The 57,671-nt window shown below is 38.7% G+C and carries 53 protein-coding genes and 7 pseudogenes (2 of these 60 running past the window's edge); 54 read left to right on the top strand and 6 right to left on the bottom strand.

Going from position 1 to position 57,671, the window contains the following annotated elements; translation table 11 throughout:
- The 42 genes and pseudogenes from NG55_RS05425 to NG55_RS05220 form a co-directional block, all read left to right on the top strand.
- Nucleotides 1-948, top strand: partial view of an ABC transporter ATP-binding protein gene (locus tag NG55_RS05425; RefSeq protein ID WP_065342596.1) — the 3' portion only. It extends 831 nt beyond the left edge of the window; 948 of the gene's 1,779 nt are visible here — the last part of the coding sequence; its start codon lies off the left edge, out of view; its stop codon occupies nucleotides 946-948.
- Nucleotides 939-1,883 (top strand): ABC transporter permease, encoded by a 945-nt coding sequence (locus NG55_RS05420; protein WP_065342595.1) that lies wholly within the window; start codon nucleotides 939-941, stop codon nucleotides 1,881-1,883. Before NG55_RS05425 ends, NG55_RS05420 begins: the two co-directional genes overlap by 10 nt.
- The gene (locus NG55_RS05415) at nucleotides 1,880-2,830 is read left to right on the top strand and encodes an iron chelate uptake ABC transporter family permease subunit (RefSeq protein ID WP_065342594.1); all 951 of its coding nucleotides are present in this window, start codon (nucleotides 1,880-1,882) and stop codon (nucleotides 2,828-2,830) included. Before NG55_RS05420 ends, NG55_RS05415 begins: the two co-directional genes overlap by 4 nt.
- Entirely contained in the window at nucleotides 2,827-3,597 is a 771-nt protein-coding gene (locus NG55_RS05410; RefSeq protein ID WP_065342593.1) for an iron ABC transporter ATP-binding protein, read from the top strand. The genes NG55_RS05415 and NG55_RS05410 overlap by 4 nt, the downstream gene beginning before the upstream one ends.
- Nucleotides 3,598-3,601: 4 nt before the next feature.
- The gene (locus tag NG55_RS05405; RefSeq protein WP_065342592.1) at nucleotides 3,602-4,573 is read left to right on the top strand and encodes a siderophore ABC transporter substrate-binding protein; all 972 of its coding nucleotides are present in this window, start codon (nucleotides 3,602-3,604) and stop codon (nucleotides 4,571-4,573) included.
- A gap of 150 nt (nucleotides 4,574-4,723) precedes the next feature.
- The gene (locus tag NG55_RS05400; protein WP_065342591.1) at nucleotides 4,724-6,976 is read left to right on the top strand and encodes a TonB-dependent receptor; all 2,253 of its coding nucleotides are present in this window, start codon (nucleotides 4,724-4,726) and stop codon (nucleotides 6,974-6,976) included.
- Nucleotides 6,977-7,274: 298 nt separating this feature from the next.
- Complete coding sequence (locus NG55_RS05395; protein ID WP_065342590.1) at nucleotides 7,275-10,475, top strand: type VI secretion system Vgr family protein; 3,201 nt, start codon at nucleotides 7,275-7,277, stop codon at nucleotides 10,473-10,475.
- Between the two features lie 19 nt (nucleotides 10,476-10,494).
- On the top strand, nucleotides 10,495-15,372 hold the full coding sequence (locus tag NG55_RS05390; RefSeq protein ID WP_065342589.1) for an RHS repeat-associated core domain-containing protein: 4,878 nt from the start codon (nucleotides 10,495-10,497) through the stop codon (nucleotides 15,370-15,372).
- Nucleotides 15,360-15,728: a hypothetical protein gene (locus NG55_RS05385; protein ID WP_065342588.1), complete on the top strand. Its 369-nt coding sequence runs from the start codon at nucleotides 15,360-15,362 to the stop codon at nucleotides 15,726-15,728. Before NG55_RS05390 ends, NG55_RS05385 begins: the two co-directional genes overlap by 13 nt.
- Nucleotides 15,729-15,738: 10 nt before the next feature.
- Nucleotides 15,739-16,128, top strand: a complete 390-nt coding sequence (locus NG55_RS05380) for a hypothetical protein (RefSeq protein WP_228704157.1) — start codon at nucleotides 15,739-15,741, stop codon at nucleotides 16,126-16,128.
- 241 nt (nucleotides 16,129-16,369) lie between these two features.
- Nucleotides 16,370-16,693, top strand: coding sequence for a hypothetical protein (locus tag NG55_RS05375; RefSeq protein ID WP_065342587.1), 324 nt, complete (start codon nucleotides 16,370-16,372; stop codon nucleotides 16,691-16,693).
- Nucleotides 16,694-16,766: 73 nt separating this feature from the next.
- Nucleotides 16,767-17,204, top strand: coding sequence for a hypothetical protein (locus NG55_RS05370; RefSeq protein ID WP_065342586.1), 438 nt, complete (start codon nucleotides 16,767-16,769; stop codon nucleotides 17,202-17,204).
- A gap of 215 nt (nucleotides 17,205-17,419) precedes the next feature.
- On the top strand, nucleotides 17,420-17,905 hold the full coding sequence (locus NG55_RS05365; RefSeq protein WP_065342585.1) for a DUF4265 domain-containing protein: 486 nt from the start codon (nucleotides 17,420-17,422) through the stop codon (nucleotides 17,903-17,905).
- A gap of 158 nt (nucleotides 17,906-18,063) precedes the next feature.
- A complete protein-coding gene (locus tag NG55_RS05360; protein WP_065342584.1) occupies nucleotides 18,064-18,699 on the top strand; it encodes a hypothetical protein in 636 nt (211 codons plus the stop codon).
- 105 nt (nucleotides 18,700-18,804) lie between these two features.
- Entirely contained in the window at nucleotides 18,805-19,407 is a 603-nt protein-coding gene (locus NG55_RS05355) for a hypothetical protein (RefSeq protein WP_065342583.1), read from the top strand.
- Nucleotides 19,408-19,463: 56 nt separating this feature from the next.
- Entirely contained in the window at nucleotides 19,464-19,754 is a 291-nt protein-coding gene (locus NG55_RS05350; protein ID WP_065342582.1) for a MafI2 family immunity protein, read from the top strand.
- Nucleotides 19,755-19,881: 127 nt separating this feature from the next.
- Entirely contained in the window at nucleotides 19,882-20,148 is a 267-nt protein-coding gene (locus NG55_RS05345) for a hypothetical protein (RefSeq protein ID WP_228704156.1), read from the top strand.
- 12 nt (nucleotides 20,149-20,160) lie between these two features.
- The gene (locus NG55_RS20985; protein ID WP_171257911.1) at nucleotides 20,161-20,490 is read left to right on the top strand and encodes a hypothetical protein; all 330 of its coding nucleotides are present in this window, start codon (nucleotides 20,161-20,163) and stop codon (nucleotides 20,488-20,490) included.
- 12 nt (nucleotides 20,491-20,502) lie between these two features.
- Nucleotides 20,503-20,874: a hypothetical protein gene (locus tag NG55_RS05335; RefSeq protein ID WP_065342580.1), complete on the top strand. Its 372-nt coding sequence runs from the start codon at nucleotides 20,503-20,505 to the stop codon at nucleotides 20,872-20,874.
- Nucleotides 20,875-21,090: 216 nt separating this feature from the next.
- A complete protein-coding gene (locus tag NG55_RS05330; protein WP_141669879.1) occupies nucleotides 21,091-21,282 on the top strand; it encodes a hypothetical protein in 192 nt (63 codons plus the stop codon).
- 180 nt (nucleotides 21,283-21,462) lie between these two features.
- Nucleotides 21,463-22,047: pseudogene (locus tag NG55_RS21430) on the top strand (RHS repeat-associated core domain-containing protein); the annotation flags it as partial.
- 70 nt (nucleotides 22,048-22,117) lie between these two features.
- A complete protein-coding gene (locus NG55_RS05320) occupies nucleotides 22,118-22,546 on the top strand; it encodes a hypothetical protein (RefSeq protein ID WP_065342577.1) in 429 nt (142 codons plus the stop codon).
- A 119-nt stretch (nucleotides 22,547-22,665) separates the two neighbouring features.
- Nucleotides 22,666-23,317 (top strand): annotated as a pseudogene (locus tag NG55_RS05315) (polymorphic toxin type 30 domain-containing protein); the annotation flags it as partial.
- A gap of 1 nt (nucleotide 23,318) precedes the next feature.
- Complete coding sequence (locus tag NG55_RS20980; protein ID WP_065342575.1) at nucleotides 23,319-23,684, top strand: hypothetical protein; 366 nt, start codon at nucleotides 23,319-23,321, stop codon at nucleotides 23,682-23,684.
- Between the two features lie 66 nt (nucleotides 23,685-23,750).
- Nucleotides 23,751-24,188: an SMI1/KNR4 family protein gene (locus NG55_RS05305; RefSeq protein ID WP_228704155.1), complete on the top strand. Its 438-nt coding sequence runs from the start codon at nucleotides 23,751-23,753 to the stop codon at nucleotides 24,186-24,188.
- Between the two features lie 84 nt (nucleotides 24,189-24,272).
- On the top strand, nucleotides 24,273-24,638 hold the full coding sequence (locus NG55_RS05300; RefSeq protein ID WP_228704154.1) for a hypothetical protein: 366 nt from the start codon (nucleotides 24,273-24,275) through the stop codon (nucleotides 24,636-24,638).
- Between the two features lie 329 nt (nucleotides 24,639-24,967).
- Nucleotides 24,968-25,327: an immunity 22 family protein gene (locus tag NG55_RS05295; protein WP_065342572.1), complete on the top strand. Its 360-nt coding sequence runs from the start codon at nucleotides 24,968-24,970 to the stop codon at nucleotides 25,325-25,327.
- A 316-nt stretch (nucleotides 25,328-25,643) separates the two neighbouring features.
- Nucleotides 25,644-26,380: pseudogene (locus NG55_RS21425) on the top strand (RHS repeat-associated core domain-containing protein); the annotation flags it as partial.
- On the top strand, nucleotides 26,381-26,878 hold the full coding sequence (locus tag NG55_RS05285; RefSeq protein ID WP_065342571.1) for a hypothetical protein: 498 nt from the start codon (nucleotides 26,381-26,383) through the stop codon (nucleotides 26,876-26,878).
- Nucleotides 26,879-26,969: 91 nt separating this feature from the next.
- Nucleotides 26,970-27,293 (top strand): annotated as a pseudogene (locus tag NG55_RS21420) (RHS domain-containing protein); the annotation flags it as partial.
- Between the two features lie 15 nt (nucleotides 27,294-27,308).
- Nucleotides 27,309-27,836 carry a hypothetical protein gene (locus NG55_RS05280; protein WP_065342570.1) on the top strand — a complete coding sequence of 176 codons (528 nt, stop codon included), beginning with the start codon at nucleotides 27,309-27,311 and terminating at the stop codon, nucleotides 27,834-27,836.
- A gap of 298 nt (nucleotides 27,837-28,134) precedes the next feature.
- Nucleotides 28,135-28,464, top strand: coding sequence for a hypothetical protein (locus NG55_RS05275; protein WP_081408956.1), 330 nt, complete (start codon nucleotides 28,135-28,137; stop codon nucleotides 28,462-28,464).
- A 603-nt stretch (nucleotides 28,465-29,067) separates the two neighbouring features.
- On the top strand, nucleotides 29,068-29,589 hold the full coding sequence (locus NG55_RS21220; protein ID WP_228704153.1) for a hypothetical protein: 522 nt from the start codon (nucleotides 29,068-29,070) through the stop codon (nucleotides 29,587-29,589).
- 87 nt (nucleotides 29,590-29,676) lie between these two features.
- Nucleotides 29,677-30,372 (top strand): annotated as a pseudogene (locus NG55_RS21385) (RHS repeat domain-containing protein); the annotation flags it as partial.
- A 10-nt stretch (nucleotides 30,373-30,382) separates the two neighbouring features.
- Entirely contained in the window at nucleotides 30,383-31,051 is a 669-nt protein-coding gene (locus tag NG55_RS05255; protein WP_065342567.1) for a hypothetical protein, read from the top strand.
- Between the two features lie 164 nt (nucleotides 31,052-31,215).
- Nucleotides 31,216-31,632, top strand: a complete 417-nt coding sequence (locus NG55_RS05250; RefSeq protein WP_065342566.1) for a hypothetical protein — start codon at nucleotides 31,216-31,218, stop codon at nucleotides 31,630-31,632.
- 31 nt (nucleotides 31,633-31,663) lie between these two features.
- Nucleotides 31,664-32,845 (top strand): annotated as a pseudogene (locus NG55_RS20815) (RHS repeat domain-containing protein); the annotation flags it as partial.
- Nucleotides 32,842-33,333 carry a hypothetical protein gene (locus tag NG55_RS05240; protein WP_065342565.1) on the top strand — a complete coding sequence of 164 codons (492 nt, stop codon included), beginning with the start codon at nucleotides 32,842-32,844 and terminating at the stop codon, nucleotides 33,331-33,333. The pseudogene NG55_RS20815 and the gene NG55_RS05240, both read left to right, overlap by 4 nt.
- A 250-nt stretch (nucleotides 33,334-33,583) precedes the next feature.
- Nucleotides 33,584-34,132, top strand: a complete 549-nt coding sequence (locus NG55_RS05235) for a hypothetical protein (protein WP_065342564.1) — start codon at nucleotides 33,584-33,586, stop codon at nucleotides 34,130-34,132.
- A gap of 86 nt (nucleotides 34,133-34,218) precedes the next feature.
- A complete protein-coding gene (locus tag NG55_RS05230; RefSeq protein WP_228704152.1) occupies nucleotides 34,219-34,698 on the top strand; it encodes a hypothetical protein in 480 nt (159 codons plus the stop codon).
- A 450-nt stretch (nucleotides 34,699-35,148) separates the two neighbouring features.
- Nucleotides 35,149-35,475, top strand: a complete 327-nt coding sequence (locus NG55_RS05225; protein ID WP_016660699.1) for a hypothetical protein — start codon at nucleotides 35,149-35,151, stop codon at nucleotides 35,473-35,475.
- Nucleotides 35,476-35,922: 447 nt separating this feature from the next.
- On the top strand, nucleotides 35,923-36,228 hold the full coding sequence (locus NG55_RS05220; RefSeq protein ID WP_228704151.1) for a hypothetical protein: 306 nt from the start codon (nucleotides 35,923-35,925) through the stop codon (nucleotides 36,226-36,228).
- 194 nt (nucleotides 36,229-36,422) lie between these two features.
- Here the strand turns inward: NG55_RS05220 and NG55_RS05215 are convergent, their stop codons facing one another.
- From NG55_RS05215 to NG55_RS05205, 3 genes are read right to left on the bottom strand one after another with little or no spacing between them, the layout of a single operon-like run.
- The gene (locus NG55_RS05215; RefSeq protein ID WP_065342562.1) at nucleotides 36,423-37,895 is read right to left on the bottom strand and encodes an efflux transporter outer membrane subunit; all 1,473 of its coding nucleotides are present in this window, start codon (nucleotides 37,893-37,895) and stop codon (nucleotides 36,423-36,425) included.
- 10 nt (nucleotides 37,896-37,905) lie between these two features.
- Complete coding sequence (adeG, locus tag NG55_RS05210; RefSeq protein ID WP_065342561.1) at nucleotides 37,906-41,085, bottom strand: multidrug efflux RND transporter permease subunit AdeG; 3,180 nt, start codon at nucleotides 41,083-41,085, stop codon at nucleotides 37,906-37,908.
- 5 nt (nucleotides 41,086-41,090) lie between these two features.
- Nucleotides 41,091-42,314 (bottom strand): efflux RND transporter periplasmic adaptor subunit, encoded by a 1,224-nt coding sequence (locus NG55_RS05205; protein WP_065342560.1) that lies wholly within the window; start codon nucleotides 42,312-42,314, stop codon nucleotides 41,091-41,093.
- A gap of 196 nt (nucleotides 42,315-42,510) precedes the next feature.
- On the opposite strand from NG55_RS05205, the gene NG55_RS05200 reads away from it, so the two are divergent.
- Both NG55_RS05200 and NG55_RS05195 read left to right on the top strand, forming a co-directional pair.
- On the top strand, nucleotides 42,511-43,542 hold the full coding sequence (locus NG55_RS05200; RefSeq protein ID WP_016541851.1) for a LysR family transcriptional regulator: 1,032 nt from the start codon (nucleotides 42,511-42,513) through the stop codon (nucleotides 43,540-43,542).
- A gap of 121 nt (nucleotides 43,543-43,663) precedes the next feature.
- Nucleotides 43,664-45,031 carry a PQQ-dependent sugar dehydrogenase gene (locus tag NG55_RS05195; protein WP_065342559.1) on the top strand — a complete coding sequence of 456 codons (1,368 nt, stop codon included), beginning with the start codon at nucleotides 43,664-43,666 and terminating at the stop codon, nucleotides 45,029-45,031.
- 311 nt (nucleotides 45,032-45,342) lie between these two features.
- Here the strand turns inward: NG55_RS05195 and NG55_RS05190 are convergent, their stop codons facing one another.
- Both NG55_RS05190 and NG55_RS05185 read right to left on the bottom strand, forming a co-directional pair.
- Complete coding sequence (locus NG55_RS05190; RefSeq protein WP_004654877.1) at nucleotides 45,343-45,702, bottom strand: hypothetical protein; 360 nt, start codon at nucleotides 45,700-45,702, stop codon at nucleotides 45,343-45,345.
- Nucleotides 45,703-46,089: 387 nt separating this feature from the next.
- On the bottom strand, nucleotides 46,090-46,482 hold the full coding sequence (locus NG55_RS05185) for a hypothetical protein (RefSeq protein ID WP_016660691.1): 393 nt from the start codon (nucleotides 46,480-46,482) through the stop codon (nucleotides 46,090-46,092).
- Nucleotides 46,483-46,844: 362 nt separating this feature from the next.
- Here NG55_RS05185 and NG55_RS05180 point away from each other — a divergent pair, with 362 nt between their 5' ends.
- The 6 genes and pseudogenes from NG55_RS05180 (at nucleotide 46,845) to NG55_RS05160 (ending at nucleotide 52,487) form a co-directional block, all read left to right on the top strand.
- On the top strand, nucleotides 46,845-48,188 hold the full coding sequence (locus NG55_RS05180; protein ID WP_065342558.1) for a spinster family MFS transporter: 1,344 nt from the start codon (nucleotides 46,845-46,847) through the stop codon (nucleotides 48,186-48,188).
- Nucleotides 48,189-48,277: 89 nt separating this feature from the next.
- The gene (locus tag NG55_RS05175; protein ID WP_065342713.1) at nucleotides 48,278-49,276 is read left to right on the top strand and encodes an AraC family transcriptional regulator; all 999 of its coding nucleotides are present in this window, start codon (nucleotides 48,278-48,280) and stop codon (nucleotides 49,274-49,276) included.
- A gap of 96 nt (nucleotides 49,277-49,372) precedes the next feature.
- Nucleotides 49,373-50,479 carry an NAD/NADP-dependent octopine/nopaline dehydrogenase family protein gene (locus NG55_RS05170; protein WP_065342557.1) on the top strand — a complete coding sequence of 369 codons (1,107 nt, stop codon included), beginning with the start codon at nucleotides 49,373-49,375 and terminating at the stop codon, nucleotides 50,477-50,479.
- A gap of 1 nt (nucleotide 50,480) precedes the next feature.
- Nucleotides 50,481-51,479, top strand: a complete 999-nt coding sequence (locus tag NG55_RS05165; protein WP_065342556.1) for a 3-hydroxybutyryl-CoA dehydrogenase — start codon at nucleotides 50,481-50,483, stop codon at nucleotides 51,477-51,479.
- Nucleotides 51,480-51,698: 219 nt separating this feature from the next.
- Nucleotides 51,699-52,118: pseudogene (locus NG55_RS21355) on the top strand (RHS repeat-associated core domain-containing protein).
- A gap of 111 nt (nucleotides 52,119-52,229) precedes the next feature.
- Complete coding sequence (locus NG55_RS05160; RefSeq protein WP_065342555.1) at nucleotides 52,230-52,487, top strand: hypothetical protein; 258 nt, start codon at nucleotides 52,230-52,232, stop codon at nucleotides 52,485-52,487.
- Between the two features lie 680 nt (nucleotides 52,488-53,167).
- Here the strand turns inward: NG55_RS05160 and NG55_RS05150 are convergent.
- Nucleotides 53,168-53,635: a MarR family winged helix-turn-helix transcriptional regulator gene (locus NG55_RS05150; RefSeq protein ID WP_032860853.1), complete on the bottom strand. Its 468-nt coding sequence runs from the start codon at nucleotides 53,633-53,635 to the stop codon at nucleotides 53,168-53,170.
- 148 nt (nucleotides 53,636-53,783) lie between these two features.
- On the opposite strand from NG55_RS05150, the gene NG55_RS05145 reads away from it, so the two are divergent.
- The 4 genes in view from NG55_RS05145 to NG55_RS05130 are tightly spaced (at most 41 nt apart) and all read left to right on the top strand, a layout consistent with a single transcriptional unit that may run on beyond the window.
- On the top strand, nucleotides 53,784-54,896 hold the full coding sequence (locus tag NG55_RS05145) for an amidase (RefSeq protein ID WP_065342553.1): 1,113 nt from the start codon (nucleotides 53,784-53,786) through the stop codon (nucleotides 54,894-54,896).
- Nucleotides 54,897-54,914: 18 nt separating this feature from the next.
- A complete protein-coding gene (locus NG55_RS05140; RefSeq protein ID WP_065342552.1) occupies nucleotides 54,915-56,081 on the top strand; it encodes an acyl-CoA dehydrogenase family protein in 1,167 nt (388 codons plus the stop codon).
- Between the two features lie 41 nt (nucleotides 56,082-56,122).
- Nucleotides 56,123-56,647, top strand: coding sequence for a nuclear transport factor 2 family protein (locus NG55_RS05135; protein ID WP_065342551.1), 525 nt, complete (start codon nucleotides 56,123-56,125; stop codon nucleotides 56,645-56,647).
- A 33-nt stretch (nucleotides 56,648-56,680) separates the two neighbouring features.
- Nucleotides 56,681-57,671, top strand: the 5' portion of a protein-coding gene (locus tag NG55_RS05130; protein ID WP_065342550.1) for an aromatic ring-hydroxylating oxygenase subunit alpha. 290 nt of this gene lie beyond the right edge of the window; only the first 991 of its 1,281 coding nucleotides appear in the window; its start codon is at nucleotides 56,681-56,683; its stop codon lies off the right edge, out of view.

The raw sequence follows: 57,671 nt of genomic DNA, 5'->3' as shown, positions 1-57,671 counted from the left end.
CTGGGTATTTCTTTATTATTGATTTGCCGATTTGTTGATGCCTTGCTTGAGCTTGCTGGTTACAGCGAGATTTTACGTCATGCCAAGAGCCAACTTGAGGCAATACAAGCTATTTTAAATGAACAACCCTTGCACGAATCCCATGCTGTTCAATCCTTGTGTGATCACTCGATTGAATTTAAGGATGTCTATTTCCGCTATCAAGATGATCAGCCTTATGTATTACAAGGCGTAGATCTACAAGTTGCCTCTGGCGGTATGACCGCACTGATCGGGGCATCAGGTTCAGGTAAAACCAGCTTAACTAAACTGGTTGCCCGTTTCTTTGATGCAAACCGAGGGCAGGTTCTGATCGGCGGTGTCGATGTAAAGCAATTGCCTTATACGCAACTGATGGGGCAGATCAGTCAGATCTTCCAAGAAAATTATCTGTTTGCAGGCAGTATCGGAGAGAACATTCGGATGGGTAACCCGAATGCAACAGATGATCAAGTGATGCAGGTGGTTCAGCAGGCGGGAATCGCAGAAATGCTGGCCCGTTTGCCTGAGGGGCTCAACACGCTGGTTGGTGAAGCAGGTGTGCGCTTATCTGGCGGTGAAAGACAACGGATCGCAATCGCCCGTGCTTTGATTAAAGATGCGCCGATTCTTTTGGTCGACGAAGCAACAGCGGCTTTAGATGCCGAAAATCAGGCCATCATCTGTGAATTGTTGAATCAGCTACGCGGTCAAAAAACCATTTTGGTGATTGCACATCAGTTGGCCACGGTCGTTGCTGCAGATCAGATTATTGTGTTGGATCAGGGGCAGGTCGTTGAGCAGGGAACCCCTCAACAATTACGTTTGACGCATGGGCATTATTCACGTTATTTGCAGCAGAGCCAGATGATTAAAGGGTGGCAGATTGGACAAGCCCCTCAAGTTGCGGGACAACAGCAATGCCCTTGATTTTGGTAATCAGCTTTTGTCTGCTGTGTATCCTTTCACTGTTGATTGGTGCTCAGCAGCTAGAGTGGTCTGCATTGTTTAGCCAGTCCAGTGATGCTTGGCTGACCTTGACGGCGAGTCGAATCCCTCGCTTGCTTGCCATTATTTTGACTGGGGTTGGTCTATCGATCTGCGGTGTAATTTTGCAGCATGTTGTGCGAAATCGCTTTGTTGAACCTGGTACAACAGGAGGGTTAGATGCAGCAAAGCTTGGCATTCTGATCTCCTTAACACTAATTCCGACAGCAACGGTCATTATGAAAATGATTTTTGCAATGTTGTTTTGCTTGTTGGCCAGTGTGCTTTTTATTGCAATCATCCGTGGTATTCGATTTCGAAACACCGTATTGATTCCAGTTATTGGCTTGATCTATGGCAGTGTTCTGAGTGCATTGGCTGAATTCTATGCCTATCAAAATAACATTCTACAAAGTATGCAAGCTTGGCTACTCGGTGATTTTTCCCGTGTAGTACAAGGCCATTATGAAATCATTTTCATTATTTTTCCGGTGGTCGTATTGACCTATGTCTTTGCACATCGTTTGACAGTGCTTGGTATGGGAGAGGACATGGCAACGAGTCTTGGTCTTGGCTATGCAAGCACGGTGATCATCGGTTTGTTTTTGGTGGCAATTACTATTTCAGTCACAGTCATTACGGTTGGCGCCATTCCTTTTGTTGGCTTGGTGATTCCAAATCTGGTGGCATTGAAATATGGAGAAAATCTCGCCAAAACATTGCCGATCGTGGCCCTGAGTGGCGCTTGCTTACTGCTCTTTTGCGACATTATTGGACGCAGCATGCTCTATCCCTTTGAAGTCCCGATTGGGCTGACCGCTGGTGGTGTTGGTGGTCTGGTCTTTCTCATGCTGATTTTGAGAGGGCTTCGTACATGAACAACAATACAAAGTTGGGTTTGATTATTGTCGTGGCGATTGGGTTGGCGATTGCATTTGTGTTTATGGGTTCAGGCTTTGATTTTGACCATGTTATTCCTAAACGTCTGTTGCGACTGACTACGATCATATTGGGTGGCATCTGCGTAGCATTTTCCTCGATTATATTTCAGACCCTAGTCGGCAACCGTATTTTAACGCCCTCCATTATGGGCTATGAAGCGGTTTACTTGCTGTGGCAGGTCATGCTGCTGTTTCTGATGGGAACGCAAACATTGTCTTGGTTTGGAGTAGAGGGGCATTTTTTTGTCTCGATCTTGGTCATGCTGCTTTATTCATGGCTGATACATCGGTGTTTACTGACACATGAGCAGATGGATGTGTTTCAACTGTTGCTGATTGGTTTGGTATTGACCATGGTGATGGGCACTGCAACACAGTTTGTTCAGCTCAAAATCAGCCCTGGGGAATTTTCTGTTTTTCAAGCTTTGAGTTATGCCTCATTTAATCGTGTACAACCCACAACACTGATTTATGCCACCCTAATTGTATTGGTGATCTTTTTATTATTACGCAAAAGGTTAGCCACTTTAGATGTCTTGGTTTTAGGGCGTGAACAAGCGATTTCTTTAGGGATTGATCATCATCGAGCCATGCAATTTTATCTGGCATTGATTGCGTTGTTGGTTGCAATTTCGACCAGTTTAATTGGCCCTACCGCATTTATGGGTGTATTTATTGCCAATACAGCCTATGCGCTTGTGGGCACGTTAAAGCATAAATTTAGCTTGGCGGTGGGATGCGTCATCGCAATTAGCATCTTTCTTGTTGCTCAGATCTTGGTTGAGCATGTTTTTAATTACAAAACCACGGTCAGTATTTTGGTCAATCTGGTCTGCGGTATTTATTTCCTAACACTGATGGTTCGTGCCAGAGGTTTGACATGATTAAAATTCACAACCTGCATAAATCGTATGGCAAAAAGCCTGTCATAAGGAATTTCAGTCTTGAATTTCCAGCACAACAAATCACCTCGCTGATCGGTCCGAATGGTGCAGGTAAATCAACCTTACTGATGATGATGGCTCGGTTATCTAGACCTAATCATGGTGAGATCCTGTTTAAGCAGAAAAACATTACTGAGATCAAGATTGCAGAATACGCCAAGCACGTTGCCACGCTGCGCCAATCACCTGATTTTAAGCTACGAATGACGGTTGAAGAATTAGTGGCATATGGCCGATTTCCATATAGCCACGGCAAGCTGACAGCAACAGATCAAGATCAGATTGATGAGGCGCTTCAATTTTTAAACTTGGAAACACTACGCAGATCTTATCTGGATGAATTGAGCGGTGGGCAGCGACAAATGGCTTTTTTAGCCATGACCATCGCACAGCAAACCGATGTACTGCTCTTGGATGAACCTTTAAACAATTTAGATATGAAGCATGCGGTTCAGATCATGCAAGCCTTGCGGCGTTTGTGTGACGAGCAGGGGCGTACGATTATTTTAGTCATACATGATATCAATTTCGCAGCCAATTATTCAGATCATATTGTCGCATTAAAGCACGGCAATCTTCGTTTTAGCGGTCCAACTCAACAAGTGATGACAGAACAGCGCTTAAGCGATCTGTATGAACTTGATTTTGAAATTAGCAACAGCACACGCGGCTATATGTGCAATTACTTCAACTCAGCTGGAGTTTGAAAATATGAAAAGAAATATCAAATTATGGGGGCTGGCAGGTGCAGTGAGTGCTGCAATTTTACTGTCAGCATGTCATCCACCACCGACGGCATCGACGCAGACTGAACAAAAACGGGAAGCCCCGCTTAATGTCAAACACCAATTAGGTACAACGCTGATTGAGTATTATCCGCAGCGTGTTGCGGTGCTGGATATGAACGAAGCCGATTTTCTCGATCAACTTGCTGTTCCGATCGCAGGCATGTCTAAAGATTTTATCCCGCACTTCCTGCAAAAGTATCGGGATCAACACAATGTGCAAGACTTAGGGTCAATTGTACAACCCAATATGGAGCGGATTTATACGCTTAAACCCGACCTTATACTGATGACGCCATTGCAAGCAGATAAGTATATAGAACTGAGTGAAATTGCGCCGACACTGCACTATGACATTAATTTTAATAATAGCCAGCAACATCATATTGAAATGATTAAAGCTCATTTACAGACGTTGGGGCAGATTTTTAATAAACAGAAATTGGCGGCTGAAAAAGTCGCTGAGTTAGAGGCTAAAGTTGCGCAGGTACGCACAATAACTGCAGATCGACCTGAAAAAGCCTTGGTGGTTTTACATAACAATGGTGCGTTTAGTCATTTTGGGGTGCAGTCACGTTATGGCTTTGTCTTTAATGCTTTGGGGGTAAAACCTGCCAGTACTGCGGCTGATACCAGTTTACATGGACAGCCGATTTCCAGTGAGTTTATTAAACAGGCCGATCCCGACATTCTATTTATTGTAGACCGAACTGCGGTGATGGAACACCGAGCCTCGATCAATGCAGACAATGTCAGTAACCCCTTATTACGTCAAACCAAAGCATGGAAAACTGGAAAAGTCATTTTTGTAGATGCCGATGCTTGGTACACCACGGCCGCGAGTCCGACCGCGATGCATATCTTGATCGATGATGTGATCAAAGGATATCAACCATGAGGCAATAATTTAACGCATCCCATTGCGAGGCTTGCTTCAGTCTAAAGCCTAAACCACCGATTGAAATCTTCTTGATGAACATACTTTTTTAATCAAAAAAAGTGTGTGGTCTAAAGTCATGCTCAAAAAAAGCCAAAGGAGCTTAAAACCATGAAAAATTCAATGCCTGACTCAAGTATCCGTATATCTAAACAATGTAGAAATGATCATCCTCAATTTAAATTAAAACATTTGGTTGTCAGTCAAATCATGCTGGGTTTGGGGTTATTTCCACTGACTCCATTGCATGCTGAGGATTTAGAAAAAACCGCACAGACAGATCAAAACATCGCGACCTTAGCAACCATTCAGGTTCAGGCCGATAAAGAAAACCAGAACGATTTAGGCGGGCAAATTGCATCGCAAGGTCAGATTGGTTTTTTAGGTGATAAAAGCTTACGGGACACCCCGTTTAGTGTCATCAGCTATACCGAGAAATATATTGCTGATCGGCAAGCACGGGATATTACTGATGTGATTGTTGCGACTGATCCCTCTGTCTATTCAACGGGTGCTTTTGGAGTCATCGCGGAAAGCTATACCATCCGAGGTTTTAACTCCAGCAGTACGCCCGCAGGTAAAGATACTGCTTTTGGAGGTCTATATGGTATTGCTCCGCTTTACCGTGCATCGCCTGAAATGTTTGAACGGATTGATGTATTAAAAGGACCTTCGGCGATGTTAAATGGTATGCCACCTGGCGGGACATTGGGGGGCAATGTCAATCTTGTGCCTAAGCGGGCAACGGATACACCAATCAATCGATTGACCACAAGCTATATGTCTAATGCTCAATTTGGTGGGCATCTGGATATCGGTAGACGCTTTGGCCAAGATCAGGCCTTTGGTGTTCGATTCAATGGTGTTTATCGGGATGGTGAAGGTGCAATAGATGATCAAGATAAAAAGACGCAATTAATGTCTTTGGGACTGGATTGGCGAGGTGAGCAAGCGCGAATTTCAGCAGATCTATATACCAGTCAAGATCAGAATGACGGTATCAATCGTGGGGTCACACTGAAAACTGGGGTGAAGGTTCCCAAGCCACCCAATCCTAAAACCTTATTAAATCCAACCTGGACTTTTTTTGACACCAAAGATAAGGGCGTCATGTTACGAGGGGAATATGATTTCAACCCTGAATGGATGGGATATGCCGCCGCAGGCATGAGTAAGACCGAATACAGTACTTTGGGTGCAGCAAAAGGCGAAATCCAGAATGAAGCCGGAGATATCCTGTTTAACATTGCGCACTTAGGTTTTGAATACGAACGCAAGTCAGCAGAAGTGGGGCTACGTGGGAAGTTCAATATAGGTAATATTGGGCATGCTCTATCCCTCAATGCAACACACTATCGAGAGCTTGATGATGAGTTCGGGATTCGTCAAGGCTTTAAAACCGACCGCTTAACCAATATCTATCACCCCAATTGGGGTGCAAAGCCAGATCGAGCTGCCATTGCTCCGATCTTTAGCAACAAAGAACGTTTAACCAGTTATGGTCTAGCCGATACCCTATCTTTTGCCCAAGACCAGCTCCAGCTGACTTTAGGTATACGTCATCAAAATATCGTTACGGAAAGTTTGAACGCAAATGGCATACGGAACCTAAATGGTCTATATGATAAAAGTGCATGGACACCCGCTGCAGCGATATTGATCAAAGCCAATCCTCACCTTTCCTTTTATGCCAACTATATTGAAGGTCTAAGTTCAGGTGGCGTTGCATCTTCAAATTTTGACAATTATGGTGAAATTTTTTCACCCTATAAAACCAAACAAAAAGAAGTCGGACTTAAATTTGATGTCGAAAGCTTTAGCAGTAGCTTGAGTGTGTATGAAATTACAACACCGAGTGGTTATTCGACTCCAAATCAGGACAGCAGTAAAAAGCCGATTTACTCTATTGATGGTGAGCAGAGAAATCGTGGGATTGAATGGGGATTTTGGGGAGCACCTTTACAAGGACTACGTGTGATGGGGGGCGTAACTTATATCCAGCCTAAACTGACCAAAACACAAAACCCAGATGAGCTTGGCAATATGGCAACAGGTGTACCTAAGCTACAAGCAAAATTAGGTTTAGAAGGGGATATTGACTATGTACCAGGTCTGACTTTAACCGCAAATGCAACTGCTGCCTCTAAACAATATATCAATCGTATCAATACGATTTCAGTTCCTGGCCGAGAGGTGTATAGCATTGGGGCACGGTATTCAACTCAGATTGCTCAGTTTCCTGTGACATTTCGTGGAAGTGTAGAAAACCTGACCAATCAGGCCTATTGGTCGATGCCTCAATTTACCAGTTTAATGCTAGGCGCACCTCGCACATACTTATTCTCGGCATCTTTTGACTTTTAGTTATTGAAAGCTCAAAGACAACATAATTGAGCGATGTATATATTGTCGGTTGATACTGATTTTCATTGAGTTCGACTTAATCAGCTGTTTAACTTGTTTTAGAGAGCTGATTAATTATTTAAAACAATGAATCAATCAAATTCTGATTCTGACTATTCGTATTGCAAGGTTCGAAGTTTTAAAATAAAACAAACAAAAAAGTGACGCAAATTGTCATAAATAGACGGTTCTGTATGGACATTAAAACGATATTTTGAGTAAAATGCGCTAAATTTAAGTAGATAATCTATAAAAAAAGATGGCGAATAATATCTTTCAAGCTTTAGAAAGCTTGGGCCTGACAGCACAAAAACGTGCGATTCACGCCCAATTTTCCAACACATCTTTAAATAATCAAGTTTTCTTACAACGTATTGATGGTCTGCATCAGCTCAATCATGGCATTGATCTACAATTACTCTGTCTTTCAACCAATGCGGTTATTCCTTTAAAAAGTTTTATTGGCAGTCAAGTGGCCATTGATATCGTGACCGATAAAGCGGAACTGACACGTATCTCAGGCATTATTACCCATGCTGATATTGGGGCCAGTGATGGTTCGCTGACCATTTATCGTTTAGGTGTACAAGACCCGACCGCCTTGTGGAAGCATCGTCGTAACAGCCGTGTTTTTATGGCGAAATCTGTCGTGGATGTTGTGCAGACCATTTTTTCTGAATGGCAGCAACGCAGTCCCTTATTTGCTTCCAGTCTGACTCTGGATAAAAGCGGACTCACTAAGGACTACGATGTCAGGCCGTTCATCATGCAACATAATGAACGAGATTTTGACTTTATTCAAAGGCTTTTGGCTTCGGAAGGCATTAGTACTTTAATTGATGAAGCACAGCTGAAAGTATCTAGTTCAAATGAACAGATTCAGCCGCAGAAACTCAGACTCATTGATGACAATAATCAATATAAGGCCCTAGAGCGCCGTAATATTCGTTTTCATCGTAGTAGTGCGACTGAAATACAAGATAGCATCACTGCATTTGTGGCACAGCGTTCCCTGCAACCAAGTGCGGTACATGTACAGCGTTGGCAAGCGGATGCCTTAGAACAAGAAGAAGGGGCAGGCAGTGTTCAGAGTAAACATTATCAGAGTGATCAACACGATAATCAGCAGCTTGCTTTAGAACAAGCATGGCATTTTTCACCTGCTTGGATTCAGGATTTAAAAGGTGAGGATGGCGCGACCAAAGCGGGTAATGCCCAAATTGAAAAACTGAATCAGAACTTAAGTCAGTATTATGACTCACAGGCCAAGCAGTTTGTTGCGACATCAACCGTTCGCGATACTCCAGTGGGCTATTGGTTTGAACTGAATGAACATCCTGAAATTGATCAGCATCGGGGTTCAGATAAAGAGTTTTTAATATTTTCTAAAACTTTTTATAACCAAAATAACCTGCCTAAAGATTTAACGGATCAAGTCGCAGCTTTGCTTCAACAAAGCAATTGGCAAAGCAGCCCTTTTCAGCATGCGGTTTCGGATGAACGCCAAGCCAATCAATTGATATTACAACGACGTAATATTGGTCTGGTTCCTGAGTATAACCCGTTACAACATCGGCCTGCGACTCATCCACAACGTGCCAAAGTGGTGGGGCCAAGCGGTGACGAAATTTATGTGGATGAATGGGGACGGATTAAAGTTCGTTTCCTGTTTACCCGAGCAGATGACCACAGTCATGATAGCGGTGCCGGTGCCAATGACAACGATACTGACTCTGCATGGGTCGATGTATTAACGCCGTGGGCTGGTGAAGGCTACGGCGCACGATTCTTGCCTAGGATTGGTGAAATCGTAGTGATTGATTTCTTTGATGGCGATATTGATCGGCCCTTTGTGGTTGGGCGGATTCATGAAGCACAGCGTAGCCCGACTAAGTTTGACCATGCCGGTAAACTACCTGATACCAAAAAACTGGCAGGGATCAAATCCAAAGAGTATCAAGGTGAAGGCTTTAACCAGTTGCGTTTTGATGACACCACAGGACAAATCAGTGCGCAACTGCAAAGCAGCCATGCCGCCACTCAACTGAATCTGGGTAAACTCAGCCATCCAAAAGATAAGGCTGAAAGTGAAGATCGGGGTGAGGGTTTTGAGCTACGGACCGATCAATGGGGTGCAGTGCGTGCAGGCAATGGTTTACTGCTTAGTACTCAAAAGCAGGATCAGGCGCAAGGAGAGCATCTCGATGCCGAACCCGCCAAGCAACAGCTAGAAGGCAATCAGAACAATGCCAAGGCTTTAAGTGAAGTCGCCAAGAATCAACAGACCGATGAAATTGAGTCTTTAGAACAGTTAAAAGAATTTGCAGAACAGATTGAAGCAAAGATTGCTAAATTTAATAAAGCGTTGTTGTTGCTTCATTCGCCAGCAGGTATTGGTTTAAGCAGCAATGAAGATATTCATGTGTCTGCAGATGGGCAAATCAATCAGATTGCAGGCGATAGTATTAACCTGAGTACGCAGAAGAATCTGATTGGCCATGCTCAAAATCGAATTAGCCTGTTTGCAGCACAGAATGGGATTAAGCAGGTGGCTGCCAAGGGCAAGTTTGAAGTTCAGGCTCAGTCAGATGGACTAGATTTGCTCGCCAAACAAGGCATTCAGATCATTTCCACTGAAAGTCAGATTCAGATTAGCAGTCCGAAAGAAATTGTGATTACCGCAGGCGGTTCTCAAATCAAGCTGAATGGCTCAGGTATTTTTCCTGTGACGGGTGGCAAGTTTGAGGTGAAGGCGGGGCAGCATTTGTTTATGAGTGGCTCAAGCGTCAGCGCTCAATCCAGTTTGCCACCACCACCAAAACGCGGGCAAGGGGTACTGGAATTGCTGCACGATTACAAACATGGTGAGTTTGTGAAACAGGGCGGCTATCAGGTCATTGATTCACTGGGGCAGCAGTTTTCTGGTCAGTTGGATGATAAAGGCTTTGTACGGGTTTCTGGACTGGCAACGGGTGCTGCAAAAGTTGTATTTGAAGATGATAAACGTGATCCGTGGGCGGAATCCAGTGACTTTAAACGCCCGCCAATGTGGCCAAATGAAAATGACCCTGATGCACAAACCTTATTGGGCAAAGCAGAAACAGGTCTAAAAAATGCGGTTAGCAGCGCCAAGAATGCTTTAGGTCAATCCTTTACCAGTCCTTCTTCAGTGTTAAAAACACTTGAGACTGCAAAGCAGTTGAAGGAGGGTGGAGCAAAGGCTTTATTGCCAATGCTACAGCAGGGGGTTCAGTCGAACCTGACAGAACAAGCAAATAAGCTATTGGCTAATCAGGTCAAGGACAACCCATTGACGCAAAAAGTGATGAAAAATATGGGCAGTCCTTTGGACAGTCTATCCCAGTTAAAAAATCCATTGCGTGCGCAACAGAACCTAATGGCAAGCGATAAAAAGACCAAAGATCCGTTCGATCTAACGCGTTTTGATTTTAAAAATTAAGCTTTGAGAATGATGAAAGATGGCGACACCACCTAAGAAGACCAACAATCAGCAAAATAAACAGAGTGTAAGAACCAATACTGGACAAGTTGCGGTTGTGCCTTTAAACAAAATGTATGCTGCTGATGTCAAAGCAGGTATGAATAAAATCAATTCATGGTTGAAGAAGAACACCAAGGACTATGTCGACTTAAATACCATTAAAAGTGTAGCAGGCTCGCTTCCAGTGATTGGTAATGCGATTGCTTTGGTGGATGCCGTTTATGATGTTATCGATATCAGTAAAAAACCAAACCCAGGTTTTGGGGATTGGCTAAATCTTGGTTTAGATGTGATTGGTATTATTCCTGTACCGCCAACCATGGCAACAATGCGCATGAGCTTGAGACCGACTTTGAATCTGGTTCGTCAAAAAGCAGGTGGGGTCATTTCCGATACCATTTTGGTGATTTTAAGTGATCACTTAAATGAACGTATTGCAGGTGAACTCGATCAGTTTGCGGCAAAAGCTCAACCGCTTGTCAAAGATATGATGCAGCACTGTGGAACAAAAATCACCAGCATCAGTAATGATTTTGCCAACGGCATACAAAAAATATTAAATGGTCACGTCTTTAGTTCAGCAGGTAATGTCAAACAAGCACAGAAACAACTTAATAAAGTCAATCTAGATAATTTACAGCGTAATCCGAAAGCTACTTTCAATAATGCTGTAGATGGTTTAACGAACTTATGGAAAGCGAGCGTTAAGGAAAATATTAACACGGTTGCCAAAGGTGTTTCATCGGTTGTGCCAGCAAGTGCGAAACAGCCGATTCAACTGGTTATTACAGGGATTCGTGGTTTTGGTAAAAAAGCGCCGCAGTTCTTGATGACTTTAGCCGATCCAGGCAAAGCAATGAGTATTGCTTGGTTATTGAATGTCTTATTAAAAGCTGTACAAAAATTCAAATTAAAGAAAAAAGCCACAGCCAATATTACTCAGAAACAGGTCGCTAAAAAAGAGAAGAGTCGACCGAGTGGGGAACTGGAAAAAACTAATCACCAAGCCAAAGCTAAAAACAATCCAAATGAAGTGTCATGTCCACTGAATTTAGGTGGTGGAAAGACCAAAACAGGTACTAAAAAACATATTACTTATGCATTGGGAACTGAGTTTTTAACTCATCAGGATGCGTATGTGTCTGCGATTGAAAGTTTTATTTTAAATCGAACCTATGCATCGAACTTGTATCAATTAGATCAGGGAGAGTTTGGGGCAAGATGGTTGACCTCTTTTACCACCCGAATTGTGCCGCAAAGTGAATATATTGAGGAAACGGAACAACAGGCCGCATATATCAAACCGTTAGCAGGGCTGGAATATATTGGTCCAGACGCACGCCCTGTCAAATTACCTCAATTAAAAGTGGGTGAAAGCTTTCACAATCAAACAGAAGATTTTTACTATAGCGTGATCTCTGAACATATTCAGATGATTTCCTATCAAAAAGAAGAAAAGCATATTTTTGAAAAATATCAAGATTATTATCGCTTATCTGCGATTGAATATAAAAATGGGGTGACCTTAGCGGTTCGTTATGACCATCAATCGGGTGATCATTCATTTATTTCGGATGTATTGATTAAAGAGAAGCAGAAATTATTGGCGCATGTTGCTTTCCAAGTCGATGCACAAGGCCGTATTGACGATGCATGGTTGGTGGAAAATGGGCAATTGCTTCGTCCGCTTGCGAGTTATAACTATAACCATAAAGGCGACTTAATCGAGGCCATTACTGAAAATGGCGCAAGCTATCATTATCAATATGAGCATCATTTATTAAGCCGTTATACCGATCTGACTGGTCGTGGTATTAATCTGGAATATGACGGGATTGAGCCCACATCGAAGGCCTTTCACGAATGGGCTGATGATGGCAGCTCTGAGAGCAGGCTGGCATGGGATGAAAATATCCGTTTAACCTATGTAACGGATGCCTATGGGGCAGAAACTTGGTATTACTATGATATTGATGGCTATACCTATCGCATCATTTATCCTGATGGATTGGAAGAATGGTTCTTCCGTGATGATTTTGCCCGTGTTACCAAGCATGTTGATCGTGACGCCGCGGTAACCATTTATGAATATGATGAAAGTGGCAATATTGTCAGTGTTACCCAACCTGACGGTTCAAATTTATATTATGCCTATGATGACAAACGTCAATTAACAGGTATGGTCGATGCTGAACAAGGGCGTTGGTTTAAGGAGTATGATGCTCAGGGCAATATCAGTAAGGAAATCGATCCGCTAAAACGTGTAACAGAATACAGTTACAATGGTCTAGGTTTACTCACTTCGATTAAAGATGCCAAAGGGGGTTCCAAGCAGTTAAAGTATGATGATCAGGGTAATCTGATCAGTTATACCGACTGTTCGGGCAAAACCACCACATGGCAGTATGATGAACGTGGGCGAGTAAAATCAGTTGAAAATGCCTTAAAACAAAAGGTTGAATACTTCTATAGTGACCTAACCACAGAACAACGTGAACCGATCATTCAAGGTTTGCCACTGAATGCTTTTGGTCAGCTTGAAAAAATCAAACATGCCGATGCCACGGAAGAACATTTTGTCCATGATGCCGAAGGGCGTTTATTGGCGCATGTCGATGCCAAAGGACAACTCACACAATATCAATATGACGCAGCAGGACTGATTTCATCTCGTACGGATGCCTTGAAGCACACGTTGAAATATCAATGGGACAAGCTGAATCGTCTGAAACGTTTGACCAATGAAAATGGGGCAAGCTACGAATTTTTCTATGATGTTGCCAGTCGCCTGATTAAAGAAATTGATTTTGATGGTAAAGAAACCCTGTACAAATATGATGAAACAGATGGCAATTTATCCAGCAGTATTGAGGTGGCCTCTGCATTTGGGCAGGACTTAAAAGATCGGGCTGCACCGAAAGATCGTATTCAACAATTCCTATTTGACAGCATGGGACGACTGGAACAACGTCAGGCAGGCTATGGCTATACCGAGCAGGAATTAGAACAAAAACAGGTTGAAGAATTTGCCTATAACAATAATGGCCAATTGATTCAGGCTAAAAATAATGAGAGCAATCTCCAGTGGTATTACGATGTCGTCGGTAATCTGGTGAGAGAGCATCATCAAGATCATCAAACACATAAAACTGCGGTGTGGAAACACAGTTATGATGAAATTAATGATCGGATTAAAACCATACGTCCAGACGGGCAACAAGTCGACTGGTTAACCTATGGCAGTGGGCATGTTCATGGTTTGGTCCTGAATGGTGAAGATACTGTCAGTTTTGAACGAGACGATTTGCATCGTGAAACTGTTCGCCATTATGCCAACGGGATTAGCCAAGAGCAGCATTATGATGAGCTGGGGCGTTTGACGCAGCAGCGCGTGCTGAATGGGCATGAATTTGCATATACATCGCCGCAGCAGGCAATACAGAACAATGCCATTCAAGAAACTAAACAGTTGATTCAACGTTTATATCAGTACGATAAAACGGGGCAATTGCTCAATATTGCAGATACTCGCCGTGGCAATATCCAGTATAAATACGATCCTGTTGGTCGTTTACTTGAAGCCAATAGTAAGTTGGGTAAAGAAACATTTAGTTTTGACCCTGCAAGTAACATTATTGACCGAAATCATCATCAAGAACCGAGTGCAACCGCAACAGCAAATAATACTTATGGTTATAACCGTTTGGTGAATAATGTTGTTAAAGCATATTTAGATCAGCAATATCAGTACGATGCTTATGGTCAATTGGTGCGCCAAAAGTCATCTAAAGGGGACTTGTACCTTGAGTGGGATGCTTGTGGGCGGTTAATCAAGAGTCGTAATACAGAATACATTGCGGAGTATCGTTATGATGCTTTAGGACGACGTATTCAAAAGCGCAGTAAACACCATCATACAGGTGAAGAGCAGAATGTGATTTATGGCTGGGATGGCAATACTTTGGCCTTTGAATCCAATGATCAGATCACCAAGCATTATGTGTATGAGAAGGATAGTTTTGTCCCTCTATTGCAAGCAATCTATCGTGAACCGATTGAGCTTGTACAAACACCTGATTGGACAGATCAGCCTTATCATATTGCCAAAGATCCTTTATGGCGTAAGACTGCCCCAGCAAAATCTTTAGATGATATTTGTTTCTATCATTGTGATCATTTGGGTACACCACAGGAGATGAGTGATGCTCAAGGTCAAATGGTCTGGAAAGCTGAATATAAGGCATGGGGCGAGCTCGTATCAGCAAAGTCCGCATCTAACTTTTTTGAAAATTCAGAAATCGTCACTAATAATATCCGTTTCCAAGGGCAATATTTTGATGAAGAAACGGGTTTACATTACAACCGTTATCGATATTATTCGCCTTATGTAGGGCGTTTTATCTCTAAAGATCCGATTGGATTGTTGGGCGGTAATAACGTTTATGCTTACGCGCCGAATCCAGTGGGTTGGATTGATCCTCTTGGATTGGATAAAATAAAGTCTCCAAAGACAATTAGATATAGCCAAAATGGGTATAGTGCATCTTTTGGAAATGGAGAAAATGTTAATAGTTTAGCATATAGATTACAAGCAGACCCAGCTTACGCCAAACAAGTTGAACCAATTAGATTAGTAAGGTTTAATGACTTACCAAAAAATGTACAAGACAAACTTTCAGAGCAAGGAGCAAAAAGTAACATGGTTTATTCCCTTGATAATCGTAGATTAGCCGCTGCTAAGCAAGCAAATGTAGGGGTAAATACGAGGTGGGCAACTCCCGAAGAGATACAAAAAGAAGCAACTTTACGTAGGTTTTCAACGACAGACGCAGGTAAATCTATATGTCCGAATTAACATTCTTACCCATACAAACAAAATTTGGAATTTTATGTTCAAGAACAGATTTTTGGTTAAATAACTTTGTTTTTGATGTGAATGGAAATAGTCTAGAGATTAATATTAACTTTAGTATGGTTAAAAAAAATGAAGATGGGAGTAGTTTTAGAATATCAGAACCTTTTTTAATAAGGTTTAATAATGTAAAGAGTTTTAATTTGATTCAATATGATGATTTTGAAAGAAAATTTTCAAATGTTTCTGGTTCTAATTTTGATCAGTCTAATAGTGATAGTAGTGGATTAAATATATATCTTTTGTGGACATATGATCATTGTTTTGAAGTGCATGCAAAGGGATATTCATTTAAATAGTTTAATTTTTATGGCAAGTAAAAATTCAATAATTTTTGATGAAAACCTATATCCAATAGCATGGCGTTTTAACTCTGATGATTGCTCTTTATCAGATAAAGAAAAGAAAGAAATTTTTTTTATAATGAGTGAAGAATCAAAAAAACTTTGGGATTCATTATTTCCTTTTAATAATCTAATGGATATAGGGAGAGATTATTTTTTCTTAAAAGAAAAAAAGGAACTTAATTTTGATGATGAGAATGAGGCTTTAAGTTTTTTCGAAGAAAAGCTAAAAGGGGTTTCATATTTAATATTCTTTTGGGGGAGGTGTAATTGTGCAATTGTTCCATCATATATTTTTTTAATATCATGGAGTGATTTTTTTACCCTAGTGATGAAAATTGTATTGCCTATTTAGTTAATAAAAGTGAGGTTGTTTTTTCTTACGAAGAAACATTCTTTTATGGGGGCGTTTTTAATGAATAGTAATTGGTTGATGTTGATTAATTGATGTGTTGTATTTTTTGTCGATATGAAGAATAGAGCTAGTCTGGTATGGTTAAGTTTTTTATGAAGCTAGAACAAACTGAAACAGCAGATATGGATATAAAAAGTACAAAGATTTTTATCAAGTTTCAGGTCGTAATCACGGAGATTAAATGATGTCAGCCGAGTTATTTATAAAATTCAATGATAAAGAATGGCTTGAGAAAAACAAGTTAAAAGTAATTGATAAACTTAAAGAATTAAAAAGTTTTTCTGTGTTTGATACGGAAAATAAAGTAGTTTATTTGAAAGATGAAAGTGGAGATAATGGTTGGGTTTATGATGTTAGATTCTTCTTTCATGAGAATTATATTTTTTTTGAAGTATCATCACATGGAGAAACTGTAAATTCAGATTTAATTAGTTTTTTTGGCTGGTTACGTAATAATACAACTATTTCTATACAAGATGAGGATGGAGAACTTTCAAGCTGGTGAAATAGGGGGGATGAATAGCTATCCATTTAAGTAGCTTTATTGTTTAGTATATTTTTATGGTGAATAGAATCCGATGATTGTTGAAATAGAAATTCCCTTTTGGCAAGATCCCCAATGTCATGTTTTTACTCAACAGTATCGGGATGATTTAATTACCTATTTTACATGCTGGGATGATAATGCTGAGCTGATAAAAAATAAACTCGGAGAGATTTTTTTTAATGATGTTTTAAGTGTCAAAATTGAAAGTAAAATTAGAAGTTACCTAATAGATGAGCCCGAGTATAGGTCATCTATATATGAGGTTTTAGATTCTAAAGTGATAAGAAAATACTTAAAGAAAAGAGAGAAATGGGAATATTCTAAAGTTAATATTAAAGATTATAGGTGCTTTGTTGTTAACAGTCATGATTATCAGATTGTAATTATAGCAAAAAAATATACATTTAAATTAATTTCAGTTGATCCATATACAGATGCGATATATAAAAAAATTTTAGAGCTAAGTTGAAAGTGAATTGGTGGAGTAAAAAAATATACTGCAAGTTAATTATTTTTTTATTTTTAAAGTTAAGTCTTTTATTCGGAGTGTTTTCTGGAAATTATACTTTTTATGAAACATAAATAAGGTTTTTTTAAGAGGGGTATAGCTTTAAATTCTAATGTTGATTAGGTAGGTGTAAATATTTGTTGGGTTTTTATTGTGTGCTTGGAAGTGTTTGATAAGTGAGGGATAGCTTGAAAGTATTAAATATTTATGCAGGAAAAACTAGCTCTGGTAATATTAAAGCAGAGGAAGTTCTTGTAGAAGATATAGATGTAAACACTTATAAGCTACTATCTGCCCCAGGCTTAGCTCTAAATTTAGCAAAAGGTGATATTTTTAAATTTTTTAATAGCGAAGAACCCGTAAAGGTTATACATCGAGGTGGGAATTTTAATATACATATTTATGAGGCAAATTTAACTCTTGAGGATTATGAAGATTTTAAGAATGAACTTTTAGACTATTTAGAAGGAACTATAGATGGTTTGAGTGGGAATAATATGGCTATTACTGTTTCCTCAACTCAAGGTATCCAAAGAGTAAATAGTTTTTTTATAAACTTCAGTGAAATATCAGGTAATAACTGGGCTCTTACTAATATTTATAAAAATTATGAAGATTTTGATGATGAAACATTACTGGATTGGTGGGATAAAAAGTGTTAGTTATAAATTTTTAATCAGTGAATTTTTGAATAATTAGGTTTTTGTAATTTAATGGTAAGTGATGAGGAGCTGTAACTTAAATTTGATAAACTGGCTTGGAGTATTTTTAAAAAATAAATAACTTTATAGTGTTGGATTAATTTTTGAGATGAATGTGAATGCTAAAATTTTATTTTGATACTGTTCCAGATTTTATCGATATACCCGATAATTTTAGAAGTAACTCTGGAGTTATTATTATTGGTGAGAAGGATGATTTGTTTAATTTTTTTGATTTAGAAATTAATGAATATTTTTTGAAAGAAAATTTTTTAGTTAATTATTCTGTAAAAAATAGTGATTTTGATTTTTTGGAAAAAATTTTAGATTTTAAAGGTGCTTTTGGTCAAAATAAATATTTGAATTACAATAAAAGTAAATTTTATAGTGAAAAGTTTTATATTGATAAGAGTCTTTATTATTATGATTTTTCAAAGTATAAGGATTTTTTTGATGAAAACCTAAATTTATTCAGAAGTGGTTTTTCTGGTTTTTGTTTTTTTTCAGACAAACTGGTTGGTGATAAGGTTAAATATGTTTTTCCTTTGGATTTTGTAAATAATTATTACGGAAATATATATCTTAATTTCCCTGAGAATTTCTTGGATAATTGTAACCTAGTTAAAAGGGTTGATGAGTTTCTAATTAAAAAGGAATATTTGAATGGAGCAGGAAAGGTGCTAGGGATTGATTTTTATGCAAAGTATTTGATGGTCGATCGGAATGAGGTGATGGTGGTTAAAAGTTTAAGTTGATTTCTGACTATTTTCAATTGATTTTTAGACAATTTTTTATAAAAACGGCTATTTAATTGTTGGTTAATTAAAAATAAATTATTTTTTATTTTAAGGAGGATTGTAGTGGAGGTCGACGAGAAGGGAATTCTGCATTTAATTGATAAGAATATATGTGAATACAGTGAGCTTCAATATGCAGTTTTAAATGGTGATGATAATATTCTTTCTGAAGGTTATTCTATATTTTCGCATAGAATAGGAAAGTATTATGAAAATTCTAGAATATTAGCGAATAGATTAACTTGTGATAATTATATTTCTCTTTTAAATGATAAAAGTAAAGACTTAAGGTGTTCTGTTTTGACTCTTATTAGGGATAGTTTTACACTGCATGATTCTAATATAAGTTTGATGGAGTGTATTTTAAATATTTCTATTGATGGTAGTGATGAGGAAAGAGTGATAGTTAATACAATACTAAATGAAGAAATAGTAAATTTTTATAAGAATGAAGTTGATCGTATTTTAGTTGGCTTTGTTGAAAACTCTGGAAGTAAATATTTTTATGATTACTATACATTTAATTATTTGTATGAGTTGTTGGTTAGATTTGAGAGTAAGGATTTAATAGATAGGCTGCTCATGATAGGGAAGAGTAGTAATATAAGTGAAATCAAAGAAGCATACGAAGAAATAATTGAGGATTTAATAATAAAAAATATATGAAGATGATATTTTTCTAAATTTTTTAAAGATTTTATTTATGATTAAGTTCTCTTGAAATGAATATTAACAATCTGAAGTTAGTAGTGTTTACAAGCTTTTTAGGTGCTATTGCAAATAATGTAAGAGCAGTAGCATTCGACTTTAATGATGAAACTATATTTGTTTATGTGTATTTAGATGTTGAACCCAAAGATGAAGATTATGAAATAATTGATATTGCTGTTACAGAAATAATGGCAGCTTATCCACAGTTTTTAAAACAAAAAATTTCTTTAGAAAAGTCAGAAAAGCCAATAGGCAAGTTGCTTTCATATAAAGGTTGGGTTTTTTGTCGATATGAAGAGTAAAGCTAGTCTAGTTATGGTTAAGTTTTTTTATGAAGCTGGAACAAATTGAAACTGCAGATATGGATATAAAAAGTATAAAGATTTATGGTGATAAGTTTTATATTTTATTTTCAGCAGTTTATGATATATGTTTAAAACAATATGTGGAAAATGTAGAGTTGATTTTTTTAATTGGACTTCATTCAATGTTGAAATGTATGATAGTAGTATTGAAGAATACAAACAACTTGATTTACTTGAAATAAATAAAGGTAAAGATTTATTTACTTTAATTCAGGTTGTAAATATCTCTGATGATAAGGTTGAGTTAGAGGGCTTTAATGACGATGGTGCGTGGAATAAGGTTGTCTTTTTCAATACTTCTTATAGTTTGAATGTTATTGATATTGCTTGATTAGAAGTAAATATGAGTGTATTAAATTTTAAAAATAAAATAGTTCAGCTGTTAGAAAATAATGGTAGTGATGAAGATGTTGATAATGTATTAACTGACTACATTAATGAAGGGGGGACGAGAAATGAAGTTTATAAATCTTTAAATGAAATTTTTTTGATGGAAGAAAGTATGATTCAAAAAAATATAAAATTACAAGATCAATTCGATTATTTGGGTGAGTTACAAACAACAATCATAGGATATTGTTCACCTAATTCTATTGTAAAATTTAAAAATGAACCTACCACTAATATGGATGATTTTTTAAGTTATGTTCGAGGTGAGAAATGGAAGGTTTAAAATGGTATATGAATGATAGATAAAAATATTGAATTGAATATCTATAAAACTGTAGATTTTTTTCTGAAATGCATTAATGAAAAAGATAAGGATAGTTTGTTATCTGATTTTGAGGTTACCTTAACAATGTATCAAGAGTTAGAGGATACTCTTAACAATTATTTTGATGGTGATTATAAGCTATCATTGATTCCTTTTGATGAAATTCATTTAAAGGAAGTAGAAAATATGCCTATATTTGAATTGAATGAAATGGACGATGGTGAATATGTTTTAGAGTGTGTAGTGTATAACTATGAAAAAGATACTTCATTGATACTTCAAGGGAATGTTGATTTAACTAATGGTAATGTACATTTTTTTGATCCTTTGTTTAAGTCATGAGGTGATGTTTTTAATAAGGAAGCAAGGACTAAGTTCTAGTTTAGAAGAGCTTCCGAGAAGAACGTGACAAGTAAATGGTAAAGTTGATACATCAACTTTACCGACAAGGCTTAGTTATGAAAATGATCATTTAAGTATGTTTTAATATATCCTGCAAAAGATATAACATTTGGTGAATACCAGTCTAAATTCAATTCCATATCAGTGAAGATAAAAATGATGAGTTTTAAAAATGAAATGATTGCATTACTCCAAAATGAAGAAGTTACTAATCTTGAGATTGATAGTTTATTAGATAAGTTTATTCGGTTAAAAATATCTCGTTATGAAGCATACAATTCACTGATGGAGATTTTAAGAGAATATGAAGTTATTATGGTGGAAAAAAATTCTTCATATCAAGAATGATTTGATTATATTAGTGATGTTTTGATAGGTATCACAGGAGATACTTCGAAATCTTCTATTATTAGATTTGATGGAGATCCTGAAGATATAGATTTATTAGCAGAAGTCGCTTCAAGCAAGGATTGGAGGCAGTGATTCGTACACAAAGCGAATCAACTAGCGTGATGTAAGTGTAAATCTAAAAAGACTAAGTCTAATTTTTTCGAAAATTCAGAAATCGTCACCAATAATATCCGCTTCCAAGGGCAATATTTTGACCAAGAGACAGGACTTCACTACAATAGAAACCGCTATTACTCACCTTATGTAGGAAGATTCATTTCTAAAGACCCGATTGGGTTATTAGGTGGGTCTAATATGTATCAGTATGCTCCTAATCCTGTTGTATGGATTGATCCTCTAGGTTTAACAAAGATATTTAATAAAAAGACAACTCATACAGGAACAAAAACAAATATCGAATATACAGTTTATCAGCAAGAAATAGACTGGGATCAAAAATTTACTACTCGTGGTGGAAAGACTGAAACAAATCTAGATAGAGCTTTAAGAGGTGATGCGCCTAGGATTAAAACAGCTAATGGCTGGTCATCTGTTAATTTACATCACTCAAAACAAAATGCAAATGGGCCTTTATTCGAATTGTCTGGAAATAGTCATAGTAAAAATACGGCTTTACCAGCTCTTCATCCGTATAGACCAAAACAGCATCCTGACTATCCTGTTAATAGAGATGATTTTAAGGATGATAGGGAAGGATATTAGAAAGATAGAGCAAATAAAGAGTTAGAGAGTCGAAATACTAGTAGTGGCTGCCCTTTATAAAGGTGAAATAATGTTAAGTTTTAAAGTGGTTAATTATTTGAAGCAAAAAGATGCTTGGTTTGAAGATGTAGATATCGATTGTGAAAGATATAGAGAGATTCTGAAAGAATTAAATTTGGATACTAGCTCTGATTTTGGCATTTTCTATACACATGCAGAGGAAAATCCAGGAGGTTTTTATTCAAAAAAATTTGAATTATGGCAAATATGTTGGATGTATGAAAATAGTGATTACAGAGTTATTAATAATAGTTTAAGAAGAGATTTGAGTTTAAATGATAATTATTATGTAATTTCAGAGTTTGAGGGGGAAAGAGCATATTTTTATAATAAAGAGGAAAATAGTGTCGAAATAATTGGCTACTCTGAAAATGGAGTGGATGTTATTGAAAAGTGGGAATCATTTAATGATTTCTTAGAATGGTATTTTGGGGTTTAATTTAGCTTTATAAGAGTCAATTGATCTAGAAACTGAATATAAGGCGTGAGGTGAACTCGTTTGTGCAAAGTAACGCTTTGCACAAGTGTAAGACCTTGCGTCATATGATTCATATGCTCAAAGCAGCAAAGCCCGCATATAACTTTTTTGAAAATTCAGAAATCGTCACCAATAATATCCGCTTCCCAAGGTGCATGAGCAAAGAAAGACAGAGCATTGCTATGTCGGAAGCGCAAGGATCAAGAAACAGGTTTACATTACAACCGTTATCGATATTATTCGCCTTATGTAGGGCGTTTTATCTCTAAAGATCCAATTGGGTTGTTGGGCGGGCATAATGTTTACGTTTATGCTCCGAATCCAACAAGTTGGATTGATCCTCTTGGATTAACCTGTGAGTTGATTGGAAATACAATTAAAAAAGAAGATGGTTCTGATTTAATAAGTATTCCCGAAGATGCTAAAAGACGTAAACTTACTCCACCAGCAGGAACCACTGATGATTATGGATATGAATATAAATGGTCAACAGATAAAGGAACAACTCAGACTGTCCGAATACATGGGCCTGATGACCATGCACCAGCTGGAGCAAATGCAAAAGATGGCTGGGTAGTTAGGGTAATGGATGGTAAAAAAAGTATGGATGTAAATGGGAATTATCATCCACCTGGAATATTTAACTCTAATAGTCCAAGCTATGATCCAGTTAAAATTAATGATGTACATATCCCAATTAAAAAACCAACGGTATTTCCGGGAGGAAGTTAATATGGAGTTTAATATCCTTGATAAGTTAAATAGGCTTATGGGAGATTCTTTAAGTACAGATTCTTTATTTGAGGAACTAGGTGAGATTTCAGATCTGTTTTCTCCTTATTTGAATGAGAAAATATTTGAAAATGATGTTTTAATCAAATTATGGGATGTTTTAGTATATATATATATTAATAATCCACTGAAGGAAAATAGATCGGATGCTCTATCTGTTATTTATGATGTTTATATTTATGCTGTGAATATAGGTTTTTCTATAGATAAGAAAGAACTGATTAAACATTATCTGGAGTTGAGTGGTAACGATAAATTAGATCAAGAATCTAAAGAAATTTTAGAAGAAATTTTATTTGATATTTAATAATTTTAAAAGTTTGCTTAATTGAGGTTTAGTGATAAATAGCCTGTAATCGAATAGGAGGCTGTGGTGGATGCCTATTTATTGGATAGATTATCAAAGTTCTATAAAGATAACCCAGAAATGAAAGGGGTTCCATTAACTTTGGATGATATTAATAATGTGGAAAATATCTTGAGAATAAAGCTTCCAGAGGACTATAAGCTATTTGTTAGTACATATGGTGGTTCATACGCAGGTTTAGCTATATATGGTTTGAAAAATGCTGAGATGATGGGGGATGAAACTGTTATTGAATTAACTAATAGAGCAAGAAAACTTTTAGATGATTTGAAAGTTGATAACTATATTTTAAAATCAGTAGTAGTTTCGAATGATGGTGCAGGGAACCCTATTTTTATAAATATAAATGGAGAAGTATATATTTATTATGTAGATAATGGCGAGTATAATAAGTTGGGGGATTCTTTGGGTGATGTAATAGAAGAAAATTTCCATGAGTGGTAACTATTGAAGAGAAACTATATATGTGTAAGATTATGGGATGCAGGTTGTGTTAAATATTGAAAAATGAGTATAAATGAGAAAAAATTGTTAGATGTATATCAGTTGATAAATCAGTTCTTAGATTATTTAAATCAAAAGGATCAGCATCAACTTGAAGAAAAGTTTGAGTTGTCATCAGCAATGTATGAAGAAATTATTGAGGAATTAGAACGGAACTTTGATAATAATTCGTATGTTTTATCGTTGATACCCTTTAGCGAGATAGAAAGTGTAAAAGTAAAATCTCCTAATAGACCTATTTTTGAAATAGAGGATACCGATGAGGATGGCGAGTTTATTGTTGAGTGTAATATATACAACAAATCAAAAATAACTGATTTAATTTTGCAAGGTTATCTTGAATACGAGGGTGGAATATTGAAATTTACATTGCCATTGTTTAGGTCTTGATCTTAAAAAGCAAAAACTCATAATAAGTTACTGGGTTTTTGTTTAATACAACATAGATATCATTTATGATCTTGTAGAGTAAATTACCCTTAAATATTACAATGAAGTATCGGGTAGTGAGATATTTATACTTGTCAAAGAAATTATAGGCTATAACACTGATCAAAAAGTAGAAATTAACTGTATAACTTAATCACAACGGAAATTAATTTTTAGAGTGCCAGAGATCAGAAGGCGGTCAATTAAGTCATACTCAAACATATCGATCAGACATTGGTTTAAACTATTAATATATCAATATGGAACGATTTGGTATAGGAGAGCTATAAATGTCTTTTAAAACAAAGTTACATCTTTGGCTGGGTTTAACAGAGATATCTGAACAAGAGTATTGGGATTATTTTGATGATTCACATGGATTACCAAAATTTTGCAAAGAGGTTGGTCTAGATTGGTTAGACCAAGACTTTATGGGATATCATTTTGATGAGCAGGCTAATGATGTAAGATCTATTATAGATGAGACACCTGAACCTGATCATCATGAAAAAATGTTAAAAGACTCTTCGGATAAAGGAATAAAAAATGCTAATGCTATGTTTTATTACTGGGGTGATGATCCAATAAAAGTTGATAAAGATAAGCGGTATAATACTCTAACTTATATTGGTTGTTATGAATGGGATTAAATTCCTATATTTTACATAAAATTTTACACAAGCCAAATTTTCATAAATTTGATTTTTGGCTTTTTTATTAAATATAGTGAAATTCTTTTATGAAGAAACACTTAAAGCAAGTCAATATTTGACAGGTAATGGAGTAGATGTTGTTGAAAAGAGGGAATCATTTAATGATTACTTAGAATGGTATTTTGAGGTTTAATTTAGCTTTATAAGAGCCAACTAATCTAGAAAACTGAATATAAGGCGTGAGGTGAGCTCGTATCAGCAAAGCAACCCTTTGCACGAGTGCAAGACCTTGTGCCATATGATTCATATGCTCAAAGCAGCAAAGTCCGCATCTAACTTTTTTGAAAATTCAGAAATCGTCACCAATAATATTCGCTTTCAAGGTGCATGACAAGGTGCATGAGCAAAGACATGAGCAAAGACAGAGCATTGCTATGTCGGAAGCGCAAGGATCAAGAAACAGGTTTACATTACAACCGTTATCGATATTATTCGCCTTATGTGGGGCGGTTTGTAAGTAAAGATCCGATTGGGTTATCTGGTGGGATGAATATTTATGCATATGCTCCAAATCCAATAAAATGGACAGATAGTTTAGGTCTAAAATCAGAATGGCAAAAAAATTGGGAAGCTGTTCACGGACAACTACCTGAAGGGTATCAAGTGCACCACATAATTCCAAAAAGTACAGATTCATTGCGCGAAGTTAATAAATTGTGTAAAAATTTTGATGTGCATAATGTAAATAATTTAATTGCTTTACCTAAAGATGCAAATGTTCCACTTAAAACTGGGGCTGGTTTTGGAAAAACTACACACTTTGGATATCATTCTGGATATAACGAAGCTGCTATTGGTGCTATGAAAGTTGCAGCAAGATTTAAACCAAATGTCGGTGGGTGTAAGAAGTTAGCTGTTATTCAGGCGGCATTAAAAAAACAATTGCAAACAGGAGGGCAAACAATGTATGGAAATGCACACCCTACGGGTACTGATGGTGTTGAAAAAGATTGGATGAATACGGTGAGAAACCACGTGAGAGAAAAATAAATGAAGACTTGGGATCAAGTGTTAGAAAGTGCTATAGAGTTTGTAGCTTTTTTGGAAAAAGGTAATTTTTATAGCAGTGAATTTAATACTGAAAATGATTATAAGATTATTCATGATGCTAATTTAGGTATTGATTATGCGACTAATGATAGTTTTGATGATTTTGACGAGTGGGAAACAGTAACTGATTCAATGAATATTTTTCCTGAAAGTTTTGAATGGAGTGATAGGATCAAATATAAACTAAAGAAAAATAATTTTTTTGGTTTCGAAGCTCAGCAATTTAATGGAGCTAAAGAAAAATGGATGTGTGGTGAAGCTTGTTTAATTGTTGAGCTAATGAAGAGGGATATAGGAATAATCTTTCAATGTTATGCTAATGATCACTTCCCAAATATATGGAAAGAAATTTTAAGTGTATATCTAAATGGGGGATTTCCATGTGGCTGGGATGGTCATTATCCAGAAGGCCGTTTAGTAGTATTTTCAAATGAATAAATTATAAGATCTAACCAATATTTTTTAAATTATATAACGCTCAGTGGTAAGTCATTGAGCTTTTTTATGTTGGGGTGATTCATTATGAAAAACTACGAAACAAAGTAAAGGCTTTGATGATATCTGGTTCTACCATTGTGATCATTTGGGTACACCACAGGAGATTAGTGATTCACAAGGTCAGATAATCTGGAAAGCTCAATATAAAGTATGGAGTGAGTGTAAGACTGAGAAGACTAAATCAAATTTCACAGAAAACCCAAAGCATCCAAATAGTAGCCCTATGCCAAATGTATAGAATGAGCATTTTCATTCAAATCAAGGTCATAGAGGAAGTACCACAAATGTATCGCGTGGAAGACTAATTGATCGCGAAACGATGATTAATCAGTTTAACAAAGGCTGTAAAATTTAATTTTTAGGAATAGATATGAATCTTATCAATTTATTGGAAAAAATTAGTATAAATAATCAAAAGATATATGGTGAATCATCATTTTTGATTAAGAAAAGTGAGCCAGATAGTGATCAATTTTTAACTTATAAAAATTCTATTCCTGAATGTGATTTCAATATTGATATTGGAGGAAATATTAATGATTTTCTAGGAAGTGATTCTATTCAAGAAATTCAGTATATGTTTAGTGATATATTCGATAGAGATAGTACAGTGTTTTTAACACAGCATGATACTAATATTGTTTATATTGAGAATGAATCTGGAAAAGTTGGAGCATGCATTGCAGGTGACACACTTCATATTATTTCAAAAAATATATATGGTTTCTTAGAGGCAATTAATTTAATTCAAGAGCTAATTATTAATAAATATAATTTAAATCCTAGAAAAGATAGTGGTGGGTATGTTGAAGGATTTATTAAAGAAGTTAGGGCGAATTTGGAAATACAAGCGGCTGTTGAAGATATAGAATATTTTATAGAGTTTTTTTATGAATAAGATGATCACAGGTGTAAGTTTATTTACTTTCGTTTAGCTATTTATAAATACAATAAACTCAACAATGCTTCTGTCTAAACAGGTGGAAGCATAAATTTTATGCTATATATTTTAAAAATCAGCTCAATTCGCCATTAATGCTTTACGTTATCTCAAAATAAGCTCCACGTAGGTAAGCAGCCTTTACTAAAATGGAAAGATTTTAGTAAAAATGCTAAAAGTTCAAATAATTGTGGTAAGGGATATATTTTCTTTGATAGTAAAGGTGCAGTACCTCCGTTAAGGAAAGGTGAATAAAATGAATAAAGAAGAATTGTATAACCTATCTAAAGAAAGATTGTATATAATATATCAGGATCTAAAATCATCAAATGTTGGTAAACATATTTTGAATTCTATTCAATTTTTTGATGTTATACCTAGCGAGTCAATTTGGGATAATTATATTTCTAAAAATGAAAATAAAGTAATTTATTTTGATAATGATTTAATTTTAAGTGAAAAATATAGGAATTACACTGATTTTGAAAAAGCATTAGATGATTTAAAGTGGTTTTCTGATGATAATAAATTGTTTTTTTATTTTATAATAAGAAAAACGCTATTTTATTTGATGTTGTTTTTTTAGATTTAATTATAAAAAAATCAAATTTTTTAGATAATGAGGATTATTTGTTATATGGTTTTGATACGAAAAAAATTATTACAGGTGGGTGGCAAGGTTTTGCAATTTGGGGAAGGGTTGCTGATTAATTTGAATATTTTAGTTCAATGTTTTATGTCTGTAAAATTTAAAGTATCACCTCTTGAAGAGGAAGTGATCGCATATTACAATAAAAATTGATTTTATATAAATAAAAAAACCAGTTAAAATACTGGTTTTTTTTATTGCTAGTTCTAATTCAAGGTCAATGTTTCGACTAAGAAATAGGATTACATCACAATTTCTATCGTTATTATTAGCCGTATATGGGATGATTCGTTAGTCGTGATTCTATTGGGCTAGATGGTGGCATTGATTCCTTCAATATGCTCCAAGTTCTACACAATGGATAGATGTATTAGGTTTGAATAAGTGTTTTATTGGGAGTATAAAGCAGATGCCCAATAAAGCATTTGAGCTGAAATGATTAACTCCACATTCTAAAGAGTGGATGGAAGCAATTGTTGTCGTGAAAAAGCAATAGCTCTATTAATAGTGCAATTAAAAATGCAGCAAGAGGAGCTTAAAATGTGTAAGCAATTAGAAGAAAATGTTAATTCATTAATTCTAAATTTTTTAGAAAATGGTGGTTTTTTGGAAAATCCATTAAATGAATCAAAATTAAACTTCGAATACCTCAAGATTAATGATCCGATATTAGCGGATAACATTTTTAATTTTCGAATAGAAAGCTATGGGCAAGTAGAGCTTCAAGAGTGGGATGTGGTTAGATCAGATGAAATTGTAAATATGGATGAGTTGTATATGGAGAAAAATAATGATATTGATGGTTTAACAACTAAAATTTTTAACTTCGTAGGAAAAAAATTGAATGAAAGAGTTATTCATGATCCGAAGTTAAATGAAGCTCTCCCATACTTAATTGATAGCATTTATGATGATTTTACAAAGATTATTTTTAATGACTATACAAAACTGGATAATAATTTTTTTAATGAAGTACTTGCAGTCTACTTAGCAGGAGGCTGGCCATGTGGCTGGGATGGTCATTATCCAGAAGGCCGTTTAGTAGTATTTTCAAATGAATAAATTATAAGATCTAACCAATATGTTTTAAATTGTATAACGCTCAGTGATAAGTCATTGAGCTTCTTTATATTGGGATAATTTATTGTGGAAAGCCACAAAAAAAGCCGAGACTTTGATGATATCTGGTTCTACCATTGTGATCATTTAGGCACACCACAAGAAATGAGTGATCAGTCTGGTACGATCATTTGGAAAGCTGAATATAAAGCTTGGGGGAAGTGTAAAACTGAGAAGGTTAAATCAAATTTCTTTGAAAACTCAGAAATCATCAGTAATAACATTCGTTTTCAAGGCGCATGAGCAAAGATAGAGCATTGCTCTGTCGGAAGCGCAATGATCAAAAAACAGGCTTGTTGCATTACAATGGTTATTACTCGTTTTATGATAAGTAAAGGCCGATTGGGCTGTTAGGGGGAAATAATACGTATATGTTTGTTAAAAATCCAATTACAGGCACTTCATATTATTCCTGAGGAAATTTGGGCTAAACCTAAGGACTTCCTAGATGATATTGGTATTGGTGGGAATAGAGATAAAGCTGAAAATGGGGTATTAATGCCAGATAGTGAAGCTAAAGCGAAACAGATGAAACGTAAATTATATCATTGCGGATCGCATCCACTATATTCAGCAGCAATTAATCAAAAGCTAACACAGATTGAAAGAGAGTTTGGAGATAAAAAAATAACTGCTTCACAAGCTAGGGATAAAGTTGAGAAATTACAAACAAGTATGAGACTTGCTTTATCAGTACCAGGGTCTAAACCAATTAGATTAAGTTAGGTTTAATAATATGAATTATTATGTTTTAAGTGCTACACAGAGTGACATCTGTCCAATTTCACTTTCTGAGGAAGCTGTTCTATATAATCATAAAGAGCAGATTGATTCTGAATTTGAGTATGGTTCTCTTCCATGGTATAGCTATAAAACTAGCAAAAACTGTGAACTACCAAGACATGGTGTTTTAGTGTTAAAAAATAAAAATACTAAAATTTCTTTTAGAAATATTAATGCTGATATTTATGTTGTAGATAGTTTTTTTAAAGAAATTTTGCAAAATTATATTAATGTTGATTTCTTTAAAGTTGAACTGGTTTCCAGTCAGTTGGATAAAATTGATAATAATTATTATTATATTTTTAGGTTTAACGAATTTTTAAATTATAGTGATGTTTTTGATTTAAATAAATCTGTGCATAGGTTGGATGGAGATTTCTTGGTTTTGGAAGAACCTCATTTGTTGGAAGAAGTAAGTGTAAATATATTTAAGATAAATAAAATTGACTCAGCACAAGATACTTTTTTTATAAATGAAACTGTTAAAAGTGAAATTGATAGAATTAATTACAAAGGTATAAGAGTTGAAGATGTTACTACTGCAAAATGGAGAGATTCTGGTGATTTTAGTTTTATGCTCTTAGAGGAAAGTGAGGTAAATGAATTTATATGGCCCATCTGATAGACTAAATTCATAAGCCTGACGCTTTACTGTTACTAAAGATACGTGTGTGGCTAAAGGTAGAACAGCTGCTAATCCTCATTTAGGTGCAGGAGGCGGAACGCAATACTTTATCGAAAACTCAGATAAAATGAACTTAGTTTCTACTGGGAGAATTATTCGGTGTGAGAGGTAATGAATTGAATTTAGATGTTTTATTTGAGCAAAGGGTTTTAAGGGTTGGTAATTTTTTTCTTGATTTTGATGTTGGAAATGACCGAGGAATGATTAGGTCTAATTTAGTAAATAAAGATGATTTAGATAGTCTTATCTATTTAAGTGGTAATGTATGTGTGAAAATACTTAGTGAAAAAGAAAGAACTATTTATATTTTATTTAATACGTCTGAGTCCTTTGATGCTAATTTACTTCACTCAAAAATTTTAAAAAGATTTAAGAAGAAGTATAAATTTAATGATGAAGATTTTATTGTTATTCATCCTGCGAGAGTTGCTTTGAAGCAAGATAAAACGAAATGGAATAAAGTTGAATTCACTTATGATCCCAAGCAGGGAGATATATCTTTAGTACTTGAATATTAAATTTTATCTGTGAATAGAGTGTAAATTTGTTCAGTACGATGCTTATGGTCAATTGGTGCGCCAAAAGTTATCTAAAGGTGACTTGTCCTTGAGTGGGATGCTTGTGGGCGGTTAATCAAGAGTCGTAATACAGTATACACTGCGGAGTATCGTTATGATGCTTTAGGACGACGTATTCAAAAGCGCAGTAAACACCATCATACAGGTGAAGAGCAGAATGTGATTTATGGCTGGGATGGCAATACTTTGGCATTCGAATCCAATGAACAGATCACCAAGCATTATGTGTATGAGAAGGATAGTTTTGTCCCTCTATTGCAGGCAATCTATCGTGAACCGATTGAGCTTGTACAAACACCCGATTGGACAGATCAGCCTTATCATATTGCCAAAGATCCTTTATGGCGTAAGACCGCCCCAGCAAAATCTTTAAATGATATTTGTTTTTATCATTGTGATCATTTGGGGACGCCTCAGGAGATGAGCGACACCCAAGGTCAACTAGTCTGGAAAGCTGAATATAAGGTATGGGGCGAGCTCGTATTAGCAAAGTCAGCACCTAACTTTTTGAAAATTCAGAAATCGTCACCAATAATATTCGCTTTCAAGGTGCATGAGCAAAGACAGAACATTGCTCTGTCGGAGGCGCAAGGATGAAGAAACAGGTTTACATTACAACCGTTATCGTTATTACTCGCCTTATGTGGGAAGATTTGTAAGTAAAGATCCGATTGGGCTGTTGGGCGGAAGTAATTACTATCAATATGGTTTAAGTCCAATTACTTGGATAGACCCTACTGGTTTAAGTTTTAAGTCAGTTCAAGAAACTAAAGAAGATCGAGCGAGAAGACAGACTTCTAGATCAGCACCTTATATTAAGCATACAATGGCAAAGTGCAAAACACAGGCTCAAGATATTTCGAAAAAAGAGGCACAATATTGGGATATGAGTAAGTGTCAGGCAAATATAGCCCAAGTTACGGCATATAGAAATAGGCTTGAAAAAGAGGGTTTAAATAAAGGATATAGAGTTGATTTAGGTGATAATAAAGGTTCACATTATTATATTTATGATGCAGGAAGAAACATTGGTTTTAATGAAGGGAAAACCACCCAATATATGAGAATAGAAGTCTCATCAACGAATGAATTTCATGGGCATCCCATTTCGAAGCAACGTTATGATAGTTATATGAAAAAGGTAGTGAAATGAACGCAAATAACTTAGAGTTTTTTTTAAATAGCCAGCAATTAGTACCTTTGAAAATTTTATCTAATTGGTTGGTTGTTAAAAATTATCTTTATAATATTAATCTTGATTGGTTAAATAATTTGAATGAAGATGATAAATTTCAAATGTCAGAAATTTATTTGTACAAAAAAATTTTTTATGCAAAATTTGATAGAAAAATAAATAACTTAGCTTATAGTTTTGTTGTTGATATTTCGATTTACCCTGAAGTTGATGGTGAGACTTACAAAAGTTTTGAATATGAACTAGGTTTAGGTTTGTATGAAGTCTCAAAAAAAAATAGATTGGTTGTTATGAAGACTTATACATTGAATAATATTTTAGATGTAGCATTTTTTTTAAATCTTATCTTTCTGGATGTTTATCATAAGTTAGATGACTATGTTGCTGATGGAAATAACGATTTATTTGTTAATATAGAGAATTTTATAAGAAATAAGACTTCTTAGTATAGTAGTTTCTATTTTTTAAAATATATGCATAAACCACTATGTAGGGAATGAACATGAAACTTTCTATGGTTGGAATGGAAATGCATTTGTAAATACAATATATACGGGGAATAGAACTTTGTGCCAATATTATAAATGGTGTCTTCAAGTTCGATAGAATTGTATAAAACACTAGATTGAAAAATTAGTAATAATAGTGTATTTGTAAATTTTCATCAACGAAAGTTCCATCAAATGGGAAGTCTACATGAGGTTTTTAAATGAAAAAATTGAAATATCAACGTTAAAGGAATGGTTGAGTGATGAGTTCTTTGAAGTTTGGGTTCACCCTAAGTTAGTTGCAGGTTTTGAAAAAAAAGATATAGATACTGCTGAGTTAAAATATATTGAAAATCACTATAACTCTTCTGAAGAGATTAGTGATGATTACGAAGTTGTGATAACTGATTATTTGTCTGGCTGTTTAACACACGATAGTTTTAATTTGGTTAATGGAATATACATTAAAGACTTTATATCAGCAGTATTGTACTTAATAACTAAGTTATATTTTTCTTATGCGGCATATCCACTTGCTTGGAATGGTGTTTATTTGGTTAATAGAGATAATCTGGATTTTGTTTTTTATGAAATATATGAGGAATTTTACTCATTAGATAATAAACATTTAAGAAATATGTTAAGAGTTTTTTGTATTGAGTTGTTAGGGAGTTATGTTGGTGGGTTAAATGATGAAAACCAAAATAAGTATAAAGAGATAGAGAACTATAGAACCGATAATACTTATATGTATTAGTAATTTTGTTTTAAATTCTGATTTTAGTAAATTTTAAGAGTTAGATTAAATCATGAAGGAATTTGGTGGTTTTGTTAAGAGGCTTTATGATTGAATTTAAATCACTGATCAAAATTAATGAAAGTTATATTGATATAAATGAAATTACATCATATCAACAAGTCTCGGGTGTTGATTGGGACTATGTTGAAGGTAAAATTAAAATTATTTTTTATGGGCATGAGATTTTTGGATCTAATGTTGTAGATGATATTAATTGGTTTTGGGGGTTTGTTGCTGATGGATTTGAAGATTTTTTTGAAAAAGGAATTTATGATGTTGGTTTTCCTTCACAAGCCATAAATTTTACTTTGATTAAAATTAAAGATGATATGGTTGATCTTGAAATATCGTCAAAAGATACTGTTTATTTGCGTAAAAAATTTATTTGTTCTGAGTTCTTGAAGTCATTTTTTGAAGGTGCTATTAGTTATTTTCTTTTTGAAAAGAAGTTTAATGAAAATGAAGCTAATGAAATGGAGAGAAAAATTTGCTTGATAGAATCATTTAATAAAAAAATAGACTAATATCATTTTTCTTTGTAAATATTAGATTAAGCTATGTTGGTAATGAAATTTTTACACATAGCTTGACTAAAAAATTAAAAAAACGTTATTTATAAAATTAATTGATAAAATAATAAAAAAGTTAGAATGTTGATATTTTTATTACTAGTATCCTTGCTTAACCACAAGAAATGAGTGATCATTCTGGTGCTGTCATTTGGAAGGCGGAGTATAAGGCGTGGTGGCTCATTTCTGCAAAGCAACGCTTGAGTGTAAGACCTTGCGTTATATGACTCATATGCTCGAAGTGGCAAAGCTGAAAAGGAAAATACAACATAAATAATGATAACTTTTCTTTAGCTGATCAGAGAATAACTATGGTCGCAAGATTAAAGAATCGTTGCCATATTCATATTTAGGAACACCAAGCGGAAAATTTAAAGTTAACAGTCCAAAAGGCGATTATGAGTTATGAGTAATAAAGAATGGCGAGAACTTTTTAATAGAAATGAGTATCACGAAATCACGGGATCTTATCTTTTAGTTATTGAGGATGCTAAGCGAAAATTTGAGGAAATTTCCAAAGGGGAATGGGATCTGAAGAAATATGTAGTGTGGTTGCAAATTTCAAATAATCAAAAATATGCATCAATAGGTTTTATTCCAAACGTTGAAAATTTTATTGATGGAATACCATTTGAAATTCCTAATCAAGGAATGTATCAAAACGGACGGGGTGTACAGTTTTATTACGAAATTTATAATGTAGAACTTAAAGAAACTGTCTTTATGAGGTGATTAATATATAAGAGTGAACTATCTAAGAGTAAGCCCGCCATATGAAAAACTATTTTGTGGTTGGTTTTTTATAAATGTTATTTCTAAGATTTTTTTAATTTTTATTTTCATGATGTGTAATTTTTAGTTAAAGCTTAGAAGTAAATTTGAATTGGTTTTTTTGATATTATTATATTTATATTGAAATTTTGGTTTCTAATGATTTGATTAAGTTGCTGATACGAATTTTATGCGAAAAAGATCCTGAAAATCATTCTTGTTTTGATGTCATGTAAGGAAGTTGTGATAAATCGCATGTTGTAAAACTTCATAGTAATGAAAAAAATTTATAACTCTTTTGAAGAGGAACGCGTAGTGATTATTCCTTCATTTATTGATAAATTTTTATTAAATAAAGTTGAATTGAGTGCTATTGATTTGGAATAAAGAATTATTAGTTTAGGGTTGATGGTGGAAAGCTATGGTGTTATTAACAGTGAAACAAATAAATTGTTTTTAAAAGTTGAAGATGATAGAGAAACTATTATTAATATTATATCTGATTTTTTAACCACAAAAAAATCTGATGAAATTGTTCAGGTGTTTTGGTCGAATTTTAATAAATATTCTATTGTGTGTGATATAGAATTTGTTATTGAAAATATAAGTAATATTTTTGATGAGGATTGGGATTTTTGGATAATACAAAGAGATAATCAGTGGGTGGTTGAGAATTATCATGAGGAGATATTGTCTATCTATGTGATAATTTGATTTTTAGTTGACCTATTTAAAAAATAGAGTTTGAAATTTTATATGAATTTAGAGTTTTGATTTTCTTGGTGTATTGAAAAAATTACCCAACACATACATTTATAATTGTTCGCAAAGCTGACGATAAAGTATGGGAAGAGCATGTTATTTTACAGAGAAAATCTACATCCTTGTATATTTTCCCAATTTAAGCCTTATTGCCGTACCAACTCCACTTGCCCTGTATACCATCCACCACCTAAAGCCCGAATAAGATCTACACTGGCAATCATTCGACTGCCATGAAGCTGTGCAGTGAGTTGCTCTTGTTGCAAGATACTCCGATCCGAATCAATCACATCCAGATAACTAATGCTGCCTTCACGATAACGCAAATGTGAAAGCTGATTGGCATGTCGGGATGACGCAAGTGCTTGACCCTGTGCCTGTATTTGCTGATCCAGAATACGCTGATCAGACAAACCATTTTCCACTTCACGAAAAGCATTCAGCACGGTCTGCCGATAATTGGCGACACTCTGCTCATAGCCTGCACGTGCCTGAGCAACGCCCGCCTTACGTTGCCCACCATCAAATAACGGTAAAGACAAAATTGTGCCCGCAACAGGGCCGAGTAAAAAAGTTCGACTCGACCATTTTCCCAAATTTCCTAAACTTGCTGATTCATAACCCAGTGCACCTGTGAGATCAAGTTTGGGAAAAAAGGCAGCACGGGCAATACCAATCCGCGCATTATCGGCGGCCATAGCCCGTTCAGCAGCAGCAATATCGGGACGGCGTTCAAGCAAGCTCGAAGGCAAACCCGCAGGCAGGCGAAGCGCAGTAGCGGACAAGGGTTGAATCGCTAAGCTAAATTCAGCAGGTGGTTTGCCGAGTAATACTGCCAATGCATGTTCGGTACTGGCGCGATTCCGTGTAATGCTGAGTGCAGTGCTTTGCGCGGTTGAGAGTTCCGTTTGCGCACGAGAAACATCCAGATCACTGACCAATCCATTGCGATAACGTGCTTGAATCAAATTTTGATTCTTTGTCAGTAACTTGATATTTTGTGCATAGATGGCTTGTTCAGCATCGAATTGACGAATCAGAAAGTAAGCCTGTGCCACATCTGCTTGCAAGGCTAACAGTGCAGAATGATACAAGGCTTCCTGTTGCTGTACATCTGCGGTCGCTGCATTGATACTGCTGGCAACCCGTCCAAATAGATCCAGTTCATAGGAGACATTGGCTTGCGCCCGCCATAAGGTACGTGCAGATGTGGATGCATCCGAATCAAGTCCTAAAGATGCAGGTGAGGGCTTCTGACGGGTGGGCCCAAAACCTGCACCAATGCTGGGTAAACGCTCAGCTTGTGCAGCAGACCTTAAAGCACGTGAGGCCTGAATATTGGCCGCTGCCGCTTTTAGGTTCTGGTTACCCGCAATGGCCTGTTGCTCCAGGTCATTCAATTGCGGGTCATTAAAAATCCGCCACCATTCACCGCGAGACTGTGCATCGGCAGGTTGTGCGACGCTCCAGTTGGGATCATTCAATTGGGCATCCGCTTCCTTAAATTGCAGTGGAATAACTAGCTTGGCAGGTTGATATTCTGGTGCCAATGAGCAGCCTGCAAGCAGCAGGCTTCCCATCAGTGAGGAGAGTATCCAGTGGGGTTTTAATCCTGTCATATTCTGCTCCTTAGTGATCGTGTGAACTGTGCAGAGGTGCTTCATGCACCGCAGCAGAATGCAGTTTATGTTTGCTGTTCAGGGTACGAATCAATACATAGAAGGCAGGGGTTAGGAACAAACCAAAGAAGGTCACGCCGATCATACCAAAGAACACCGCAACGCCCATGGCATGGCGCATTTCAGCACCTGCACCTGTTGATGTGACCAGTGGAACCACACCCATAATGAAGGCGATTGAAGTCATCAGGATCGGACGCAAACGTAAACGGCTGGCTTCAACCGCAGCATTGAATGCGGTCGCGCCTTGCATTTCCAGTTCTCGGGCAAATTCCACGATCAAGATGGCATTCTTACAGGCCAGCCCGACCAGTACCATCAAGCCGATTTGGGTAAAGATGTTGTTATCGCCGCCTGTGAGCCAAACCCCAGTCAGTGCTGCCAAGATACCCATTGGGACAATTAGGATCACAGCCAATGGCAAGGTCAGACTTTCATATTGCGCTGCCAAAACCAAGAACACTAGCAATACACTGATCGGGAACACCCACAATCCGGCATTACCTGCCAAGATTTTTTGATAGGTCAGATCGGTCCATTCAAATTTCACCCCACGTGGCAAGGTTTCAGCGGCAATCCGCTCAACCGCAGCTTCGGCTTGACTGGATGAATAACCCGGAGCAGGACCCCCGTTAATATCCGCTGCGGTATAACCGTTATAGCGCACCACCATTTCTGGGCCATAGGTTTGAGTCACATTGACCAGAGAAGACAGCGGCACCATTTGCCCTGCATTGTTACGGGTTTTAAGCTGTAAAATATCTTCAGGATTGGCACGGAACGGCGCATCGGCTTGAGCTCGTACCTGATAGACACGGCCAAAGCGGTTAAAGTCATTCACATATTGTGAACCCAGATAAATCTGCATGGTATTAAATACGTCGGTCACAGCAACGCCTTGTTGTTTGGCTTTGACCCTATCCAGATCAACATTTAGTTGTGGCACATTGATTTGATAACTGGAGAACATTGGCCCCAATTCAGGTGCAGATTGTGCTGCTTTCATAAAGGATTGCGCTGCGTTATTCAATTCGGCATAGCCTAAAGCACCGCGATCTTCGAGCTGAAGTTTAAAGCCACCCATGGTGCCGAGACCCATCACCGGTGGTGGCGGAAATACTGCAATATAAGCATCCTGAATCGCAGCGTATTTCTGATTCAAAGCACCTGCAATGGCATTGGCAGAAAGATCAGCCGCTTTACGTTCCGCAAATGGTTTTAAGGTCACAAACACAATCCCAGCACTGGAACTGTTGGTAAAACCATTAATGGATAGGCCAGGGAAGGCCACCGCACTTTCTACACCCGGTTGTTTCAGCGCGGCATCGCTCATTTTACGAATCACGGTTTCGGTTCGATCCAGTGAGGCACCATTGGGTAATTGGGCAAAGCTGATCAGGTATTGCTTATCTTGTGCGGGCACAAAGCCACCCGGAACGATATAAGAAATCCCGATGGTCAGACCAAGTAAAGCTGCATAAACACCCATCGCTGAAGCTTTATGCGAAATCACCCGACTGACGCCACGACCATATTGATCCGATGCGCGTGAGAATACGCGGTTAAACAGGGCAAAGAAGCGTCCGAAGACACGGTTCATCACACGGGTCAGGAAGTCAGGTTTGGCATCATGACCTTTCAGCAACATGGCGGCCAAAGCAGGTGACAGAGTGAGGGAGTTGAAGGCTGAAATCACAGTGGAGATGGCAATAGTCATGGCAAATTGTTTATAAAATTGCCCTGTTAACCCTGTCATAAAGGCCAGCGGGACGAACACGGCAACCAGTGTCAATGCGATGGCAATAATTGGTCCACTGACTTCACGCATGGCACGGTAGGTGGCATCTCGTGGACTGAGTCCTGCTTCAATATTCCGCTCGACATTCTCCACCACCACGATGGCGTCATCGACCACGATCCCGATGGCGAGCACCATCCCGAACAGTGACAGGGCATTGATGGAATAACCAAAGGCCAGCATTAAGGCGAAAGTACCAATGATGGAAACAGGCACGGCCAGTAACGGAATAATCGAGGCACGCCATGTTTGTAAGAACAGGATCACCACCACAACCACCAGTGCAATCGCTTCAAGCAGGGTATGAATCACCGCTTTGATACTTGAGCGTACGAATTGGGTCGGGTCATAAACGATGTCGTATTTAATTGAGGCTGGAAAATCTTTAGACAGTTCAGCCATGGTGCTACGTACTTGGTCAGAGACCTGTAAGGCATTGGCACCCGGAGCTTGGAAAATTGGAATCGCCACGGCCTGTTTATTGTCCAGTAATGAACGCAAGCCATATTGTGAAGCGGCCAGTTCAACACGGGCAACATCACCCAATCGTGTTACCGCACCATCGGCTGCCGTTTTTAAAACAATATCGGCAAATTCCTGTTCGGTACTTAAACGACCTTGTGCATTCACCGAGAGCTGTAAAGGTGAATTGTTCGGCGCTGCACCAATGGTTCCTGCGGCAACCTGAATATTCTGTTCACGAATCGCATTGACGATTTCAGTGGCGGTGAGATTGCGTTGTGCCACCTTTTGTGGATCTAACCATACGCGCATGGCGTAATCACCCGAACCAAACAGACCCACTTCACCCACACCTTGCAGGCGTGCCAGACGGTCTTTGACATTGAGTACGGCATAGTTACGCAAGTAGGTCATGTCATAGCGATTATCGGGTGAGGTCAGATGCACTACCATGGTCAAGGTTGGTGAGCTTTTTAGCGTAGTCACACCGAGACGTTGTACATCTTCCGGCAAACGTGGTAAGGCTTGAGAAACCCGATTCTGGACCAGTTGCTGGGCTTTATCGGGATCAATCCCGAGCTTGAAATTGACGGTAATGGTCAGGTTGCCATCGCTGTTGGCTTGAGACTGCATATACAGCATGTTCTCTACGCCGTTGATGGATTCCTCCAAAGGAGAAGCAACCGTTTCAGCAATCACTTTAGGGTTGGCACCCGGATATTGGGCACGTACCACCACAGAGGGGGGCACCACTTCTGGATATTCAGAAATAGGCAGTTGGAACAGCGAGAGTAAGCCAGCCAGTAGAATCAGGACGGACAGCACCCCAGCAAAGATCGGGCGATCAATAAAAAATTTAGAAATATTCATGCGGATTAACCTTTTGCCGAAGTTGAGGTTTTATCTGTAGGCTGAGGTTGTTGTGCTGTGTTATCGCTGATGATTTGAGGATTCGGCATAGGGACCAGATGTGGACTGACAGGATCACCCGGACGAATACGTTGCAAACCATTGACCACGATTCGGTCACCCACTTGCAGGCCGCTATTGATGATTTGCAAGCCATCTTGTTGCGCACCCAATTTAACTTCACGATATGCGGTTTGGTTTTTGGCATCGACCACCACCACAAAACGTTTATCCTGATCGACACCAATCGCTGTTGGGCTAATCAGAATCGCTGCACGAGGTTGCCCACCACCAAGCCGAATGCGGGCATACAGCCCAGGAAGCATCACACCTTTGGGATTATCAAAGGTGGCGCGGACACGGATGGTGCCTGAGGTGGTATTTAAATTATTGTCGATTGAACTGATATAACCTTCACGGCTAAAACCAGACTCATTGGCGAGACCTAAATAGACAGGAACTTGGGCTGAATTGCGTTGATTGCTGATGTATTTTAGATAAGTTTGTTCATCAACATCGAAAGACGCATACAGACGTGACACCGAAACCAAACTGGTGAGGACTTGGGCGCCATTGCCTGCGGAAACCACATTACCCACCGTGACTTCGGCACGGGAAATACGTCCACTGACAGGGGCAGTAATACGAGTATATTCCAGATTTAAACGGGCAGTTTCGACAGCGGCTTTAGCGGCTTGCAAGTTGGCATTGGCTGAACGTGCTTCATTTTCCGCTTGATCAAGCTCTTGATGGGCAATCGCGTTACTTTGAATTAAGCGCTGGTTACGGCCCAAATTTGCTGAAGCGTAAGTGACTTGTGCTTCCGCAGAAGCCAGTTGCGCTTTAGCCCGATTCAATTCTGCTTCAAAAGGACGTGGGTCAATGGTGAATAATAAATCCCCTTTGTTGACCAAGCTACCATCTTTGAAGTGAACGGCAATCAGTTTACCGGAAACTTGGGGTCGAACATCAACTTGATCAATGGCTTCAAGTCGCCCTGAATATTCTTGCCAGTCGGTGATGGTCTGACTGATAACACGGGCAACATCAACGGTTGCAGCAGGTGGTGCACTGGCGGTTGGAGTAGCTTTCGCATCTGCATTTTCTTGGAAGAGAATAAAACTGCCACCCGTTGCAAAAATAGCAAGAATGACGGCAGACAGCGTCAGCTGTTTGCGAGAAAGTGACATGGGATGCTCCTGGTTATTTGAATCCCTGTTTTCAGACTTTTTGTTTTGGTCTGTATGGGAGAAACAGGTTTATGGAATGAAAGGAGCATAAAAGTTTGTCAATTACGAATAAATATACTAAATTTGATAACACTATTCGTATTTTTATAATAATTGTTGTGTGAAACTGAAAAATGCAGCAATGAGGAGTGGGCGTGTGGATCTATTTCATGCAATGAGAGTCTTTAATAAAGTGGTTGAAACCAACAGCTTTAGTTTGGCTGCCGATAGTCTGGGACTACCGCGTGCTTCGGTGACCACCACCATTCAGGCTTTAGAAAAACATTTACAAGTTCGCTTACTGAATCGAACCACGCGTAAGCTCAGTTTAACCCCTGATGGTGCAGTCTATTATGACCGTAGTCTGAGAATTCTGGCAGATGTTGAAGATATTGAGGCGTCCTTTCATGATGAGGAACGAGGCCCAAGAGGGCGTCTAAGGATTGATGTGCCTGTCTCGATTGGTCGTTTGATTTTAATTCCAAGATTGCGAGAGTTTCATAACCGCTATCCCGATATTGATCTGGTTATAGGCATGAATGATCGTCCTGTAGACTTGGTCGGTGAGGCGGTGGATTGTGCGATTCGGGTGGGAGAGCTACAGGACTCGAGCTTGATTGCCCGCCGTATTGGTACGTTCCAATGTGCAACAGCAGCATCGGCATGTTATTTAGAAAAATATGGTGAACCGAAGACACTTGAAGATTTACAAAAAAATCATCAAGCCATTCATTTCTTTTCCAGTCGTACAGGGCGCAACTTTGACTGGGATTTTGTGGTCGATGACCTGATTCAAAGTGTCAGTGTCAATGGACAAGTGTCTGTTAATGATGGCGATGCTTATATCGATTTGGCCTTGCAAGGCTTTGGTCTGATTCAAGGTCCACGTTACATGCTGACCAATCATTTTGAGGCAGGAACGTTAAAAGAAGTATTGCCAAAATGGACGCCTGCACCGATGCCGATTTCAGTGGTGTATTTACAGAGCCGCCATTTATCTCACAAAGTCAGAGTCTTTGTTGACTGGGTGGCGGAACTGTTTGCAGGCTGTCCATTGCTTGGTGGCAGTGCTTTGCCACTGGATCAGAAATGTGAATTTGCCTGTGATCAGAAAACCAATCATGAATATACCATTCGGACTTTGGTGGAGCAGCATAATATTGCTGAGGCACGTGCCTTAAAGACTTAAAAATCATGAAAGCTGAGATAGATTCTTTTGGGGTTTGATCTATCTCATATATCGAATACCATGTTCATACATAGACGAGATCCTCTTACTTGTATTACAACAATAAAAAAGGAGATTAATCATGTTGCCTCAATTGAAATGCGCCCTATTGGGAAGCAGTATTGTTCTCGTGCTTTCAGGTTGTAGCGCCGCATCTAAATATCCGATTTCAGCAAGTTATGGCCAGCAACCGGTATTGCCGAAACCGCAGTCGAGTTTAATCCCTACCGTCAATATTGCCCCAGCTAAGGGTTGGCCTAAAGGGGTAATGCCGACGCCTGCAGAAGGTTTAAAAGTTCAGGCATACGCCCAAGGGCTAGATCATCCAAGATGGTTGTATGTATTACCAAATGGTGATGTGTTGGTAGCTGAAACCGATGCACCACCTAAGCCTGATGATACGAAGGGGATTCGTGGAAAAATTGCGAAAATGGTGATGCAACGTGCTGGAGCATCTTTTCCTAGTGCCAATCGAATACGTTTATTGCGTGATCTCAATGGTGATGGGATTGCCGATAAAAATACGGTTTTTCTGGAAAATTTAAACTCGCCCTTTGGGATGGCTTTGGTTGGCAATATGCTCTATGTCGCCAATACCGATGCCTTGATGCGCTTTCCTTATCAGGATGGCGCGACAAAAATTACGGCGCAGGGAACGAAAGTTTTGGATCTACCCGCGGGAAAACTCAATCATCATTGGACCAAGAATGTGATTGCAAACCCAGCTGGGACAAAACTATATATCTCTGTTGGCTCCAATAGTAATGCGGCTGAAAATGGCTTGGATCAAGAAGTTGGTCGAGCACAGATTGTGGAGTTTGACATTGCCACTGGCAAAGCAAGGCCTTTTGCGACAGGACTCAGAAACCCGAATGGCATGGGTTGGCAGCCTCAAGGTGGTCAGCTCTGGACGGTAGTAAATGAGCGTGATGAGTTAGGCAGTGATTTAGTGCCTGACTATATGACCTCGGTGAAAGATGGCGCATTTTATGGTTGGCCCTATAGTTATTTTGGTCAGCATCTCGACACGCGAGTAAAACCACAAAATCCAGATATGGTCGCTCGTGCGCTTAAACCTGATTATGCGCTGGGAAATCATACCGCATCTTTAGGCTTGGCATTCTATGCCACTGAGTTAATGCCACAATATCGCGGTGGCGCATTTATTGGTCAGCATGGTTCATGGAATCGTAAACCGCATAGTGGCTATAAGGTGATTTTTGTACCGTTTAGAAGTGGCCAACCTGCTGGGGAACCACAAGATGTATTGACGGGCTTTTTAAGTGATAAAGGCCAAGCCTATGGACGCCCAGTCGGTGTGGCCATAGATTTTTCAGGTGCACTGTTGGTGGCTGATGATGTCGGGGATGTGATTTGGCGAGTGTCACCGATTGCTCAAACCACTTATGAAAGTCCTATGCAGGAACGAAAAACGAGTGTTTTGAAATGAGAATAACGATTCAGCCCCTATTCTAAAGTCTGTTTTTGCTTGGAGCATTTAAAGTGCTGGGTAGACAGTTATGTATTGTTTGTGTGACTTAATATGTATTTTGATACTTAAGGTGTGATATAAATTGCATTATTAGCGATAGTTAATATCGTAGTCCCATTCTCTTCCCCAAGAGTCTGGGATTTTTTTTATCTGAGAAATCATTGCTGCCTATTTTGGACATTTTGATTGGGAGTCAATCTGCTTTAGATGGTTTTTGGTGGCAGATCTGAAAAAATATTTTCCAGACCTGATTTTGAAAAGGGCTGCGTTTATTTCTTTTGTTTAAAACGATATTTGCATTTCAGACAGCGATAGTCCTGAAAAATATTTTTGTCGACCATGATACCTGCTTTTTTCCCAAATATATTTCCAACCACACCACCTGTGATTCCTGCACTGATTGCACCGACAAAAGTGCCTACCGTACCACCGACAATCACACCTAAGGGACCAGCAACCGTACCAATTGCAGCACCGATGGAGGCACCACCTGCAGCACCACCGACTGTACCCGCAGTTGTACCTGCGGCCGTCAGTAATACACCGCCCGTAGTTCTCAATAATTTGTCATGATTTCGTGTTTCAATTTCTGTTGAACCACATTTAGGGCATTCGATAGGTTTTTCCATAAAACGATTTATCCTGTCTTTCTTTATTGAGTCACCCAGTTGACTGTGCTCGCGCAGAACTGTGAGCCAAGATCATACTTTGGAAGAAGATATGTTTCTGATGAGAAAAATCAGCGACATCACTTTTTCAGCTTTGATTTTAGCGGAACAATGCCATAAGTATTTATAGTTCATGTAAATCATCTGAGCGTTTATCTGTCTGTATTTTGTAGAAGTGAAATAGCTTGGGGAGGTCTAACTAAAGGAAAGTTGACGGTGTGATACAGCGATAGATTCAGTCGAAATTTTGGAGATTAAAAAGGCAGGGATCATTACTGAATGACATGGCTCGAATCAGCAATCAATAAAGCTCCTGTTGTGACAAGAGCTTTGTTGCTTGCTCAATCTTTAGGGTAAAAATGTTTCTTGCAAATAACTCCAGACCATTTTTCCGTTAATTTCTTCAATCAATGCGCATGAGCGTCGAATCAGAACACCAGACGCTTTGGTATGCTTTTCGGTATAGGTCAAAACAATCGCATCGGGCTTTTGCATCAAAACTTGTTCGTCATAGATTTCAATCTGGATATCAGGCATTTTACCTTGATTATTGGCAAATAGACCTTTCACTTGTTCGAGTGAAAACTGTTTTCCAGCCGCACCGACCATTTCAAAATGATCTGCAAAATAATCAATCAGCAGGGCAAGGTCTTGTTCTGCATGTTTGCCACTAAAAATGTTTTCAATCAAGACATGCATGCTATGAATGCTTTCGATTGCCTGTTCTTTAATAAGTGCCATATCCTTTTCCATTGAAACTAATGATCTCAGTTTATTTTAAATCAAAATTAAATGTAAAATTCAATATAATTTTAAATTAATTTAAACTTGGTTTTTTTATATTTTTTTATTTTTATCATAAAAACATGCATTTTATCATTTGTTTATATTGAATTTAGGGATATTTTATGCAGCACAGGTTTTCCATCATGGCAAAAAAGGTATAACTTTATACCTGAAATATTATGGAAAATTCCATGTAAAAATAATAATTATATAAAAGGATTATTTTCCTTATTGAAGACAGAACAGGAAATGGATTCTGGTCGTGTGGTCTCCAATAAGAAGACGCATTAGAAAAAAGACATGGACAAGGAAGCAAAATGGATACGCAATCTACTGAGCCGAAACCAGCTCAATCAAATCTCTATGCATGGTATGTGGTACTACTGTGCATGTTGGCTTATATCTTTTCATTTATTGATCGACAAATCCTCGCGCTGATGATCGAGCCGATTAAAGCGGATCTCGGGCTTACAGACACGCAATTTAGTTTATTACACGGTTTGGCATTTTCCCTGTTTTATGCCTTTATGGGCCTACCCTTGGCATATCTGGCAGATCGTTTCTCCCGTCCAAAAATTATTGCCATCGGGGTGGTCTTTTGGAGTATTGCAACGGCATTTTGTGGTCTGAGTAAAAACTTTCTGCAACTATTTTTGAGTCGTATGGGCGTTGGAGTAGGCGAAGCCGCGTTGTCTCCAGCCGCCTATTCAATGTTCAGCGATATGTTTAGCAAGGATAAGCTTGGACGTGCTGTCGCCGTTTATTCAATTGGTTCTTTTGTCGGCGGCGGGATTGCTTTTCTGGTCGGTGGTTATGTGATTGGCTTACTGAAAAATATGGATAGCATCATGGTTCCGGTTTTTGGTGCGCTTAAGGCATGGCAAGCGGCCTTTATTATTGTCGGTCTGCCGGGTGTCTTTATTGGTCTATTGGTTTTACTCACCGTGAGAGAACCACAACGTAAAGGTCAGCGTCTCAATGCACAGGGGCAAGTAGAAAAGACCAGTATGAAGGATGCCTTCAAGTTTATTAAAAAGCATGGCCGCACTTTCAAATGTCACTACTTAGGTTTTACTTTTTATGCGATGGCGTTGTATTGCCTGATCAGTTGGTCGCCTGCGTTCTATATGCGTAAGTTTGGTCTCACACCAACTGAAGCAGGCTATATGCTCGGGAGTGTGTTATTGGTGGCCAATATTCTAGGCGTATTTTGTGCGGGTTGGCTGAATGACTGGTTTATTCAAAAAGGCCGTAAAGATGCGCCGATGATTACAGGCGTGATAGGGATTGTGGGTTTAATCATTCCGATGATGCTGTTTACGCAAGTGAATGAGTTATGGTTATCCGTGGTGTTTTTGGTCCCTGCCATGTTCTTTGCTTCATTCCCGATGCCGATTTCAACCACGGCCATGCAAATGTTGGCACCGAACCAGTTACGCGCACAAATCTCCGCGGTATTTTTACTGATCAGTAATCTGGTTGCCGTTGGAATTGGTACCACATTGGTGGCTTTGATTACCGATAAAGTCTTTGAAAATCCACTCATGGTCGGTATGTCACTGTCGATTGTGGGTACGATTTCTTGTGTACTGGCTTTTATCCTATTGAAAAAAGGCTGTCAGGCATTTAGTGACAGTATGCAGCAGGAACATGCATCTTGATTGGATGCTGCACTGAGTAGATCACAGGCCCATTCATTGTAATGGGCTTTGTGCTTGCTTTGATTGATTCATCACAAGGGAGTGAAATGATGCAAACAACTTTGAAATTGGATCATCTGCATTATCTGGATGAGTTGTTATTATTTAAATCTAATGATTATCAAACCATTAAAGATCGAATCAGTCACTACCTCTGCCCGCATCGCTTTGATGTCGAGACACATGAGCCATTGAATACTCGATTAAACGGTTTTAGTTTTGGTCGTGGTGCTTTGTATGATCTGAAATATAGTGCGCCCGTCATGATCAGCATTGAGGATAGCGCTGACTTTTATTTATTTCGAATCACGCTGGAAGGACAATGTCAGGTGGGATTTGATCAGCACAAAATCATGCAATCGGTTGGGGTGATGTCAGTGACTCATCCGCATACGCGACAGCAGATCATTACCAATCAGCATTGCCGTAATATTATTTTAAAATTGGCACAGCAGGATATCGAGACTCAGCTGTTTAACATGTTGGGGCATTGTAGCCAAGACCCCCTGCGTTTTGATCCATCTTTGTCATGTAGCGCGGAAGGGATGGATGCGATCATTGAAACGCTGAATTATCTGTGTCATGCCTATTACCATATTCAGAACTGGAGCTTTATTTCAGCCAGTTTTAGCCAGTATTTGATTGAGCTCATTTTGCTGAAAATTCCGAATAACTATACTGAACGCTTGAATGTCCAACGGCAACAACTGCTGCCAAGCTATATGAAAAGAGCACAGCAATATATTCAGGAACATGTACAACAGGCCATTTCATTGTCTGATCTAGGTCAGTATTGCGAGGTATCGATAAGAACCTTACAAAAAGGTTTTAGCCAGTATCTACAGCAAAGCCCAGTGGAGTATATTCGTGAGCAACGCTTGGAACGGGTGCATTTGGCTTTGCAGCACGCACAGGCAGATGAAACCGTCACCGATATTTTACTGGATCATGGCATCCAAAGTTTTGGGCATTTCTCCAGCCTATATAAAAAACGCTACGGCTGCTTACCTTCGCATACTTTAAAAAAGGATGCTGTGTCAGTGAATTAAATGGATGCGTAAATGGAATAATGCTTGCGTATTTGGATAAGCCTGTTTGCTGTGACTGTCCTATGCTGAATTGAAAATCAATCAGCAGGAACGCACATGAAAATTACAGTACTCGGTGGTGGACACGGATGTTATGCCGCAGCGGTAGAGATGGCAGAAAAAGGCCACGAGGTGGTGTTATGGCGTCGTGATCGTGAAGCTTTGCAGCAGCTTGCTGCAACGGGCGAGCTTAAGATCAAAGATTATCAGGGTGAGCGCTCAGTGAGTGTTGGCTTTGAGAACAGCCAGATTAATCTCTCGGATCATTTAGAAAAAGCCATTCAGCATGCGGAGCTGGTCATTATTCCTTTGCCTGCCACCACGCATCAGGATTTGGCCAAGCAGGCGGCGCCGTTTTTTCAAGCAGGACAAGTGGTGTATTTACCACCTGCGACCTTTGGCAGCTTTATCTTTGCCAAAGCCATGAACGAGGCAGGTAACAATGCCCAAGTGGCATTTGCCGAAACTGGGACCTTACCGTATTTGGTGCGTAAGCATGGGGTCAATCAGATCGTGGTGAGTGGTTATGCAACCCGTTTACCGACTGGGGTTTTTCCAAGTGCGTTGTCTGAACATGCATTTCAAGTTCTCAAACAGGCTTATCCAAGTGTGGAACCGATTGAAGACAGCCTCAGCGGTGCTTTGATGAATGCAGGGCCAATTATTCATCCACCGTTGATTCTAATGAATGCTGGACCGCTGGAACATTTTGAAGCTTGGGATATTCATCATGAGGGTACACAGCCCTCAATCCGCCGTGTCACCAATCAGTTGGATGCAGAACGTATGCAAGTTCGGGAAGCACTTGGCTATGCTGCACCGCATTTCCCTTTAGCCGATCACTACAACAAAGAGGGTGAAGGTGAGGAATGGATGTATGGACGCGGAGCACATGGCAAATTAACCGATAGTGGTGACTGGCGTGAAGACATCGACCTGCAGTCACATCGTTATATGCTGGAAGATACGCGTTTAGGATTATCGTTTTTAGTGTCTGTAGGTCGTTGGGCGGGGGTAGCTACACCTGTAGCGCAAGGATTATTAAATATTGCTTCTGCGGTGACTGGCAAAGACCTATATCAGCAGGGTCGGACTTTTGAGAGCCTAGGATTGGCAGAGAAAAGCAAAGCCGAGTTGCACGTGATTTTGCAGCAAGGGGTCTAGGATGAGCACAATTAAACAGGTTGCGGTATTGGGTGCTGGGCGAATGGGCAAAGCGATTGCGATAGCTTTTGCCTATGCAGGACTGAAAGTTGATTTGATTGATGCCAGAGAGCGCAGTGAAGTTGAGTTCGGGCAATATCAGATCCAGATTCAAGCTGATTTGCAGCAGGAGTTAGGGTTACTTGAACAGATTCAATTTATTCAGCCTGAACAACAACTTTTTATCCTAGATCAGATTACGATTCTGAGTCGGGCTGGCTCCGTACAGCGCTTATCGGGCTGTGATCTTGTAATGGAAGCCGTGCCAGAAGTGAAACAAGTCAAACAGGAAATTTTTGCTTGGTTAGACCAATACATTTCGCCTCATTGTATTGTGGCATCGACCACCTCTACTTTTCTGGTCACTGATATTGCAGAGATGATTTCACAGCCTGAACGGGTGTTGAATGCACATTGGCTGAATCCTGCCTATCTCATTCCACTGGTGGAATTAAGTCGTTCAGAGCAAACTTCTGAGCGCGTGGTTGCGCAACTGAAAAGCTTTTTACAGTTGATTGGGAAAGTTCCTGTGGTGTGTCATGCCAAAGCAGGCTATATCGTGCCACGGATTCAGGCCTTGGCAATGAATGAAGCGGCGCGGATGGTGGAAGAAGGTGTGGCCTCGGCGGAGGATATTGATATCGCGATTCGGACAGGTTTTGGTTTACGCTTTTCGGTATTGGGCTTACTGGAATTTATTGATTGGGGTGGCGGCGATATCCTGTACTATGCCTCGCAATATTTACAAAAAGAGTTAGGTGATCGTTATCGAACACCTGAAATTATTGCCGAGAATATGCGACAGCAACGCAATGGTCTACGCGAGCAGCAGGGCTTTTATGACTACCAGCAGGTCGATATTCCTGCCTATAAGCAACAGGTTTTGCATACTTTTTCAAATCGGATTGCCGCAAATCAGCTGAAGCCGCCGTTTAATATTTTGGCTCTGCGGAATACCTAGAGATCTTCCCTTGTCCCAATCTTATATCCTAAAAAATTATTGTCGGTATGTGCAGCAGTTCTATCACTATGGGGGCCTGTGAAGCGGGTAAAAGGTCTTTCAACTCAGGTACATTACCAACAATTACTGTGACTGCAACTCCATCGTTTAATAGCAGAGACATGGCAAGTTGGTAGTCTTGGTAGTGTCTATATTTGGTTTAACAGTGAACCCGTCGGTGTGGTCAAAAATAGTACTGTGAATTTTATTCACAGTGACCATCTCGGTCGCGCTGAATTCATCAAAAATCCTTATCAAACCATCGTATGGAAAGCCCAAAACAATAGTTTCGGGCGAACCGTAACCAATGAGACGATAGGTGCGTTCAACCTCGGCTTCCCGGGCCAATATTTTGATGGGGAAAGTTCGCTATGGTACAACTGGGATCGTTACTATGATCCGAACATAGGGCGATATACTTAAAGTGATCCGATTGGGCTGGCTGGCGGTTTAAATACCTATGCATATGCGGGTGAGAATCCGATTAATAATGTGGATACTATGGGGTTAAGAACTACTGTAGTAGTTGGACATGCTACTGGTTCAAATCCATTTGGTCATGTTGCTATTGGCTTTACTGGGCAGGGGATATTTAGTTGAGGGACTCAAAATAATTATAGAGAGAGCTTCACTGACTACATTTCAAAACAATCATCTTATAGAAATTCAATAATTTATATTTTAAATACAACACCATAGCAAGAAGCTGAGATGATTAAAGAATTTTTAAAATATGATCCAAGTAAATTATCTAATCCATTAAAGAATCCAATAAATGCACTTAAAGACACATGTGCAACGAGGACTCAAAAGGCATTAGATAAAGGTAATGTCAGATCAGCACTAATCCCTTCAATTTCGCCTTTTCCTATTGATACTGAAATTATTATGTGGCGGAATAGAGCAAAATCAATAGATATTCCTCAAAGCAGTAAAACTCCAAATAGCCTATTGGAGTTTAATCCATGAAATTATCATTTATATTTACAATGACTTTTTTACAGGTTCTATTCGGATTTTTAAGATAAGGTTTATAAATATGACGTATTTAAGAGTTTTTTTATTTGCAACTATTTTTCTTTTTTTGATTATTATGGCAGCCTATTTAGGACGTATATTCAACTCTTTCGGCTTGAATTTATGTTATTCAGAAGCACTAGCTTCTCTGTCTAATCAATCAAAATCAATGATTAACTCAAATGATCAACAGAAAAAGAAACAGTTTGAAACGATGCTAAATAGTTTGCCCCTTAACGGATATGAAACAGACTGTGAAAAAGTCAGAGAAATTATAAAATAGCATTTACTGGCTCAAACCGAATCTAGCATTTTCTTATATGATCTGAACACAGGGCGATAGCATAATTACCAGCCAAAATTTATACCCCGATCCTGCTTAGGTTGGGGCAGTTGCATTTCCTTTTTCCGTTCTTTTGGGATGATGTCCGCTTCAATAGTTCGGCTGTTTGGAGCAAATTCTGTTGAGCTTTGATTACTTGTGATGAGACGGAATGCTGTGTGGTTGAGATTCTCTCGATAACTTCTTTGTTCACTGTTACTTCTTCCTTAAAGCCAATATTTTAAATCAGTAACAGGCTCGATCCGAAGCTTTGCCCATCTCTGTATAGACATGGGCTTTTGTTGTTGTCTTAACTTGAGGGCATTAAATCAAATAGCTTTTTCAATTGGCCATTGAGCTGGTGTAGTTCAGCATCGTCAAAGGCATTTAGAATCCCAGATAAGGTCACCTGACTGATCTGGTTAATTTGCTCAACCATCTCTTTACCCTTGTCAGTGAGTTTCACCATTGAGATGCGTTCATCCGACTCTGAGGAGAACACCTGCACGATATCATCTTCAACCAGACGATAAATGGCTTTGGTCGCTGTGGTCAGCTTAAGGGTAGAAAGGTTGGCAATCTCGGTAATACTGGCTTGTTCGAGCGCATTGGTACTTAAAATAATTTTACGGCGAGTATTATCAATTCCTAATTTTTTAATTGATTTTTCAATAAGCTGTGTGTATTTCCCATTCACCTGCGAGATCCAGAAAAAAGGATAGCTCTGTAAGCTGCTCGGTTCATTGTTGGGTAGAAATTGTTCTAAATGAGTAAGCATAGCCAAGTCATTACTTTTATAAAAATGGACACCCAGCATTATACAAAAATTAGAAACATTTTCTTGATTCTTCGTATCTAAAAATACTTGACAATTACATTACTTTTTCCGATATTTGTATTAAGTATAAAAATACATGGAAAAGTGAATGAATATTATTGTACAAGAGGTACAAAAAGGTACAGGTGCTTTGAAAGTCATGGTCAAGGATTCCATCGATATTCAAGGCATACAAACCATGGCAGGTAGCAAAGCCTTAATGCACAGCCAACCTGCAAGCATAAACGCGGACGTGGTGGATCGTATTCTCGCTGCTGATTGTCAAATTACTGCAAAGACCAATCTGCACGAACTGGCTTTTGGCATCACAGGCATTAATCATGTGTTTGGTACGGCCACGAATCCAAAATATCCGGAACTGATTCCGGGTGGTTCTTCAAGTGGTTCAGCAGCGGCAGTTGCAGCTGGTCTGGCGGATTTCACCTTAGGCACCGATACGGGTGGTTCCATTCGTATGCCTGCGGCATGTTGTGGTGTTTATGGTTTAAAACCGACCTTCGGCCGTGTCAGCCGTGCAGGCGTACATCCAGCAACCAGTTCACTTGACTGTGTTGGTCCTTTTGCAAACTCAATCGACATGATTGAAACCGCAATGCAGATTATTGATCCCACTTTCCAGCAACATGCCGCATTAACTCAGGCACCGAAACTGGCTTGGCTGGATGTACAAGCGGATTCTACTGTGGCTGAGTGCATCCAACACTATCTTACTCAGGCTGATTTACAACCCATCCATGTGACGGTTAAAGGTTTCGACGCTGCGTTTGATGCAGGCATGCAGATCATCAATTACGAAAACTGGCAGGCCTATGGCGAGTTAACGGAAACAGGCTTACTTGGCACAGATGTCAATGCTCGTTTACTCAAGGCTGCTGCTACCACTTTGGCGCAAGTCGAGCAGGCTGAGCAGGTAAAAGCAAGTTTCACTGCTGAGATTGATGCCTTGCTCGATCAATACGACGCTTTGATTTTACCGACTTTACCGCAGTTACCGCCTAAGGTCGCAGAGGCTGAAAATACGGTGGCTTTTTTAAATCTAACGGGTTTGGTTCGGCCTTTTAACCTGTCTGGACACCCTGCAATTTCAATCCCGCTGCAAACTGAACAGGGTCAACCTGTGGGTTTACAAATCGTGGCAAAACACAATGCCGATGAATATTTATGTGCTGTTGCGAAATATATCGTGAGTGCAGCGCAATAACCGAAAAGGAATGAGGGAATGAATAACTTATCGATAAAGGAATTTGTCATGGACACAACCACAACGGAATTAGAGCGCTTGTGTCAAGAAATTCGTGAACGTGCCTGTACGGGAGAGTTCGATAACCAAGCTTATGTCAGTCAGGACATTATCGAGAAACTCAAACAGATTGGTGTTTATCGTGCTTTGGTGCCGAAACGTTTTGGTGGCAATGAATGGTCACCGAAACAGTTTTGTGAATTGATCGAACAACTGTCCAAAGCTGATGGTTCAGTGGGTTGGGTCGCAAGTTTTGGTATGAGTCCAGCCTATTTGGGCAGTTTGCCAGAAGCAACGCTTGCACAACTGTATAAAGACAGTCCAGACATCGTATTTGCTGGTGGAATTTTCCCACCACAACCTGCCGAAATTACCGATGATGGTGTGGTGGTAAGCGGACGTTGGAAATTTTCCAGCGGTTGTATGGGCGCTGATATTGTCGGAGTCGGTATTTCCCCGCAAAAGGACAATGAAGCCCAAGGTTTACCACGTATGGCAGTGATGCCAGCCAATAAAGCACAGATTGATATGACTTGGGATACGGTTGGTCTGAAGGGTACAGGCAGTCATGATCTGGTGGTGAAAGATGTGCTGGTAGCGAAGGAATGGACTTTTGTTCGTGGTGAACCGTCAAAACTGCCTGAGCCATTTTTTAAATATCCATCCCTATCATTGGCGACTCAGGTTTTAACCGTGGTCGGGATTGGTGTCGCAGCCGCAGCGATCGAAGAATTTCAAAAATTGGCACCGGGCAAGTCTTCAATTACGGGTGGTGCTGAAATTGCCAGTCGTCCAGTGACGCAATATGAATTTGCCCAAGTCGAAGCAGAGTTTAAGGCGGCACGCGTCTGGTTCTACGACACCATGCAGATTGTTTGGAATGAAGTACTGGCAGGACGTACCCCAAGCGCGGAACAGATCAGTGATATGCGTTTGTCTTGTACCCATGTGGCCCGTGTTTGTGCACGTGTGACCCGCAAAATTCAGATGTTGGCAGGGATGACTGCGATTTATACCCATAACCCGTTTAGCCGTTTTGTGAATGATACCAATGTAGTGACCCAACATGCCTTTATGGGGGATGCCACTTTGCAAAATGCTGGGCTGGTCAGCTTCGGTATGAAGCCAGCACCCGGTTATTTATAAGCCAGATTTTATCAACTCGTGCGGCAACAAGGATGAATGACATGAATGAGCCAATGGATATAACGGAACTGTTACAACGCTTGCAACAGCTTGAAGCTCAAAATGCGATCCGTAATTGCATTAACCGTTATATGGAAATTTGTGATGCCTTGAATGCTGATACCGACCTGAATGAATTGATGGATTTATTTGATCAAGACAGCATTTGGGAAGGCATTGGCGAGAAATATGCCCAGTCTTTTGGCCGTTATGCGTCTTGGCAAGCCATTTATGACATGTTCAAAAGTTATACCCAACAACAATCACATTTTGTCATGAATGCGCATTTTGTCAGTTCAGAACAAATGTATATCGAAGCCGATCAAGCCAATGCCAGTTGGATGATGTTGCAGACCTCAACTTTCCGTGATGGTCGTAGCCATTTAAATGCCGCCAAACTCACGGTGCAGTTTAAACCGCAACAGGATGGACGTTGGAAGATCAAACATTTTCAGACTGAAAATATTTTTAGTCGCCCTGTATCTCACTGGGACAGCACAGCCGTATTGCCAGTGCCGTCTCAGTAATAACCAATGGATAGACCGAAAAGGATCGTGGATATGAACAGCAGTATTATTCCAATGCAGAATATTGAGATGGATTACAGTAGCTTAGTGCAAAGTGATCGTGCGCATACCTCACTGTATAAAGATGAACGTATCTTTGAAGATGAGATGGAAAAGATTTATTACAGCACGTGGGTTTGGGTGGCACATGCCAGCGAGATCCCAGAGGCAGGCAGCTATAAAACCATCAATATTGGTAAACAACCTGTGGTGGTGGTACGTGATCGCAAGAAGAAAGTGCATGTCTTGCTAAACCGTTGTCGCCATCGTGCGGCAACAGTATGCGAACATAAAAAAGGTAAAACCAACAGTTTTGTCTGTCCCTATCATGGTTGGAGCTATGCATTAGATGGTTCATTACGTGGTGTGCCTTCACCTGAAAGCTATGGCGAATGTCTGGATAAATCAGAGTTTCCATTGATCAGCTTACGTGTTGAAGAATACAACGGCATGATTTTCGCCACCTTTAAGCAGGATATTGAACCTTTAGATGATTTCTTGGGCGCTGCGAAAAAATGGATTGACTTGTTTATGAAACAAGGCGCGGGTTATCCCATTAAAGTCTTGGGTGAACATCGTTTCCGCTTTCCAGGCAACTGGAAAATCCAATTGGAAAATACTACCGATGCTTACCACTTCCCATTGGTGCACAAGTCATTCTTAAGTTCAGTCGATGAAAAAACCGAAGAACTGTTTAACTTTGAAAATCAGCCAGGTTATGTCGAAGACCTCGGTAATGGTCACAGTGTCATGGTGATGATTCCTGAACTGGTCGATCTGGATGAAGAATTAATGGAGCGTCCGATTCAGGAACGCTTTGAAGACTTGGCGCAAGCTTTACGTGATGAAGGACATGAAGAGCTGGAAGTGCGTCGTATTGTCCGTGCAGTCGGTGGTTCTGGTTTCAACTTGAACTTGTTCCCGAACATTGCCTGTTCAATGGCGTTCTTCCGCGTGATGCAGCCGATTTCCGTCAACGAAACTG

The sequence above is a fragment of the Acinetobacter gyllenbergii genome, assembly GCF_001682515.1.
Taxonomy (GTDB): domain Bacteria; phylum Pseudomonadota; class Gammaproteobacteria; order Pseudomonadales; family Moraxellaceae; genus Acinetobacter; species Acinetobacter gyllenbergii.
Note: the sequence above shows the minus strand (reverse complement) of the source record. Positions and strands in the feature narration are given on the sequence as shown.

What these genes read in the sequence shown, in the direction of transcription:
- NG55_RS05420 (WP_065342595.1), top strand. Translation starts at nt 939, where the DNA reads ATGCCCTTGATTTTGGTAATCAGCTTTTGTCTGCTGTGTATCCTTTCA.
- NG55_RS05415 (WP_065342594.1), top strand. Translation starts at nt 1,880, where the DNA reads ATGAACAACAATACAAAGTTGGGTTTGATTATTGTCGTGGCGATTGGG.
- NG55_RS05410 (WP_065342593.1), top strand. Translation starts at nt 2,827, where the DNA reads ATGATTAAAATTCACAACCTGCATAAATCGTATGGCAAAAAGCCTGTC.
- NG55_RS05405 (WP_065342592.1), top strand. Translation starts at nt 3,602, where the DNA reads ATGAAAAGAAATATCAAATTATGGGGGCTGGCAGGTGCAGTGAGTGCT.
- NG55_RS05400 (WP_065342591.1), top strand. Translation starts at nt 4,724, where the DNA reads ATGAAAAATTCAATGCCTGACTCAAGTATCCGTATATCTAAACAATGT.
- NG55_RS05395 (WP_065342590.1), top strand. Translation starts at nt 7,275, where the DNA reads ATGGCGAATAATATCTTTCAAGCTTTAGAAAGCTTGGGCCTGACAGCA.
- NG55_RS05390 (WP_065342589.1), top strand. Translation starts at nt 10,495, where the DNA reads ATGGCGACACCACCTAAGAAGACCAACAATCAGCAAAATAAACAGAGT.
- NG55_RS05385 (WP_065342588.1), top strand. Translation starts at nt 15,360, where the DNA reads ATGTCCGAATTAACATTCTTACCCATACAAACAAAATTTGGAATTTTA.
- NG55_RS05380 (WP_228704157.1), top strand. Translation starts at nt 15,739, where the DNA reads ATGGCAAGTAAAAATTCAATAATTTTTGATGAAAACCTATATCCAATA.
- NG55_RS05375 (WP_065342587.1), top strand. Translation starts at nt 16,370, where the DNA reads ATGATGTCAGCCGAGTTATTTATAAAATTCAATGATAAAGAATGGCTT.
- NG55_RS05370 (WP_065342586.1), top strand. Translation starts at nt 16,767, where the DNA reads ATGATTGTTGAAATAGAAATTCCCTTTTGGCAAGATCCCCAATGTCAT.
- NG55_RS05360 (WP_065342584.1), top strand. Translation starts at nt 18,064, where the DNA reads ATGCTAAAATTTTATTTTGATACTGTTCCAGATTTTATCGATATACCC.
- NG55_RS05350 (WP_065342582.1), top strand. Translation starts at nt 19,464, where the DNA reads ATGAATATTAACAATCTGAAGTTAGTAGTGTTTACAAGCTTTTTAGGT.
- NG55_RS05345 (WP_228704156.1), top strand. Translation starts at nt 19,882, where the DNA reads ATGTTTAAAACAATATGTGGAAAATGTAGAGTTGATTTTTTTAATTGG.
- NG55_RS20985 (WP_171257911.1), top strand. Translation starts at nt 20,161, where the DNA reads ATGAGTGTATTAAATTTTAAAAATAAAATAGTTCAGCTGTTAGAAAAT.
- NG55_RS05335 (WP_065342580.1), top strand. Translation starts at nt 20,503, where the DNA reads ATGATAGATAAAAATATTGAATTGAATATCTATAAAACTGTAGATTTT.
- NG55_RS05330 (WP_141669879.1), top strand. Translation starts at nt 21,091, where the DNA reads ATGATGAGTTTTAAAAATGAAATGATTGCATTACTCCAAAATGAAGAA.
- NG55_RS05320 (WP_065342577.1), top strand. Translation starts at nt 22,118, where the DNA reads ATGTTAAGTTTTAAAGTGGTTAATTATTTGAAGCAAAAAGATGCTTGG.
- NG55_RS20980 (WP_065342575.1), top strand. Translation starts at nt 23,319, where the DNA reads ATGGAGTTTAATATCCTTGATAAGTTAAATAGGCTTATGGGAGATTCT.
- NG55_RS05295 (WP_065342572.1), top strand. Translation starts at nt 24,968, where the DNA reads ATGTCTTTTAAAACAAAGTTACATCTTTGGCTGGGTTTAACAGAGATA.
- NG55_RS05285 (WP_065342571.1), top strand. Translation starts at nt 26,381, where the DNA reads ATGAAGACTTGGGATCAAGTGTTAGAAAGTGCTATAGAGTTTGTAGCT.
- NG55_RS05280 (WP_065342570.1), top strand. Translation starts at nt 27,309, where the DNA reads ATGAATCTTATCAATTTATTGGAAAAAATTAGTATAAATAATCAAAAG.
- NG55_RS05275 (WP_081408956.1), top strand. Translation starts at nt 28,135, where the DNA reads ATGAATAAAGAAGAATTGTATAACCTATCTAAAGAAAGATTGTATATA.
- NG55_RS21220 (WP_228704153.1), top strand. Translation starts at nt 29,068, where the DNA reads ATGTGTAAGCAATTAGAAGAAAATGTTAATTCATTAATTCTAAATTTT.
- NG55_RS05255 (WP_065342567.1), top strand. Translation starts at nt 30,383, where the DNA reads ATGAATTATTATGTTTTAAGTGCTACACAGAGTGACATCTGTCCAATT.
- NG55_RS05240 (WP_065342565.1), top strand. Translation starts at nt 32,842, where the DNA reads ATGAACGCAAATAACTTAGAGTTTTTTTTAAATAGCCAGCAATTAGTA.
- NG55_RS05235 (WP_065342564.1), top strand. Translation starts at nt 33,584, where the DNA reads ATGAGGTTTTTAAATGAAAAAATTGAAATATCAACGTTAAAGGAATGG.
- NG55_RS05230 (WP_228704152.1), top strand. Translation starts at nt 34,219, where the DNA reads ATGATTGAATTTAAATCACTGATCAAAATTAATGAAAGTTATATTGAT.
- NG55_RS05225 (WP_016660699.1), top strand. Translation starts at nt 35,149, where the DNA reads ATGAGTAATAAAGAATGGCGAGAACTTTTTAATAGAAATGAGTATCAC.
- NG55_RS05220 (WP_228704151.1), top strand. Translation starts at nt 35,923, where the DNA reads ATGGTGGAAAGCTATGGTGTTATTAACAGTGAAACAAATAAATTGTTT.
- NG55_RS05215 (WP_065342562.1), bottom strand. Translation starts at nt 37,895, where the DNA reads ATGACAGGATTAAAACCCCACTGGATACTCTCCTCACTGATGGGAAGC.
- adeG (WP_065342561.1), bottom strand. Translation starts at nt 41,085, where the DNA reads ATGAATATTTCTAAATTTTTTATTGATCGCCCGATCTTTGCTGGGGTG.
- NG55_RS05205 (WP_065342560.1), bottom strand. Translation starts at nt 42,314, where the DNA reads ATGTCACTTTCTCGCAAACAGCTGACGCTGTCTGCCGTCATTCTTGCT.
- NG55_RS05195 (WP_065342559.1), top strand. Translation starts at nt 43,664, where the DNA reads ATGTTGCCTCAATTGAAATGCGCCCTATTGGGAAGCAGTATTGTTCTC.
- NG55_RS05190 (WP_004654877.1), bottom strand. Translation starts at nt 45,702, where the DNA reads ATGGAAAAACCTATCGAATGCCCTAAATGTGGTTCAACAGAAATTGAA.
- NG55_RS05185 (WP_016660691.1), bottom strand. Translation starts at nt 46,482, where the DNA reads ATGGCACTTATTAAAGAACAGGCAATCGAAAGCATTCATAGCATGCAT.
- NG55_RS05180 (WP_065342558.1), top strand. Translation starts at nt 46,845, where the DNA reads ATGGATACGCAATCTACTGAGCCGAAACCAGCTCAATCAAATCTCTAT.
- NG55_RS05175 (WP_065342713.1), top strand. Translation starts at nt 48,278, where the DNA reads ATGCAAACAACTTTGAAATTGGATCATCTGCATTATCTGGATGAGTTG.
- NG55_RS05170 (WP_065342557.1), top strand. Translation starts at nt 49,373, where the DNA reads ATGAAAATTACAGTACTCGGTGGTGGACACGGATGTTATGCCGCAGCG.
- NG55_RS05165 (WP_065342556.1), top strand. Translation starts at nt 50,481, where the DNA reads ATGAGCACAATTAAACAGGTTGCGGTATTGGGTGCTGGGCGAATGGGC.
- NG55_RS05160 (WP_065342555.1), top strand. Translation starts at nt 52,230, where the DNA reads ATGATTAAAGAATTTTTAAAATATGATCCAAGTAAATTATCTAATCCA.
- NG55_RS05150 (WP_032860853.1), bottom strand. Translation starts at nt 53,635, where the DNA reads ATGCTTACTCATTTAGAACAATTTCTACCCAACAATGAACCGAGCAGC.
- NG55_RS05145 (WP_065342553.1), top strand. Translation starts at nt 53,784, where the DNA reads ATGAATATTATTGTACAAGAGGTACAAAAAGGTACAGGTGCTTTGAAA.
- NG55_RS05140 (WP_065342552.1), top strand. Translation starts at nt 54,915, where the DNA reads ATGAATAACTTATCGATAAAGGAATTTGTCATGGACACAACCACAACG.
- NG55_RS05135 (WP_065342551.1), top strand. Translation starts at nt 56,123, where the DNA reads ATGAATGAGCCAATGGATATAACGGAACTGTTACAACGCTTGCAACAG.